At 46.1% G+C, this 57,506-nt stretch carries 60 protein-coding genes and 1 pseudogene (2 of these 61 running past the window's edge); 15 read left to right on the top strand and 46 right to left on the bottom strand.

Features of this window, described 5'->3' with window-relative positions:
* Nucleotides 1–557, bottom strand: the 5' portion of a protein-coding gene (locus M3193_RS12425) for a phosphotransferase enzyme family protein (protein WP_251628104.1). It extends 388 nt beyond the left edge of the window; 557 of the gene's 945 nt are visible here — the first part of the coding sequence; it begins with the start codon at nucleotides 555–557; its stop codon lies beyond the left edge, outside the window.
* A 1-nt stretch (nucleotide 558) separates the two neighbouring features.
* The gene (locus M3193_RS12420) at nucleotides 559–906 is read right to left on the bottom strand and encodes a DUF6054 family protein (protein WP_251628103.1); all 348 of its coding nucleotides are present in this window, start codon (nucleotides 904–906) and stop codon (nucleotides 559–561) included.
* Nucleotides 907–998: 92 nt separating this feature from the next.
* On the opposite strand from M3193_RS12420, the gene M3193_RS12415 reads away from it, so the two are divergent.
* Complete coding sequence (locus M3193_RS12415) at nucleotides 999–1,289, top strand: hypothetical protein (RefSeq protein WP_435372047.1); 291 nt, start codon at nucleotides 999–1,001, stop codon at nucleotides 1,287–1,289.
* Between the two features lie 109 nt (nucleotides 1,290–1,398).
* Here M3193_RS12415 and M3193_RS12410 read toward each other — a convergent pair whose 3' ends face one another.
* The 7 genes from M3193_RS12410 to M3193_RS12380 form a co-directional block, all read right to left on the bottom strand.
* A complete protein-coding gene (locus tag M3193_RS12410; protein ID WP_251628315.1) occupies nucleotides 1,399–2,541 on the bottom strand; it encodes an MFS transporter in 1,143 nt (380 codons plus the stop codon).
* A gap of 148 nt (nucleotides 2,542–2,689) precedes the next feature.
* Complete coding sequence (locus tag M3193_RS12405; RefSeq protein WP_251628101.1) at nucleotides 2,690–3,667, bottom strand: FapA family protein; 978 nt, start codon at nucleotides 3,665–3,667, stop codon at nucleotides 2,690–2,692.
* An 82-nt stretch (nucleotides 3,668–3,749) separates the two neighbouring features.
* Entirely contained in the window at nucleotides 3,750–4,706 is a 957-nt protein-coding gene (locus tag M3193_RS12400; protein WP_251628099.1) for a siderophore ABC transporter substrate-binding protein, read from the bottom strand.
* A gap of 20 nt (nucleotides 4,707–4,726) precedes the next feature.
* A complete protein-coding gene (locus M3193_RS12395) occupies nucleotides 4,727–5,488 on the bottom strand; it encodes an iron ABC transporter ATP-binding protein (protein WP_251628097.1) in 762 nt (253 codons plus the stop codon).
* Nucleotides 5,485–6,435 carry an iron chelate uptake ABC transporter family permease subunit gene (locus M3193_RS12390; protein ID WP_251628095.1) on the bottom strand — a complete coding sequence of 317 codons (951 nt, stop codon included), beginning with the start codon at nucleotides 6,433–6,435 and terminating at the stop codon, nucleotides 5,485–5,487. The genes M3193_RS12395 and M3193_RS12390 overlap by 4 nt, the downstream gene beginning before the upstream one ends.
* The gene (locus M3193_RS12385) at nucleotides 6,428–7,378 is read right to left on the bottom strand and encodes an ABC transporter permease (RefSeq protein WP_251628093.1); all 951 of its coding nucleotides are present in this window, start codon (nucleotides 7,376–7,378) and stop codon (nucleotides 6,428–6,430) included. Before M3193_RS12385 ends, M3193_RS12390 begins: the two co-directional genes overlap by 8 nt.
* A gap of 228 nt (nucleotides 7,379–7,606) precedes the next feature.
* Nucleotides 7,607–8,494 (bottom strand): DUF6612 family protein, encoded by an 888-nt coding sequence (locus M3193_RS12380; protein WP_251628091.1) that lies wholly within the window; start codon nucleotides 8,492–8,494, stop codon nucleotides 7,607–7,609.
* Between the two features lie 229 nt (nucleotides 8,495–8,723).
* Between M3193_RS12380 and M3193_RS12375 the strand changes: the two genes are divergently transcribed.
* On the top strand, nucleotides 8,724–10,442 hold the full coding sequence (locus tag M3193_RS12375; protein ID WP_251628089.1) for an ABC transporter ATP-binding protein: 1,719 nt from the start codon (nucleotides 8,724–8,726) through the stop codon (nucleotides 10,440–10,442).
* A 110-nt stretch (nucleotides 10,443–10,552) separates the two neighbouring features.
* Here M3193_RS12375 and hflX read toward each other — a convergent pair whose 3' ends face one another.
* From hflX to putP, 3 genes are all read right to left on the bottom strand, one after another.
* Nucleotides 10,553–11,824 carry a GTPase HflX gene (gene hflX / locus M3193_RS12370; RefSeq protein WP_251628087.1) on the bottom strand — a complete coding sequence of 424 codons (1,272 nt, stop codon included), beginning with the start codon at nucleotides 11,822–11,824 and terminating at the stop codon, nucleotides 10,553–10,555.
* 22 nt (nucleotides 11,825–11,846) lie between these two features.
* Nucleotides 11,847–12,533, bottom strand: a complete 687-nt coding sequence (locus M3193_RS12365) for a VOC family protein (protein WP_251628084.1) — start codon at nucleotides 12,531–12,533, stop codon at nucleotides 11,847–11,849.
* A gap of 80 nt (nucleotides 12,534–12,613) precedes the next feature.
* Nucleotides 12,614–14,098: a sodium/proline symporter PutP gene (gene putP, locus M3193_RS12360; RefSeq protein ID WP_251628082.1), complete on the bottom strand. Its 1,485-nt coding sequence runs from the start codon at nucleotides 14,096–14,098 to the stop codon at nucleotides 12,614–12,616.
* Nucleotides 14,099–14,337: 239 nt separating this feature from the next.
* On the opposite strand from putP, the gene M3193_RS12355 reads away from it, so the two are divergent.
* Entirely contained in the window at nucleotides 14,338–14,703 is a 366-nt protein-coding gene (locus tag M3193_RS12355) for a hypothetical protein (RefSeq protein ID WP_251628079.1), read from the top strand.
* A gap of 75 nt (nucleotides 14,704–14,778) precedes the next feature.
* Here M3193_RS12355 and M3193_RS12350 read toward each other — a convergent pair whose 3' ends face one another.
* On the bottom strand, nucleotides 14,779–16,422 hold the full coding sequence (locus tag M3193_RS12350) for an AMP-binding protein (protein WP_251628071.1): 1,644 nt from the start codon (nucleotides 16,420–16,422) through the stop codon (nucleotides 14,779–14,781).
* Nucleotides 16,423–16,545: 123 nt separating this feature from the next.
* Nucleotides 16,546–18,105: pseudogene (locus tag M3193_RS12345) on the bottom strand (FMN-binding glutamate synthase family protein).
* 89 nt (nucleotides 18,106–18,194) lie between these two features.
* On the opposite strand from M3193_RS12345, the gene nfsA reads away from it, so the two are divergent.
* A complete protein-coding gene (gene nfsA, locus M3193_RS12340) occupies nucleotides 18,195–18,926 on the top strand; it encodes an oxygen-insensitive NADPH nitroreductase (protein ID WP_251628070.1) in 732 nt (243 codons plus the stop codon).
* Nucleotides 18,927–19,143: 217 nt separating this feature from the next.
* Complete coding sequence (locus tag M3193_RS12335) at nucleotides 19,144–20,313, top strand: class I SAM-dependent methyltransferase (protein ID WP_251628068.1); 1,170 nt, start codon at nucleotides 19,144–19,146, stop codon at nucleotides 20,311–20,313.
* Nucleotides 20,314–20,366: 53 nt separating this feature from the next.
* Here M3193_RS12335 and M3193_RS12330 read toward each other — a convergent pair whose 3' ends face one another.
* From M3193_RS12330 to M3193_RS12290, 9 genes are all read right to left on the bottom strand, one after another.
* Nucleotides 20,367–20,927 carry an integrase gene (locus tag M3193_RS12330; RefSeq protein ID WP_251628066.1) on the bottom strand — a complete coding sequence of 187 codons (561 nt, stop codon included), beginning with the start codon at nucleotides 20,925–20,927 and terminating at the stop codon, nucleotides 20,367–20,369.
* A 188-nt stretch (nucleotides 20,928–21,115) separates the two neighbouring features.
* Complete coding sequence (locus M3193_RS12325) at nucleotides 21,116–21,772, bottom strand: diphthine--ammonia ligase (RefSeq protein ID WP_251628064.1); 657 nt, start codon at nucleotides 21,770–21,772, stop codon at nucleotides 21,116–21,118.
* 118 nt (nucleotides 21,773–21,890) lie between these two features.
* Nucleotides 21,891–22,412, bottom strand: coding sequence for a DinB family protein (locus M3193_RS12320; RefSeq protein WP_251628062.1), 522 nt, complete (start codon nucleotides 22,410–22,412; stop codon nucleotides 21,891–21,893).
* 306 nt (nucleotides 22,413–22,718) lie between these two features.
* Entirely contained in the window at nucleotides 22,719–23,216 is a 498-nt protein-coding gene (locus M3193_RS12315; protein WP_251628060.1) for a PCYCGC domain-containing protein, read from the bottom strand.
* A gap of 64 nt (nucleotides 23,217–23,280) precedes the next feature.
* A complete protein-coding gene (locus M3193_RS12310) occupies nucleotides 23,281–23,694 on the bottom strand; it encodes an HIT family protein (RefSeq protein WP_251628058.1) in 414 nt (137 codons plus the stop codon).
* A gap of 1 nt (nucleotide 23,695) precedes the next feature.
* Nucleotides 23,696–25,078 (bottom strand): class II fumarate hydratase, encoded by a 1,383-nt coding sequence (fumC, locus tag M3193_RS12305; protein WP_251628055.1) that lies wholly within the window; start codon nucleotides 25,076–25,078, stop codon nucleotides 23,696–23,698.
* Nucleotides 25,079–25,182: 104 nt separating this feature from the next.
* Entirely contained in the window at nucleotides 25,183–26,106 is a 924-nt protein-coding gene (locus M3193_RS12300) for an HD-GYP domain-containing protein (RefSeq protein ID WP_251628053.1), read from the bottom strand.
* A gap of 110 nt (nucleotides 26,107–26,216) precedes the next feature.
* Entirely contained in the window at nucleotides 26,217–27,488 is a 1,272-nt protein-coding gene (locus M3193_RS12295) for an ABC transporter permease (RefSeq protein WP_251628051.1), read from the bottom strand.
* Entirely contained in the window at nucleotides 27,478–28,176 is a 699-nt protein-coding gene (locus M3193_RS12290; RefSeq protein ID WP_251628049.1) for an ABC transporter ATP-binding protein, read from the bottom strand. Before M3193_RS12290 ends, M3193_RS12295 begins: the two co-directional genes overlap by 11 nt.
* 70 nt (nucleotides 28,177–28,246) lie before the next feature.
* On the opposite strand from M3193_RS12290, the gene M3193_RS12285 reads away from it, so the two are divergent.
* On the top strand, nucleotides 28,247–28,720 hold the full coding sequence (locus tag M3193_RS12285; protein WP_251628046.1) for a hypothetical protein: 474 nt from the start codon (nucleotides 28,247–28,249) through the stop codon (nucleotides 28,718–28,720).
* Between the two features lie 44 nt (nucleotides 28,721–28,764).
* On the opposite strand, the gene M3193_RS12280 is transcribed toward M3193_RS12285, so the two are convergent.
* Nucleotides 28,765–30,303 (bottom strand): flotillin family protein, encoded by a 1,539-nt coding sequence (locus M3193_RS12280; protein ID WP_285851979.1) that lies wholly within the window; start codon nucleotides 30,301–30,303, stop codon nucleotides 28,765–28,767.
* 34 nt (nucleotides 30,304–30,337) lie between these two features.
* Entirely contained in the window at nucleotides 30,338–30,871 is a 534-nt protein-coding gene (locus M3193_RS12275) for a hypothetical protein (protein WP_251628044.1), read from the bottom strand.
* 223 nt (nucleotides 30,872–31,094) lie between these two features.
* Between M3193_RS12275 and M3193_RS12270 the strand changes: the two genes are divergently transcribed.
* The 4 genes from M3193_RS12270 to M3193_RS12255 all read left to right on the top strand — a co-directional run bounded on the left by M3193_RS12270 (nucleotide 31,095) and on the right by M3193_RS12255 (nucleotide 35,396).
* Nucleotides 31,095–31,715, top strand: a complete 621-nt coding sequence (locus tag M3193_RS12270) for a DUF47 domain-containing protein (RefSeq protein ID WP_251628042.1) — start codon at nucleotides 31,095–31,097, stop codon at nucleotides 31,713–31,715.
* Nucleotides 31,716–31,727: 12 nt separating this feature from the next.
* Complete coding sequence (locus M3193_RS12265) at nucleotides 31,728–32,726, top strand: inorganic phosphate transporter (protein WP_251628040.1); 999 nt, start codon at nucleotides 31,728–31,730, stop codon at nucleotides 32,724–32,726.
* 159 nt (nucleotides 32,727–32,885) lie between these two features.
* Entirely contained in the window at nucleotides 32,886–33,086 is a 201-nt protein-coding gene (locus tag M3193_RS12260) for a cold-shock protein (RefSeq protein ID WP_060205704.1), read from the top strand.
* Nucleotides 33,087–33,266: 180 nt separating this feature from the next.
* Entirely contained in the window at nucleotides 33,267–35,396 is a 2,130-nt protein-coding gene (locus M3193_RS12255; protein WP_251628038.1) for an MMPL family transporter, read from the top strand.
* Nucleotides 35,397–35,518: 122 nt separating this feature from the next.
* Here the strand turns inward: M3193_RS12255 and M3193_RS12250 are convergent, their stop codons facing one another.
* From M3193_RS12250 to M3193_RS12235, 4 genes are all read right to left on the bottom strand, one after another.
* Nucleotides 35,519–35,656, bottom strand: a complete 138-nt coding sequence (locus tag M3193_RS12250; RefSeq protein WP_251628037.1) for a hypothetical protein — start codon at nucleotides 35,654–35,656, stop codon at nucleotides 35,519–35,521.
* A 6-nt stretch (nucleotides 35,657–35,662) separates the two neighbouring features.
* The gene (locus tag M3193_RS12245; RefSeq protein WP_251628035.1) at nucleotides 35,663–36,127 is read right to left on the bottom strand and encodes a hypothetical protein; all 465 of its coding nucleotides are present in this window, start codon (nucleotides 36,125–36,127) and stop codon (nucleotides 35,663–35,665) included.
* Between the two features lie 44 nt (nucleotides 36,128–36,171).
* The gene (locus M3193_RS12240) at nucleotides 36,172–36,822 is read right to left on the bottom strand and encodes a pentapeptide repeat-containing protein (protein ID WP_251628034.1); all 651 of its coding nucleotides are present in this window, start codon (nucleotides 36,820–36,822) and stop codon (nucleotides 36,172–36,174) included.
* A 276-nt stretch (nucleotides 36,823–37,098) separates the two neighbouring features.
* The gene (locus tag M3193_RS12235; protein WP_251628031.1) at nucleotides 37,099–37,962 is read right to left on the bottom strand and encodes a putative RNA methyltransferase; all 864 of its coding nucleotides are present in this window, start codon (nucleotides 37,960–37,962) and stop codon (nucleotides 37,099–37,101) included.
* Nucleotides 37,963–38,090: 128 nt separating this feature from the next.
* Between M3193_RS12235 and M3193_RS12230 the strand changes: the two genes are divergently transcribed.
* A complete protein-coding gene (locus tag M3193_RS12230) occupies nucleotides 38,091–39,221 on the top strand; it encodes a CAP-associated domain-containing protein (RefSeq protein WP_251628023.1) in 1,131 nt (376 codons plus the stop codon).
* A gap of 69 nt (nucleotides 39,222–39,290) precedes the next feature.
* Nucleotides 39,291–40,430, top strand: coding sequence for a zinc-dependent alcohol dehydrogenase (locus M3193_RS12225; RefSeq protein WP_251628022.1), 1,140 nt, complete (start codon nucleotides 39,291–39,293; stop codon nucleotides 40,428–40,430).
* A 27-nt stretch (nucleotides 40,431–40,457) separates the two neighbouring features.
* Here M3193_RS12225 and M3193_RS12220 read toward each other — a convergent pair whose 3' ends face one another.
* Both M3193_RS12220 and M3193_RS12215 read right to left on the bottom strand, forming a co-directional pair.
* Complete coding sequence (locus M3193_RS12220; protein WP_251628019.1) at nucleotides 40,458–41,015, bottom strand: superoxide dismutase family protein; 558 nt, start codon at nucleotides 41,013–41,015, stop codon at nucleotides 40,458–40,460.
* 288 nt (nucleotides 41,016–41,303) lie between these two features.
* Nucleotides 41,304–41,984: a phosphoribosylaminoimidazolesuccinocarboxamide synthase gene (locus M3193_RS12215; RefSeq protein ID WP_251628017.1), complete on the bottom strand. Its 681-nt coding sequence runs from the start codon at nucleotides 41,982–41,984 to the stop codon at nucleotides 41,304–41,306.
* A gap of 371 nt (nucleotides 41,985–42,355) precedes the next feature.
* Between M3193_RS12215 and M3193_RS12210 the strand changes: the two genes are divergently transcribed.
* The 3 genes from M3193_RS12210 (at nucleotide 42,356) to M3193_RS12200 (ending at nucleotide 45,840) form a co-directional block, all read left to right on the top strand.
* The gene (locus M3193_RS12210) at nucleotides 42,356–43,075 is read left to right on the top strand and encodes a YebC/PmpR family DNA-binding transcriptional regulator (protein ID WP_251628303.1); all 720 of its coding nucleotides are present in this window, start codon (nucleotides 42,356–42,358) and stop codon (nucleotides 43,073–43,075) included.
* Between the two features lie 232 nt (nucleotides 43,076–43,307).
* Nucleotides 43,308–44,837 carry a D-alanyl-D-alanine carboxypeptidase/D-alanyl-D-alanine endopeptidase gene (gene dacB / locus M3193_RS12205; protein WP_251628301.1) on the top strand — a complete coding sequence of 510 codons (1,530 nt, stop codon included), beginning with the start codon at nucleotides 43,308–43,310 and terminating at the stop codon, nucleotides 44,835–44,837.
* A 118-nt stretch (nucleotides 44,838–44,955) separates the two neighbouring features.
* A complete protein-coding gene (locus tag M3193_RS12200) occupies nucleotides 44,956–45,840 on the top strand; it encodes a hypothetical protein (protein ID WP_251628015.1) in 885 nt (294 codons plus the stop codon).
* Nucleotides 45,841–45,938: 98 nt separating this feature from the next.
* Here the strand turns inward: M3193_RS12200 and M3193_RS12195 are convergent, their stop codons facing one another.
* The 15 genes from M3193_RS12195 to M3193_RS12125 all read right to left on the bottom strand — a co-directional run.
* Entirely contained in the window at nucleotides 45,939–46,328 is a 390-nt protein-coding gene (locus M3193_RS12195) for a hypothetical protein (RefSeq protein ID WP_251628012.1), read from the bottom strand.
* Between the two features lie 146 nt (nucleotides 46,329–46,474).
* On the bottom strand, nucleotides 46,475–47,332 hold the full coding sequence (locus M3193_RS12190) for a manganese catalase family protein (RefSeq protein ID WP_251628010.1): 858 nt from the start codon (nucleotides 47,330–47,332) through the stop codon (nucleotides 46,475–46,477).
* A 187-nt stretch (nucleotides 47,333–47,519) separates the two neighbouring features.
* Entirely contained in the window at nucleotides 47,520–47,810 is a 291-nt protein-coding gene (locus M3193_RS12185) for a hypothetical protein (protein WP_251628008.1), read from the bottom strand.
* Nucleotides 47,811–47,830: 20 nt separating this feature from the next.
* Entirely contained in the window at nucleotides 47,831–48,796 is a 966-nt protein-coding gene (locus M3193_RS12180; RefSeq protein ID WP_251628299.1) for a S66 family peptidase, read from the bottom strand.
* A 17-nt stretch (nucleotides 48,797–48,813) separates the two neighbouring features.
* Nucleotides 48,814–49,266 carry a GNAT family N-acetyltransferase gene (locus M3193_RS12175; protein ID WP_251628006.1) on the bottom strand — a complete coding sequence of 151 codons (453 nt, stop codon included), beginning with the start codon at nucleotides 49,264–49,266 and terminating at the stop codon, nucleotides 48,814–48,816.
* Nucleotides 49,267–49,409: 143 nt separating this feature from the next.
* On the bottom strand, nucleotides 49,410–49,913 hold the full coding sequence (locus tag M3193_RS12170; RefSeq protein WP_251628004.1) for an NUDIX hydrolase: 504 nt from the start codon (nucleotides 49,911–49,913) through the stop codon (nucleotides 49,410–49,412).
* Between the two features lie 9 nt (nucleotides 49,914–49,922).
* Nucleotides 49,923–50,639, bottom strand: a complete 717-nt coding sequence (locus M3193_RS12165; RefSeq protein WP_251628002.1) for a nucleotidyltransferase domain-containing protein — start codon at nucleotides 50,637–50,639, stop codon at nucleotides 49,923–49,925.
* 22 nt (nucleotides 50,640–50,661) lie between these two features.
* On the bottom strand, nucleotides 50,662–51,213 hold the full coding sequence (locus M3193_RS12160; RefSeq protein ID WP_251628000.1) for a GNAT family N-acetyltransferase: 552 nt from the start codon (nucleotides 51,211–51,213) through the stop codon (nucleotides 50,662–50,664).
* Between the two features lie 216 nt (nucleotides 51,214–51,429).
* Complete coding sequence (locus tag M3193_RS12155; protein WP_251627998.1) at nucleotides 51,430–52,524, bottom strand: helix-turn-helix domain-containing protein; 1,095 nt, start codon at nucleotides 52,522–52,524, stop codon at nucleotides 51,430–51,432.
* 117 nt (nucleotides 52,525–52,641) lie between these two features.
* Entirely contained in the window at nucleotides 52,642–53,259 is a 618-nt protein-coding gene (locus tag M3193_RS12150; protein ID WP_251627996.1) for an NUDIX hydrolase, read from the bottom strand.
* 49 nt (nucleotides 53,260–53,308) lie between these two features.
* Entirely contained in the window at nucleotides 53,309–54,073 is a 765-nt protein-coding gene (locus tag M3193_RS12145; RefSeq protein ID WP_251628297.1) for a DUF817 domain-containing protein, read from the bottom strand.
* A 112-nt stretch (nucleotides 54,074–54,185) separates the two neighbouring features.
* The gene (locus M3193_RS12140) at nucleotides 54,186–55,013 is read right to left on the bottom strand and encodes a VanW family protein (protein ID WP_251628295.1); all 828 of its coding nucleotides are present in this window, start codon (nucleotides 55,011–55,013) and stop codon (nucleotides 54,186–54,188) included.
* Between the two features lie 269 nt (nucleotides 55,014–55,282).
* Nucleotides 55,283–55,903, bottom strand: coding sequence for a LysE/ArgO family amino acid transporter (locus M3193_RS12135; protein WP_251627994.1), 621 nt, complete (start codon nucleotides 55,901–55,903; stop codon nucleotides 55,283–55,285).
* Nucleotides 55,904–56,018: 115 nt separating this feature from the next.
* Nucleotides 56,019–57,215, bottom strand: a complete 1,197-nt coding sequence (locus tag M3193_RS12130) for a class I SAM-dependent rRNA methyltransferase (RefSeq protein ID WP_251627992.1) — start codon at nucleotides 57,213–57,215, stop codon at nucleotides 56,019–56,021.
* 81 nt (nucleotides 57,216–57,296) lie between these two features.
* Nucleotides 57,297–57,506 carry the 3' portion of a hypothetical protein gene (locus tag M3193_RS12125; RefSeq protein ID WP_251627990.1) on the bottom strand. It continues 387 nt past the right edge of the window, so only the last 210 of its 597 coding nucleotides appear in the window; its start codon lies off the right edge, out of view; the stop codon is at nucleotides 57,297–57,299.

Below are 57,506 nucleotides of genomic sequence, written 5' to 3'. Positions count from 1 at the left end.
GCTTGTAGAATGGCTCTTCTCGCCAGATATAATTCTTGGATTGCGGCCAACTCGTGTTCAAACTGCCCACTCTCTTTTACCGAATGAACCAAATCCAAATAGCTTAGTTCATTTTCATCATAGTCGCCAAGTTCATCGGTTTCATTCCCCCCGAACATGCCCCAGCTCGTTCCTCTTCCGAATCGCAAGTCACTCGCGGAGGAGACGGCATGCTGTTTGCCAAGTGATTTTCCGAGTTCTTGAATATGTTCCAATCGGAGAATGCTGATCTCTTCTCCAATCCCTTTTCGTTCGAGAATAAAAAACAAGTCCTTATGCCTGACGTAGCGCTCTCCAACCAAAGCTTTCTCGGGTACGATGAAAGGGAGTCCGCAGTCGGTCATTAGCTCCGTAAATAAGATTGTCGTTTCTACGAATTGAGCCGTCTGCTTCTCTCCTTTTAAAAAATACGTTTCCCCATCCACTTCTACCTCTGCAACAAGCCTACCCATATCCCGTAAGATTTCATGGCGAGTTACCGGCTCTGAAAAATACTGCTTCATAACCTCTCGAATCAATTCATCCGCCCCCGACGATATATTGCTCCAACGCTCGCTCCACGCTTGTCGCAAAACTATTTCCCGCTCCCCAATCGAAGCGGAAGAATACACCTTCCGAACTGCCGGCCGCAACGACATGGACTCGTGTAGTTCCTTCGAAATCATCAATCGTTGCAGTTACCGACGCCCGATTATTCGAGCGCATATAATATTTCTCCATAATTAACACATGAACTTCCGACGAACCCGCATTCCTCACATAATGATCTACCAATGTTCCACTGATACTTCCGCGGAGGATTTCCGATTGAACGATGTCTACCGCTTCCCCTGGTGAAATCGACACGTTAAAGTTCTTAATTGACATATCAACATCCCCTCTCTATATGTCTAACTACGTATGGAACTGAATGGAAGTTTCAATTTGTTGAAACTTCTGCGAAGAGGCGTGAGGAACCTTTGGGCGCGGAACGCCGCTCTTTGGGCGTGGGACGCCAGGCTTTGGGCGCGGGACGCCAGGCTTTGGGCGCAGGACGCCAGGCTTTGGGCGCGATACGCCAGGCTTTGGGCGCGGGACGCCAGGCTTTGGGCGCGATACGCCATGCTTTGGGCGCGATACGCCGCTCTTTGGGCGCGGGACGCCAGGCTTTGGGCGCGGAACGCCATGCTTTGGGCGCGATACGTCATGCTTTGGGCGCGGGACGCTATACTTTGGGCGCTAGACGCCATGTTTTGGGCGCGGGGCGCTGATTATTAAGCGCGCTTATCGGTTTTGTATGCGGAGGTCTGTCGTTCCCACATCCGCATGACGCCATTCCAACAAAAAAACTGACGTCCACTTACAGACGTCAGTTCATGTTCATTCCAATTCCAATTGCTTTGTTTCGGTCCCTAACAACAGAACCGCCAGGACGCCGATGATGATGGCGCCGCAGAAGATGCCGAAGATCAGCCCGAAGCCGTAGCCTGCCGTTAACAGGGAGCCGACGAGCAATGGGCCGAAGATGCCGCCGATCCGTCCGACTGCCGCCGCCATTCCCGAACCTGTCGCCCGTACGGAGGTCGGGTACTGTTCCGGCGAATAGGCGTACAGTGCCCCCCATGCCCCTAAGTTGAAGAATGAAAGGAAAGCACCGAAGATAAGGAGCATAGTCAGCGATTCAGCGTTTCCGAACATAAGCGCACTTACAGCCGTACCAATCAAATACGTGGAAAGGACGAACTTTCGCCCCGCCTTCTCAATCAGCCAAGCAGCCGTGAAGTAGCCTGGCAATTGCGCAAGTGTCATGATGAGTACGTATTTGAAGCTGTGAATCATGTCAAACCCTTTCATGACCATGACGCTTGGCAGCCAGAGGAACATGCCGTAATAAGAGAATACGACGGTGAACCAGACGATCCACAGCATCGTCGTCTTGCGCGCATAAGGCTTGGACCAAATGAGCTTCAGCTTTTCTCCGAAGGACTGCTTCGGCTCCCCTTCCTTTTCGAATTTCGGGGAGTCAGGCAAATTCCGCCGTAAATAGATGGCGTAAAATGCAGGAAGTGCCGTTAGAATCAAAGCAATCCGCCAACCGTACTCAGGGATGATGAAGTATGCCAGCAGCGCTGCGATAAGCCAGCCCGCTGCCCAGAAGCTTTCCAAAAGGACGACGACACGACCTCGTTCTTTTGCCGAAACACTCTCCGACACAAGCGTCGAAGCGACCGGGAGTTCCCCGCCGAGGCCCGCCCCTACGAAGAAGCGCAAAATAAGAAAGACTGTCAATGTTGTCGTCAGCGCCGACAATCCGCTCGCCAATGAAAAGAGTACGAGCGTCATCATGAAGACATTTTTCCTTCCAATCCGATCCGCGAGCAATCCGAAACCGAAAGCCCCGACCGCCATGCCGATCGAGTTCATGCTCCCGATCCAGCCCATTTCTGTTGTGGTCAATTGCCATTCAACGGCAATCGCCGCAATGACAAATGAAAGGATTCCAACGTCCATCGCATCGAACATCCAACCTGTCCCGGAAATTGCTAGTAGTTTATTGCGGGAAATCCCGCCTGTTTTATTGTTCACAAGTAGTCTGCCCCTCGTTGTATAGTTTTGGTGTCTTGACACTTGTCATTATACTCCTGAGCAACTGGTAATCACAAGAACTTTTTTACTTCAACAAGAATTGACTGTCAACCATGCGTGCATAGACCCCTAAAGTATCCGTATCAATATGATGGACAGTGTCTCCTATCCAAATCTCAGTCCCGCAGCGGGCAAGTCCGATTGTAATCGTACCTCCGCTTTCCGTTTTGACGACTGTTTTCACGCCTTTCGTGGAACCTGTCTCCTTGATGGATACTTTTTCACCCGCGGAAATGACGCCGCCGCGGCAGCAGCCTTCGACGGAAACTTGTTTCTTCGCGCTCACGGAGCAGTTATACAGTCCGGAATCGGTCACTTCGATCGTCCCATTGCAAGACAACGCACTGTTTATGGCATATGGAATCTTCAACAAAGAACATCCGCTTCCACCTGCCGAATATTGCTCTACAAGCGCGTGCGCCTCCATCAACAGCTTTGAAAACTCCTCAGCATTCCGGACAACTGTCATGGATGTATCCGTAAAGACGTTATACAGTTTCTCGATGACCGGCTCCCAATCCGGTGATAATTCGGCGGAATGTTTCTTCGCTTTTTGAATGAATTCATTTGTATCATGTTGAAAATCCAAGTATTCCTCTTTCAGGATGACCAAGACAAGTTCTTTCAATTCACTGGCATCGACCTCTTCCGGCTTAACGCCTCTCATTTGGATGAGTTGTAGGATCGTACCCTTTATCCTTTCCAAATAGGTCAGGAGTCCGCTCAATTGCTCCGCTAGCATTTCTTCCAGCACTTCCTGCATTCCGACTGTCACGGTCGAGGAGAGGACGTTCCCTTCAATGATGGCGGATGTGCCTGCTTCAATGGTCGCTTTCCGTACAGCCCCGCAAATGAAGACCTGCCCTGTCGCCCCGACGAACATGGAGTTTTCGACATCACGCGCGATTCGGACATCACCGTCATGCCTAATATCTCCACTTCTAATGTCGACATTCCCGTCATGCAGAAATTCATCAGCCTGCACCGTCACTGACTTCCCCATACTTTCACCCCGAATCATGTTTTACTCTTATAATAGCAAAAAACAGGCCTGTTCACTCAATAAGTGAACAGGCCTGCTTTACTTATAGACCCGCTTGAACCTCATCAATCATTTCTTTCATGGATAGCAATCCGCCTCCTGATAGGTACCAGTACTCCCCGTTCAAGTAGACGATTTTATTGTTTTTGTACGCGTTAGTCTTTTTCACAAGATCGTTTTCCACAGAGTCTTTTGCGCTAGCGCCGTTGCCGATTGCAGCGTCACGGTCAATAACGAATAGGACATCAGGATTTTTCTCAGCGATGTATTCAAACGTAATGTTTTGGCCGTGTGTAGAGATTTCGATCTTCTCATCTGCAGCTTTATAGCCTAATACGTCATGGACCAATCCGAAACGTGAATTTGGACCGTATGCGCTCACTTTGCCTTCACTAGCAAGAACGACAAGTGCTTTTGAACCGGTTGCAGATGCTTTTTCATGAATGTCAGCGATTTTTTCATCGATGTCTGCAAGTTCAGATTTCACTTCATCTTCCTTGCCGAAGATTTCGCCGATCATTTCAGCATTTTGTTTGAATGAATCCATATAATGCCCGTAATCCAGGCCAACGTAAATCGTTGGTGCAATTTCAGCGAATTGATCATACAGATCAGCTTGGCGTGATGAAATGAAGATGACATCTGGCTTCATTGCATGAATCGCTTCGAAATCCGGCTCTTTCAAGCTACCAAGGTTTACGTATTTATCATCGTCATATTTCGAAAGGTAGCCTGGAACATTCGCTCTTGGCAAACCTGCCACTTCAATTCCGAGTGCATCCATCGTGTCGAGTGTACCGAAGTCAAACACGACCACTTTCTTAGGATTTTTCAGTACTTCTACAGGCATATTGCTAAGCTCATGCTCGATAGAAATCGTTTCGCTCGTTTCGTTTGTGTTGGAGCCTGTTGCTTTGCCTGCTTCTTTCTCGTTTGTGCCACAAGCAGCAAGAACAATCATCAGAGCCGCAAGCAAAAGCGTCATTGTAAGTTTCTTCATCAATACCATCCTTTTTGTTTTTAAGAGTTGAAATACACACAAATCCTGCAATTATTCATTTGCTTAATTGGGATATCCATATCGTAAATTTCCTTCAATGCATCCGAGTTGATAATTTCATTCGTCGGACCGTCTTTCACGACACGCCCGTCTTTCAAGGCGACGATACGGTCGGAGTAGACGGATGCAAAATTGATGTCGTGGAGCACGATGACGACAGTCTTCCCAAGGTCATCAACCAATCTGCGCAGTATCTTCATAATCTGGACGGAATGCTTCATATCCAAATTGTTCAATGGTTCATCCAGTAGAATATAATCGGTATCCTGGGCGATGACCATCGCGATGAAAGCCCGTTGGCGCTGTCCGCCAGATAGTTCATCCATATATTCATGTTGCATTTCCATCAGGCCCATATACTCCATAGCCTGCTCGATGATTCGCAGATCTTCCGAGTTGAGCCTCCCTCTGGAGTACGGAAAACGTCCGAACGAAACCAATTCACGGATTGTCAGTCGGACATTCATGAAGTTGGACTGTTTCAAAATGGATACACGCTTTGAAAATTCATTGGATTTCATTTTATTCACTAGGTGATCATCCACTAGCACTTCGCCTGTATCCGCATCAATCAGTCGGCTCACCATAGAAAGCAGCGTCGATTTCCCCGCGCCGTTCGGTCCGATGAATGAAGTGATCTTCCCGCGATGGATATTGACGTTCACCTTTTCAACGACCGCTTTTTTTCCATAGAACTTTGACAACTCACGGACTTGGATCATGAGGATCGACTCTCCTTTAATAGTAAATAGATGAAATAGACACCGCCGACAAAATTGATGATGACGCTGAGCGTCGTAGAGAATGTAAACAGCCTCTCCACGACCCATTGCCCTCCGACGAGAGCAATGATACTCATAATGGAAGCACCCGCAATAAGAATTGAATGCTTATATGTTTTGAAGAATTGATAAGATAAGTTAGCGACAATCAAGCCGAAGAAAGTGATTGGCCCAACAAGGGCTGTTGATACGGATATTAATATCGCGGATAGGACCAACATCAATTTGACGACCCGGTCATAAGAAACACCGAGATTGATGGCCGTATCCCGGCCTAGTGTAAGAACATCAAGATCATTAAAAGATTTCCAGCCGATGATGAACGTGAGAATGACAATTCCAAGCGCCCACCAAACCAGTTCCCCGCTCACATTGTTGAAGCTTGCGAACATTTTGTCCTGCACCCGCATAAATTCATTCGGATCAATCAGCACTTGAAGAAATGTCGATATGCTTCCGAAAAATGTGCCGACGATTATTCCGACGAGCAATAGGAAGTAAATCGGCTGTCCACCCCTTTTGAAGAGGAAGCGGTATAAAATGAGCGCAAAAACAACCATCGTCGAAACGGATAAAATGAAATTCACATGCTTGTTGACGATTGTAATATGGTTTGAGCCTAGGAAGAAGATGACGACGGTCTGGAGTAATAAATACAAGGAGTCCAACCCCATTATACTTGGGGTCAAGATCCGATTATGGGTAATCGTCTGGAAGATGACCGTCGAATAGGCGATTGCCACCCCAGTCAACGCCATCGCAATCACTTTGATGCCGCGGCGAGGGAGTGCATAGTCAAAACTGCCATTCAAACCCTGGAATAAATATAAGGCACAGAACACTGCGGCAAACACTGACAAGATGATCAATTTAGTAGAATTACGCATATGCCTTCCTCCTAAACAGCAGGTAGAGGAAGATACCGCTTCCGATGACTCCGACCATCAGACTGATGGAAATCTCATAAGGGTAAATGAGAACCCTGCCTAATATGTCACAGATCAGAAGGAAGATTGCACCTAACAAAGCGGTGTGCGGCAAAGTCTTCTTCAAATGATCCCCGTGGAAGATCGATACAATGTTCGGAATGATCAACCCGAGGAACGGAATCATCCCGACCGTCAATATGACAGTCGTCGTAACAAGTGCAACCAAGATGAGACCGATATTGACAATCCGCTTATACGCAAGGCCCAAGTTTCTCGAAAAATCCTCGCCCATTCCCGCCACTGTGAAGCGGTTGGCGTACAAGTACGTGATAATCAGAACAGGGATGCTTATGTATAGAAGTTCGTACCGTCCTTTCATGATCATCGAAAAGTCACCTTGCAGCCATGCCGACATATTCTGGATTACGTTCGACTTATAGGCGAAGAATGTCGTAATCGATGACAGGATGTTCCCGAACATAAGCCCAACAAGCGGTATGAAAATCGCATCCTTGAACTTGATTCGATCGAGGATCTGCATGAACAGCAATGTGCCCGCCAGCGCAAAAGCAAATGCGACAATCATCTTCTCGATTGTCGATGCATTGGTGAACAATAACATCGATACTAAAATACCTAACCGGGTGGCATCGAGCGTCCCTGCGGTCGTTGGCGACACGAATTTATTCCGGCTTAGCTGCTGCATGATCAGACCTGCAATGCTCATCCCTGCCCCGGCGAGTAGAATCGCCACAAGTCTTGGCACACGGCTTATGAGAAAAATTTCAGTCTCCTCAGACTTGAAATCAAGGAGGTCCATCGGTTTAATTGAGCTCACTCCAACGAATAACGAAAAGAATGAGAGTAGTAGTAATGCAATTAACAAATAACGTTTCTTCATGAAGAAAGAACTCCGATATCGAATATTAGCGCTCTAACTGAGAATCCCACTAGTGAAAATGATTATCAGTTAGCTGCTAACCCAATTATAGCAGTTCTGAATTGAGTGTCAAACGATAATTGAAAATGATTATCAGTCGTTAGTTTGCAAGACGTTACTTACTTGCGCGCATAAAAAAAGGCGGTCATGAACAGCTGTTTCCAACTGTTCATGACCGCTTGCATGCTATTACTCTTGATCTTGACCTTGTTGCATTAATTCTTCCAAGTCAACCGCTTCGTCGATCACTTCTTGAGGAACGACAATATTATCGATCTCATTGATTTTCGTAAGGACGGATTTCATCTTTTGAACGATGCGCATTTCTTCCTCTTCGATCTTCATCGTCATATCCATATCCAAATCGAACGCATTCGTAAAGAACGTCTCCTTGTCAATGTATAGGATGACTTCCAAGCTCTTTACATCCATATTTTCAAGCAGCTCAGATTCTTCCTCAGTCATGTCAGCTGGAAGAGACGATCCCATCAAATCTTTCATCAAGCCGCTGAATTTATCGCCAGAAGCAGAAAGCGTCAAGATGTACTCATCATCGGTCTGTTCGAACTTGAAATCATCCTTGAATTCATTGAACATCTTCATATCCAACGTCGGATCAGTTTCGCCGCCCATTTGCGCCATCATTTCATCATACATATCCTTAGGCATCTTAATCCATTGACCGGATTCAGGATCATTCATGAAGAAGCCTGATTCATTCATGTACAGCTCCATATCCATTTTACCCATCTCGCCCATATCCATCTTCATGTTTTGGTGTATTGCCAAAGGTTCGACGATGAGATCCATGTCTATTTTAATTTTCGAATCCATTTCGAATTCTTGACTTGGCATCGACATCTTTTGATTGATATCCATTACAGCATGCATGCTCTTCTGCTCTGCCGATACTTCCATGGCTTTGCTATATACTTCTTGCGCCGTCATCTCACTTTTATTTTCCAGCACTACTTTTTCACCGGTTTCCGCATCTTTTTTCGGCTCTGCTGCAGATCCGCAAGCCGCCAATCCAAGCGCAAGCACACCGACACCAAGACCCTTTATCCATTTTTTCATCTGTCTCGCTTCCTCTCTTTGTTTCTCTTTACGTTACGTCTAATCATACGGTACAAAGGGAAAAGGGTTCCATCCTTTATTACAATTCCTATAATTTGAATCTTTCCTACCACTCGATTCTTCTGCGCCTTTTCTCCTCGCTGCGTCTATTTAAGGCTCTTATGCTTTAATATCCCTTTTGAATGAAATCCGCTATAATGACTGGGAATGACAGAAAGGATATCACACTATGCTAAAGAAATTCTTTTCCTATTATAAGCCGCATAAAAGGCTTTTCATCATCGACTTTTCAAGCGCAATATTCGTCGCTCTCCTTGAGCTGGCATTTCCGATGGCTGTCCAATGGTTCATCGACACGCTGCTGCCTTCCCGAGATTGGGGCATGATTGTTACGACGAGTGCCCTGTTGCTGATCGTCTATCTAGTGAGCACGTTCCTCCAATACATCGTCAGTTATATAGGGCATAAGCTTGGCATCAACATCGAGACGGATATGAGACAGCAGCTGTTCAATCATGTCCACAGGCAGTCTTTCCGATTCTTCGACAACACAAAAACGGGACATGTGATGAGCCGGATTACGAATGACCTATTCGATATCGGGGAGCTTGCCCATCACGGACCGGAAGATGCTTTCATTGCGGTCATGACAATCATAGGCGCGTTCATTCTTATGTTTTCCATTAATCCCGAGTTGGCCATCATTGCGATCTGCATGGTGCCTCTCCTCGTTGTACTTGTCACATTCTGCAATAGTAAAATGAATGCTGCGTGGCTGAATATGTACGGGAAAATCGCGGATGTCAACGCACGCGTCGAAGATTCAGTGTCTGGTGCGCGGGTCGTCAAATCGTTCACGAATGAGGAATTCGAAATTTCGCGATTCAAAATAGACAATGGCAATTTTAGGCTGGCTAAGCTCGTTGCCTATAACGTCATGGCATGGACGCATTCGAGCATGTTTATGATGACAAGGCTTGTGACGTTGGTGGTCCTTGTTGTCGGAGCGTGGTTCACATTTAATGAGCGAATGTCTATAGGGGATCTTGTAGCATTCATCCTATTCGTCAATATTCTTATCAAGCCTGTCGATAAGATCAGTGCCTTGTTAGAGCTGTATCCGAAAGGGATGGCAGGATTTCGCAGGTTCCTTGATCTGATTGAACAGGAGCCGGACATCAAAGATCGTGACGGGGCGAAGACAGTCAGCCACTTACACGGTGATATATTGTTCGACGATGTCCATTTTCAATACGATGATCATAAATACGTATTGAAAGGCATCGATTTATCAATCAAAGCCGGTGAGACGATTGCATTCGTCGGTACATCCGGTGCCGGAAAAACTACAATTTGTTCCCTCATCCCACGGTTTTACGACGTCGATTCCGGAGCGATTTCAATTGACGGCATCGATATTCGCAACATGACGCAGCAGTCGTTGCGATCACAGATCGGAATCGTGCAGCAAGACGTCTTTTTATTCACAGGGACGATCAAGGAAAACATCGCATACGGAGATTTGGATGCAACGGACGAAGAAGTGTTTGCAGCCGCTCAAAAGGCACATTTAAAAGAGTTCATCGCCTCGCTTCCTGACGGCTACGAGACACAGATCGGTGAACGCGGATTAAAATTATCCGGAGGCCAGAAGCAACGGCTTGCGATTGCACGGATGTTCTTAAAGAATCCTCCGATCCTCATTTTGGATGAAGCTACGTCCGCCCTGGATACGGAAACGGAACGCATCATCCAGCAATCGTTGAATGAGCTCGCTGAAAACCGGACAACACTTGTCATCGCTCACCGTTTGGCGACAATCCGGGATGCAGATAGAGTCATTGTTGTGACGGAGGACGGAATTGCGGAAGACGGAAAATACGATGAGTTAGTAAGAAAAGGCGGTATTTTTGCTCGTCTGCATAATATTCAATTCCAAGAGGTTTAACATTTTGAGAACCGGGGGATACTACTACTATCCCACCCCCTTTCTCTTTATAGATAAAAACCGTACCGGCGACTTTCGAGTCACACGGTACGGTTTTTTCGTTATTGGATTTAGTGACTAACTATGAACTCTTCGAACTTGATTCTCTCAGAACCATCCATTTCTACGGTCATCAACGTACCCTCTTCCTCATACTCTGTCTTCTTCACATTCGCCTTGTCATTCAAATAGGAGACGATATCTCCGCGGTCGAACGGAACGAGCAGCTTGCAAGTGATGTATTGTTCAAAGATCTTTTTCTTAATCAATTCGAGCAACTCATCCAAGCTGTCCGATTCTTTTGCTGAAATCCAGACGCTATCTGCAGTCTCTCTAGGATAAGGGACTCCTGCGAGATCAGCTTTATTATAGACATTGAGAGTCGTAATATTTTCAACGCCGACGTCATGCAGCGTCTCATTCGTCACTTCCATCATGTAACGGTATTCCGGATTTGAAACATCAACGACATGCAGGAGGAGATCAGCCCCGCGCGCTTCTTCCAACGTGGATCGGAATGCCTTGATCAAGTGATGGGGCAGCTTTGATACGAAGCCGACAGTATCTGTCAGGAGAAATTCCTTATTGTCGGCAAACTTCAAATGACGTACTGAAGTATCAAGCGTCGCGAAGAGCATATTCTCCTCGTACACTTGCTTCGTATGCTCTTCGTCCATTTTTTGCAGCATCCCATTCATCAATGTTGATTTGCCGGCATTCGTGTAGCCTACGATTGATACGACAGGGATGCCGCTTTTCTTCCGTTGCTTCCGCTGTGTGTCGCGCCGATCGCGTACAAGCTCTAGATCCCTCCGAAGCTTTGCAATCTGGTCTTCGATTTTCCGGCGGTCCAGCTCAAGCTTCGTCTCCCCGGCTCCCTTGTTCTGGAAGCCTCCGCCTGTTCCGCCCCCTTGCCTGCTCAACGAGGCGCGCAATCCAACAAGCCGCGGAAGCGTATACTGAAGTTGGGCCAACTCTACTTGCATCCTTGCTTCATGCGTCCGTGCCCGTCTCGCAAAAATATCGAGGATGAGCATCGTCCGGTCAATGACCTTCACTTCCAGCTCTTGTTCCAAGTTTCGGATCTGGGAAGGGGAGAGCTCATCATTGAATATGATCAGATTCGCATCCGTCTCCTCGTAAAACCGCTTAATTTCTGCGATTTTCCCTTTTCCGACATAAGTCGTGGGATGCCTGCGCTCCAAGTTTTGCGTCACCGTACCGACGACTTGTACATCGATGGCTTCCGCCAAATTCTGCAACTCTTCCATCTCATAGTCAAAATGCTCGTTATTCTGTTCCTGCACGCCGACAAGAACTGCATGTTCCACTAAAATTTCCATTAGCAAGCCCCTTTCCTATCATCTACCGAATAACGACTTCTTGCAGCCGATTCTTTCCGCTTTCGATTTCGATGAACCGAAGCCGGACATCCCCGATCATCATATCGTTCGAATCCCCGACCTTCTGTGAAAGGAGGATTGCCCATTCACCCGTGTCGCGGAGTGGATCTTCAACGGCGAAAACGCACTCCCGGATTTCCAGCTCCTGATTAGCTGGAGACAATGCCCCTTCCGATCGCAACTGCTCGAATCGAATTTCCTCAGGTGTTTCCCATTCAATGAAGAAAGGATACGGCAACTCATCGGAAACCGGCTGATCGACGAATAGCATCTTCCATTTCTTCAGCTCTCCACCGGCAGTCCGGCGCTCTGCATCCAATACGCCGGAAGTCGCAAACCCTTTGTTTGTAATGTCCTCATTAAATTGCTCAATATCGGTTACGGATAAACATAACGTACCCCATCCGTCCTTTTCCTCCAAATCATGAAGCAGCAGACGTGTCAACGGATGGTCCGCTTGTTCTGCTACTTCGGGGCGGTCTACAGACAACCATTCCACATACGCATTGTTCACATACAGCAATGCATTCTGCGTCCCCCATTTCTCATGCTTTCCACCGATAATCGCCTGCCTGCCTGCTTTCCTTTGTTCGTCGACGACTTCAACAGGGCTTTTTGATGTGAAATAAACAACGTGGTCCAGTTTCATCCAATTCATCCCCCTATTATGAATAGATTACCATATCAAATAAAAGACGACCTCCGCGGCGTTCGCTGGAGGTCGTTCCATTATCTTTCTTTTTTCAATAAAACCGTTGCGTCATAGAATTCCTTATCAATTTCCGCGTTCGGACGATACGTCATCAAGCTGACAATATATGTGACAACTAGGCAGATGAGGAAGCCCGGCACGATTTCATAAAGTGCATTCGACAGCGCATCGACTGTGCCCCATATACCGACAGTGACAGCACCTGCGATCATTCCCCATAATGCGCCAGTTGCCGTAAGCTTGCGCCAATAAAGGGATAACAAGATAATCGGTCCGAATGCTCCGCCGAAGCCTGCCCATGCAAAGGATACAAGTTTCAAGATCGATTCATTGTTCGGCCAAGCGAGCGCCATCGCAACTAACGAAACGACAAGAACCGCCATCCTGCCGAGGAAGACATATCGTTTATCTGTCGCGTCGGACTTGATGATCGCCTTATACAAATCTTCGATTAGAGCCGAAGAAGTGACGATCAATTGTGAAGAAATGGTACTCATAATAGCAGCAAGTACTGCTGCAAGCATGATCCCTGCAATGAATGGATGGAAAATAATCTGCCCGAGTGCAATGAACACTGTTTCCTTATCGACCAATTCGGCACCCGGATTTTGTTGAAAATAAGCAATACCCACAAGCGCGGTTGCAATTGCACCGAACAAGCTCAATGCCATCCAGCCAATTCCGATCCGGCGTGCGCTCTTCGTCTCCTTGACCGATTTGATCGCCATGAAGCGGACGATGATATGCGGCTGCCCGAAATAGCCGAGCCCCCAAGCAACCGAAGAGATGACTCCTGCAACAGTAGCCCCTTTTATAAGACTGAGTCTGGCAGGATCTACTTCTCTGATACTTGCAGCAGTTTCAGCAAAACCGCCTGTCAATGTCAAACCGATTATCGGAACTAATAGTAATGCGAAGAACATCGTGAGACCTTGTACGAAATCGGTATAGCTGACAGCCAAAAACCCTCCGAAGAGCGTATACGCGACAACGACAGCAGAAACGATCAACATTCCGGAATGATAATTAAGGCCGAATGAACTCATGAAAAACTTTCCGCCTGCAACCATTCCTGAAGATACATAGAATGTAAAAAACACCAAGATGATAATACCTGACGCAATCCGAAGTAGTCGCGACTTGTCTTTCAGCCGGCTTTCCAAATAGCTCGGAATTGTAATCGAGTCACTTGATACTTGCGTATACACTCGAAGTCTTGGCGCAACGAAAAGCCAGTTTAAATAAGCGCCCACCGTCAAGCCGATGGCAATCCATGCTTCCGTTAGTCCTACAGCATAAATGGCCCCCGGCAGCCCCATGAGCAACCAACCGGACATATCTGCCGCACCGGCGCTCAGCGCTGTAACGGCAGGTCCAAGTGAACGGCCACCGAGCATGTAATCATTAAGATTTGTCGTTTTCCTAAAAGCGTACCAGCCGATGAATAGCATCGCCGCCATATAAACAACTATGGCAATCAGTTGATAGATATCACTAGACATATTCTCACTCCTACTTCTATATTCTATTTCTTTTTATAATATCATTTTTTCAATTAGTAAATGCGTATTTTGAAAATTAACATTTCCACTCAATTAAGACAGGTCCCCCGTGCTTTTTGCAAATTTCCCGGGAAATGTACAGATTCCGACATTTAGCCGACTCATTTGGCCGAATTCCTCATAAACGGAGTTTAAGCATGCAGAAAAAGGGAATTGTCAACATAAGGAGGCGATTTCCAATGCCTTGGACTACAAACAATTACCCTGATTCTTTTAAAAACCTGGAACCAGACGTCAGGAATAAGGCAATTGAAATAGCGAATGCGTTATTGCGCGAAGGGAACGATGAAGGCAAATCGATCTCCATTGCTACAGCAAAAGCAAGGGAATACGTGCATGGGGATAGTGCCGACCGTTCGAAATACGTAGTGATAGCACGCAACGAAGACTGGGTTCTCATGAAAGAAGACGGCGAACGGGCGATTTTCAAGGAGGATACAAAGGATGACCTGCTGGAGAAAGCCAAACCTTATGTAAATGACCAAAACGGAATTCTAGCCGTCTACCACGCAGACGGATCACTCGAAACAACCCTGTATGATTGATTTCGAAAATCATGTTGAAAAATAGCTAAACAAGCGAAGGATCTGCATTCCTTCACCTGTTTAGCATAGTGTTTTTTATGGTTGGTGACTTAAAGATTCAGTAATCGACATTTCACGTAGTTTGAATTTCTGAATCTTACCTGAGGCCGTCATCGGATATTCATCAATGAATTTAATGTAATTCGGAATTTTGTGATACGAAATATTGCCTCGGCAAAATGAACGTACAGCTTCCTCGTCAATGACCGCTCCTTTTTTCGGGATGATCCACGCCATCAATTCCTCCCCGTATTTCGGGTCTGGAACACCGACAATCTGGACGTCCGATATACTAGGATGTTTATAAAGGAACTCTTCCACTTCCCGTGGATAAATGTTTTCTCCTCCGCGGATGATAACATCTTTTATCCGTCCAGTAATGTCGATATAACCGGATTCGTCCATAATGGCGATATCCCCCGTACGGAGCCAGCCATCCTCATCTATTGCCTCGCGCGTCGCTTCCTCATTATTATAATATCCTTTCATCACATGGTAACCACGGGTGCATAGTTCCCCCGGACTTCCGACAGGCATCTCAGCACCCGTCAGTGGATCAATGATTTTCACTTCGACAAACGGATGTGGTTTTCCAACAGTGGACACACGTTTTTCAATAGGATCATCGGTTTGCGTCTGGGTGATGACCGGTGAAGCTTCCGTCTGCCCGTAGCAGATCGTGATTTCATTGGCCCCCATTTCATGGATGACGCGTTTCATCACTTCAATCGGACAAGTTGAACCAGCCATTATACCGGTCCTTAATGTCGACGTGTCGAATTTCTTGAATTCAGGATGGTTCAATTTAGAAATGAACATTGTCGGCACCCCGTTAAGTGCTGTACATTTTTCTTCCTGAACCGCTTCGAGAACACGGAGAGGGTCGAACTGCTCGAGAATGACCATTGTCGAACCATGTGTCACCGCCGCCAAATTGCTTAAAACAGCTCCGAAGCAATGAAAGAACGGCACGGGAATGCATAGCCGGTCCTTCTCCGTCAGTTTCATGAAATCCCCAATGATTTTTCCGTTATTCACAATATTATGGTGTGTCAGCATGACGCCTTTCGGAAACCCTGTCGTCCCGGATGTGTATTGAATATTGATGACATCATCAGGTGATAGACTCATCTCCCGCTCCGTCAATTCCTCATCGGTAATGCCTTCAGCATGGGCGAGAAATTCCGACCATTTATAGATTCCGGATTCCTCCCGATTTGACATAAGTATGATTCTTTTTAACCTCGGAAGCTTTTCACTAGAAACGATACCATCATTGTTATCCAGCAATTCCGGGCAGATGGAGCGGACAATGTCGATATAACACGTCCCTTTGAACCCTTCATCTAGAATAAGTGTTGTCGCGTCCGATTGTTTCAGTAAATATTCGAGTTCACTCGCTTGGTAATTTGTATTCACTGTAACAAGGACAGCACCCATTTTCCCCGTAGCAAACTGGCTCAGTAACCATTGTGGTTTGTTATCTGACCATATGGCAATATGCTCTCCGCGCTTGATCCCCATCCCGATGAATGCCTTTGCCAGCTCATCCGTCTCTCGATCAAACTCTTCATAGGTTCTTCGGATTCCGAGCTCCGGATACACATAAGCCTCTTGCTCCGGCAAAGCTTTCGCCCAATCCCTAACGACCTCGCCAACCGTTTTACGTAACAAAGACATCCACCTAACCCCTTTCTTTAAATCTATTGTTATTTACATATTATCACAAAATTCAGAAGGTGTCCTAGGTACTTCAATTCAAAAAAGGCCGTTTCGCCATTTAGGCAAAACGACTCAAGAACTTTACTCCACTGGGAAAACACGTCCTCTTTCATCCTTGTAAACAACGTGATGGCGCTCGAATTTTGTCGGAGAATCAAGCCCCGCGGCAGCCGCGATTCGAAACAACCCTTCACGCATCGTCAATATATAATTTGTTACACGGAATTTCTTTTCCTCTACGACCAACCCTCTTTGCAGATTTTTATCCGTTGTTGCTACACCTGCAGGACACTCATTCGTATGGCACCGTTCAGCCATGATGCACCCAACAGAAATCATGAAACCACGGGCTACTTGGACAAGATCGGCCCCCATCGCCAATGCGATTGCCGCTTTGTCAGGCGTCGTGATCTTCCCGGAAGCAATGATTTTCACTTGGTCGCGCACCTCATATTTCCGCAAGGCGTCATCGAGCAGGATAAGTGCCGATTTGAGCGGCAATCCGACACTGTCCGCCAAATCTTGATACGTCGCTCCGGATCCACCTTCCGCTCCATCCAAAGAGATGAAATCCGGACCTTTGCCTGTTTCTTGCATGAACGACGCCAGCTCTTCCGCATCTTCCTTCCCGCCGATGACGATTTTTATTCCGACAGGTTTGCCGCCACGGTCCCTGATCTGCTCGATGAAATCAAATAGCGTCGGGTAATCGGAGAACTGCCGAAAACGGTTAGGACTGTTGATTGTTGTGTACGGGACTACATTCCGGATCTTCGCAATCTCCTCCGTCACTTTTTAGCCTTCGACATGGCCTCCCCGCATTTTCGCGCCTTGAGCCATCTTGATCTCAAATGCTTTCACTTGCTCGATTTCCGCCTTTTCCCGGAGACGCTCCCAACTGAACTCTCCCTCCTCTGTGCGGAACCCGAATAAACCCGAACCGATTTGCGCGATAATATGGGCATCTCCCGCCAAGTGGTACGGGGACAGTCCGCCTTCTCCTGTGTTCATCCATGCCTCTTTTGCCATGCCGATCCCCTTCGACAAAGCGGTGATGGCATTCTCACCGAGCGCCCCATAACTCATCCCGGATTGGCCTAGCAGGCTCCTTACGTGGAAAGGATGCTCGCAGTTCGGTCCGATGACGACTGCATCCTCTTCAGGCAGAAGCCAAGGCAGTGCTGGAATCTCTTCCCGATGCTCTTTCCGCGAAAATAGATTGTCTTCATCCACACGGTAGCGCATCGTATGGATCAACTCATCATTATCGACACGCATTTCTTCGTTCTGCTTCGTGAACAGCGCATTGCGGATGTAATAGCCTGCTTCTTCAAAATTTCGTTTCGATCCGAAGCCGATAATGCTGTTCAAATACTTTCCGGGAAGCACCATATGCAAATATTCTTCACGATTGAAAGGCTTTCCTTCGTGATCGGCGTTAAATAAATACTGACGCAGCTCCGGCCCCGTCTTTTCCAGCACATACCGCATCCGTCCGAGCACAGGATAGTTCCGGAGAACGGAATGCTGCTTCTGCCGTTTGTCATAAAAATAAAGATAGATAGCGATTGAAATGGGAATGACGACTAAAATTAGGACGAGCAATGTCGTCGTCAACGATATACCTTCAAACCAATCCATGCGGACACCCCTTTTCTAAGCGTTATGAGTAGTGTAACATGAACGTATTCACGCAATATAAAATAACAAAATATTCTGGAGGGAAACATATGGTCATCGAATTATTAACTTCACATGCATCCGTACGAAAATATAAGGACATTCCCCTATCGAAGGAAGACGTCCAGGAACTGGTCCAAGCAGGCCAGCATGCGGCAAGCTCCCATTTTGTCCAAGCCTATTCCGTCATCCATGTCACCGACCAGGAAAAACGGGAACAACTAGCTGAGCTTTCAAAGAACAAGAGGCAGTTTCTATCCGCCGGAGCCGTATTGATTTTCTGTGCAGATTATTGCCGATTAGCAAGAGCCGCTGCTTTACATGGAAAGGAAATCGATTATTCCCATGCAGAAAACGTGCTCGTCGGCTCCATCGACGTAGCGCTCTTCGCCCAAAACGTAGCCATCGCGGCAGAGTCGAAAGGATACGGCATCTGCTATATAGGTGGTATCCGCAATGCCCCTGAGGAAATAAGCGAGCTACTGGGAATCCCGGATGGCGTCGCGCCAATGTTCGCAATGTCCATTGGCGTTCCTGACGAAGCGAACGAAGTGAAACCGAGATTGCCGGTCGAAGCGATCATCCACGAAAACAGCTATGACGCTGGCAAATACGACGAGCTCCTGCCTTCCTACGATCAAACAATGCACGACTATTACCTTAATCGCGGGTCGAACCAAAAGGACACGGCATGGTCCGTACAAATGGCCGACTTCCTCGCCGAACCGAAACGGACTTACATGAAGGAATTCCTGGCGAAACGCGGATTTACATTTAAATAAACACATTTTAACTCTCTAAAAATGCATAAAGTGCTCCAAAAGCTCATAAATCCATTTATTCGAGCATAAATCGCTCCAAATACGCATAAACGCGATAACTCGCGCATAGATCTGTTTATCCACGCATAAACGGCAGTTCACTTCACGGGATTAGCAAACGCTAATCCCTTTTGATATTCTTATAAGTACATACTCGCCCGAAAAGAGGTCCAACATTATGCAATTTGAAGAACTAGTCGATGAAATCGTCCGCCGAATTCAGGAAGGATCATTCATCCAAGGAACGATCAGCCAGCCCCGTTACAAATCGACCGGCTTGCAGAAAGTGAAACTAAAACCGGTGGAACTCAAAAAAGAAGTCCATATTCAATTTGAATATCACTACGAGCGTATTTTGAAACATGAAAATATAAAAATATCTGACATTCGGACAACTCTGCGTCAACTATTGGAGCAGTTCAAGCAGATGCATGCGGAATTCACGGATGAGAAAGTCCATATACAGCTGACGAAAAAATTCAAAGTTTCCTGGAAAGGTGAAAAGGCGGCTATAGCGAAAAAAGTCGACTTGTCTCATAACCGCAAAAAGAATTATCTATTGAACGAAGAAACCCCTTATCCGTTCCTCATCCGCCTTGGCGTGCAATCTCCAGAAGGCAAGGTGAAGAAGCAGAAATACGACAAATTCCGGCAAATCAACCGCTTTGTTGAGTTCATCGATGACGCACTCGCTCACTTGCCAAAGGATCGTCCCGTCCGTATTTTGGACTTCGGTTCCGGTAAATCCTATTTGACGTTTGCCCTCTATCATTACTTGCATATCGAAAAAGGGTTGGATATCAGAGTGACGGGGCTTGATCTGAAAAAGGAAGTTATTGAAGAATGTAATTTGATCGCAAGAGATCTGGGCTATGAACAGTTGGAGTTCCTCGTCGGTGATATTAACGACTATAACGAGGAAACGTCCGTGGACATGGTCGTCACATTGCATGCATGCGATGTTGCAACGGATATGGCATTGGCGCGCGCTGTCAAATGGGGAGCGGAAGTTATTTTGAGCGTCCCTTGCTGCCAACATGAACTGTTCTCTCAAATCCAATCGCCTGCTCTTGAAGTGATGCTCCAACATGGCTTGATCAAAGAACGCTTCTCGGCACTTGCAACCGACTCCATCCGCGCTGAAATCCTGTCGCTCGTCGGATACGAAGCTCAGCTGCTTGAATTCATCGATATGGAGCATACACCGAAGAATATTTTAATCCGCGCGTATAAGTCTGGTAAAAAAACGACTGCGGAAGGTGTCGCCAAATACGAAGCATTCCGTGATTTGCTGAACGCAAAGCCATTTTTGGAACGGGAATTAAAAGCAGCCGGGTACTTACAATAAAAATGCATAAAAAAACCGCCTCTGACTTCATCAGACTGGCGGTTTCTTGCATGTTATACAGATAATAATTCCTCTTGCGTGTAAATAAATCCATTATAAATTCTCAAATCATCCTCATATGCTTCCCGATATGTCGAAAGGCTATGCAATTTCACTTTTGCAAAGCTGCCTCCATCAACGATTCCGAAATAGCTGTTTAGGATTTCAGCATTGGCCCATGCGGTTTCCTCGAAAGCAATGTCTGCTTCATGCTCCTCAATCAGCGCCTTCATCAACGGCAGATCGGTAGGACGTTTTTCAGCCGCCGCCAGTTTTTTCATGAGAATGATTTCTTTTGTGCGGTCGAGTGAGTCGAGCAATGCGTTACGATCCATTGCATGTCCCAACTCGTGGATGGTCAATACGCGAAGATATGTTTCCAGTGGCATCGATTCGGAGAGTTCTTGACAAGCTTTTTGTACACGGTCAATATCGACAATCACTTCATCCTTAATGAAATCATACATCATATTGACGCCTGTGCTTTCCTGCTTGAGCTCCACATCCATGTTCACGGCACGGATGGTCGATTCGATTACAGCGACGATTTGCGATTCCGTCATTCTATCTTTCATTCTCTTTCCCTGACACCCTTTACTGTAGTTTCTATATAGATGTGCCAAATGGCATGTATTCTATTTTCAGCTTTTCACAAGCAGCTTTTTCATTATAAATAAATTACAGACGTATTTCAATAGACAAATTCCAACTTACACCAAATTGTCAAAAACCTGTTAACTAACTAAGTTGGCAGATACATTCTTTATTTCACTCCGACATCTAAGAATACATATCCGTCCCGCTCATGCTTACCTCTGAATTCGATAGGCACACGTTTCTTGAAAACCGGTCCATCGACGACAACGGTATGGAATTCCCCCGATTCCCCACAAGAATCAATGCCAAGCGACTCGAGTTCATCCATCAATTCGATCGTGAATTCACGCCCTATGAATTCTGCAGGCATCATTTTCGTATTGACCACTACAATGTATGCTTCAAAACCCGCATGCACAAACTCCTCTAATAATCGACGACGAGGCTCCATCCATAGGGGGTGAACTGCATTCATTCCGACTTTTGCACATGCTACTCGAACCCATGTCAAATGATCCTCGAGGTCGATATCCCCAAAAACTCCATTAGTGATGCCCGCTTCTACGCATTCCCTCATTGCATCTAAAAATTGTTCTTCGTAGCTGTTCCAGTCGGCACCACGGATCATCAAAGGACTACCTAGGCTGTCCGCCTGCGCCCGGATAATTTCCAATGGCAAAGCATGTGATTTCGAACGTTCTTTATCCTTCTCGAACATCGTCCATATCCGTTTCGGTACTTTTCCTGACTGAAGTGCTCGGTAATACGCCAATGCCGAGTCCTTCCCGCCACTCCAAGAAGCGACGAATGATTGATTGTTCATTCTGCAACCCACATCCCTTACGTTATAATGGTGTCAACAATGCTTATTGGTAATGGACTATTCATTCTATGATATCTGAATCAAAAAAGTCCCCGTACTATCTTGTCGGGGACTTTCCTTATTCAGCGGCTTCCAATGAGAAGCCGTTTATACGTAGTTCATCAATCGTCTTCTTCAATAGCTTTAAGTGGCACTTTTCGTACAAGCCGACAATCGGAAACCATTGTTCTAAAGGCATCGAGCCAAGATTCGGATGCTTGAATGACTTCTCACGCAATTGGTCTTTGCAGCTGCAATCATAGACATCGAGCAAATAAATTCTCGAGTTATGAAGCTCCTCTTTAATTTCCGGAATTGATTTATACGTATGTGTCGGTTGCGTTTCTATAGGAAGATCCCCTTTAACGAGCAAGCTTCCAGAAAGGACGATCATTTTCTTTGAGGCTTTTGGACTCTTCGGATTCTTCAATTCTCCTGCGATTCTTGAAGCTATATATGTTTCCATCAATGCAAGGTGTTCCAGGATCTGCTTTGGAGACCAGCCGCCTGTTGACGGAGTTCCGTTGAACTCTTCATCAGTCATCCCATCGATGGTTTGATAGATTTTTCTGCGGATTTTATTATTCCCCTCAAAAACCATTATATCTCTCCTCATGTAGAACGAAATAGGAGCATTTAATTCTCTCCCACAGCATACGACGTTTTGAAGAAAAATTAAAGTGGTAAAAACATATTCAGAAAAATAAATTGTTGGTAATAACTGTAATAAAGATGTTTATGCTTTTTTAAACAGAGTTAGCGTAGATACAAGCATTTATGAGGCATTTCAGTGTTTTATGCGCAGCTTCTATGATTTATGAGCTTTTCGAGCAATTTATGCGTCTTTCCTAAAGTTTATGCGCGTATTGTAAAAAACGCTCCATCCTTGTCGGATGGAGCGGTGTGCTTATGCAGGCATCGGCGTGTCTGTCGGTTCTGCATAGCCTTCTTTGTATGTTTCATCGATGATTTCACGGATTTCTTTCATCGACTTGCCTTCTTGTTTCATTTGTACCGATTTGACTGCAATCTCTAAGCATACGAGACAGCGAGTTCCATGGTCGTCCCAGACGACAGAACCGTCTTCGCGGATTTCATCGACGAAGCAGTTCAAGTTGTTGCCATGTCCGGCGCTTTCACCGCAGCCGCAGTAGCACGGCATATAAGTTAGTACATCAGAGGCGGATGCTGCAACTTGATAGACAAGGCGCATATCCTCGGGCTTGTCATCCAAAAACTTCGGCAGGACTGCGGCTGATTCAGTCACTTCCTGCAAGTCCCCATTCGGCAAATGTTTTTCATGGCCCACTTCTAAATGTCCGTCTTCCGCGTGTTGTTGCGCCTTATCACCGCATGCGGACAGGATAAGAATCAGTATAAGCATGAAAGGCAAAAGTTTCTTCATTCATGTCTACTCCTTTACTAAGTCATTGTCCTTCCATCATATCGGATAACGAAAAGGATTAGGGTTACAACTTTGTGGACATTGCGCCGCGTTTGTTCTCTTTCTGCTTGATCCAATAACGGATGCCCTTGCCAGCTAACGGCTCATCTGAAAACCGTGGAATGACATGCAGATGGGCGTGCGGAATTGACTGCCCGCCCACTACATGTGTATTCCATCCGATCGTATAGCCTTCATGGGTATAACGTTCTTCCAAGTATGCCTTCGCTTTCAGCAAGAGCTCCTGTGTATCCCGCCACTCCTCAGGCGTTAATGAAAACACATTTTCCACATGCCGTTTCGGTACGATTAAACCGCTGCCTTCCAACACTTTTTGCTCGGAAGGCTTTAGGATATAGGCGCATGTTTCTGTCTCAAAAATTATTTGCTGTTCTGGATCCCCGGTCAAGTTACAGTAAGGGCAATTTTCTTCGTACATGTTAGCGACCGATCATCTTGGCCGGATCAACATATTCATCGAATTGCTCTTCTGTTAATAAACCCGTTTTCAATGCAGCTTCCTTCAACGTCGTGCCTTCTTTATGAGCCGTTTTCGCGATTTTCGCTGCGTTTTCATAACCGATATACGGGTTAAGTGCAGTTACGAGCATGAGCGAGTTTTTCACTTTGCTATCAATCTCTTCCCGGTTCGGTTCGATGCCGACCGCACAATTGTCATTGAAGCTGCGCATGCCGTCTGCAAGCAGCTTCGCAGATTGCAGGAAATTGTAAATGATGACCGGCTTGAAGACGTTCAATTCGAAGTTGCCTTGACTTGCCGAGAATCCGATTGCCGCATCATTCCCCATCACTTGTGCCACGACCATTGTAAGAGCTTCACTTTGTGTCGGATTGACCTTGCCCGGCATGATGGAGCTGCCCGGTTCATTTTCAGGAATTGTAATTTCACCGATTCCTGAACGCGGGCCGCTTGCTAACCATCTTACGTCGTTCGCGATTTTCATCAAATCCGCTGCAAGGGCCTTCATCGCACCATGTGTATAAACGACTTCGTCATAGCTCGTCAGTGCGTGGAATTTATTTTCAGCTGATGTGAAAGCGATGCCGACCGATTTTGATATTTCTTCAGCGACTTTCTCACCGAATCCTTTCGGGGCATTCAGTCCTGTACCGACGGCAGTTCCGCCGATAGCAAGTTCCTTCATGGACTGCACGCTTTCATTCAGCATTTTTTCCGTCTTTTCAAGCATGCGATGCCAGCCGCTGATTTCCTGGCCCAATGTAAGAGGCGTTGCGTCTTGCAGATGTGTACGGCCGATCTTGATGATATCCATGAATTCGTCGGATTTATCGCCGAGCGTTTTTTTCAACTCTTGTAATGAAGGAAGCAATTCACGTTCCACAGCGATCACGCCCGCGACGTGCAGTGCAGTCGGGAATGTGTCGTTGGAACTTTGCGATTTATTCACATCGTCATTCGGATGAAGTCGCTCTTCTTCGCCCCACTCCTCCAACAGCTGGTTGCCGCGGTTCGCAAGCACTTCGTTCATATTCATGTTCGATTGCGTTCCGCTGCCTGTTTGCCAAACGACGAGCGGGAAATGGTCGTCCCATTTGCCTTCGATCACTTCATTGGCAGCCCTCACGATTGCTTTCGTTTTCACTTCCGATAGATTGCCAAATGAGTTGCTCGCAATTGCGGCCGATTTTTTCAAATGGGCGAACGCACGGATGACGCCGAGCGGAATCCGTTCTCCACCGATTTTAAAGTTCTGCTTGCTCCGCTGTGTCTGCGCGCCCCACAACTTATCCGCTGGTACTTTGATTTCTCCAAACGTGTCATGCTCGATACGATATTCCATTTTCCCTCCGCCTTTCAATAGATTATTCAAACTCCTCTATCTATCATGCACCTTTTTAGAGTTTAAATAAAATGAAAAGACCCGGTTATCCGAGTCTTTACGATTCAGGCAAGTATCTTTTTCTGGTATATTTCTATAAATCTATCCACTACATCGGGATGGAATTGTGTTCCCTTGCCTCTTATCAGTTCCTCGAATGCCTCTTCTGCTGTCACCGCCTTTTTGTAGACGCGTTCCGTTGTCATTGCGTCGTAGGCATCGACGACGGAGACGATGGCGGCTTCCAGGGATATTTCATCCCCTTTCAGTCCATAAGGATACCCTTTACCATCGTATCTCTCATGATGCTGCTCCACGATGAATGCAGCATCCTTCAGCCACTCAACTGGATGGGCGCGCATTATGTTGGCACCGGCTTGGGAATGCATTTTCATGATTTCCCATTCTTCCGGTGTTAGCTGTCCGGGTTTATTTAAGATCTCGAGGGGGATTGCAAGTTTGCCAATATCATGGAAGTGAGCACCCCAACGCAGCAACTTCAGTCTGCTTTTCGGCTGGTCCATCCGCTTCCAAACTTCAATGGCATATTGCCTGATCCTATCGCAATGGTGATACGTATAGCCGTCTACAAGCGCTACTGCATCAATTTCGGTTTGCAATGTTTGGGTTTCGTAAAATAATTGTTCGTAGAAGTCCGCGTCCATCTTCATGAGGATTTCCGCATCGGATGTTCCGTAAAATGTGACGACTTTGTCATAACAGGAAGCATCCATCGTTTCACCGATATGCATTTTTGTGCGAGTCCCGCGGTATTCGATATCTACTTGACCATCGAGTAATGTGTACGTTTCGACAATTGTGTTCTCAGGATTGTATTGGGCGCAGAACGAACCCCCTTCATTCAATGAAAAAAGGGCTTCCGCAACTTTCTTCCACCGCCCCAAATACGTGATCTGTCCCGACGTCATCCGTAATACGGGGGACAGGACATCTATTTGTCGGGGTGTGCAGTTTCGAGTAGTTCCCATAGGCATCCTCCGTCAGGCAGGTTTCTATCTCTCCGCATGTTTCCTCCATTATAACGAACAATGATGGGAACTTCCATAGTTATTTTTGAATAAATAGAATATACTTTCTTTTATAATTCCTGTCTCAGTGCCTGAATGACGTCAATTTTTGTCGCTTTGCGAGCCGGGCGCCAGCCAGAAATCATGGCAACTGTAATGCTGATTGCGGATGCGATGATGACAAGCTGCCATGGAATGATGGAAAATGTGATATCCATGCTTGCGATCTCCTCTTCCCCGAGTGCAGCTGAAACGATGATTGGCAATACCATATTGGCAATGAAACTGACGCCGTAAGAAATGATGACTGCGATGATAGTCCCTAATATACCGATCCAGGCACTTTCCATGAGGAACAGTCTTTGGATCAGTTTCGGACTTGCTCCGATCGCTTTCATGACGCCGATTTCACGAGTCCGTTCCGTGACAGCCATTGTCATCGTGTTGAAGATGCCGATGGAGGCAATTAAGATTGCAATTGTACCGACGAAGACGAGGCCGGCTTTGAATGCGAGGAAGAAGACGTCAAGCTGTTCGAGTTGATCAGCAATCGAGTAAACAGAATATCCTTCATCTTTGAGCGCCTTGCTGACAGCTGTGACGTTTTCCAAGTTCTCGGCATAGACATTGACGTTCCCATAGAACAGTTCGCTATTCTCGTCATCAACGTGACTAGTAAAAATCCTGGTCAAGTCAGGCATGATGGCTGCATCCGCATAGATATTGAAATCCATGATCCAATCCTTCGCCGGCTCTTTCGCGACGCCCACGATGGTCAATGTTATTTTTTCCGGGAACAGTTCCTTTTCTTCATACAATCCCATTTTGTATGTGAACTGTTTGCCGATTAAAGATCCTTTATATGTTGAAGGCTCCGCTTCCCTGTCAACCGTATTTAATTCGATCAGATTTTCTGCGAAGTCGTTTCCGACAACAACTTCATATTCATTCTCCGGCAAGCGCCCTTCTTGTAAGGCAAAGCCCGCTTTGGCTTCCTCTTGGAATTCTGTGACCGTCATGTTATGGCTGCCGATGAATCCGTCTAGTTCCGATTGCTGATTAATGCTTACAGATTGGCGGAAGACGACCGCTTTCACATGTTCACGTTTTTTCAGTTTCTCCACTTTGGCCAGATCCATCTCACTTGAATACACTTCTATCTGGTTGATTAATCGGTTATCGAGTATTTCGTTCCGCAGCGTGTCGTGGATGCCGAACCCTACGGAAGCAAGCACGATCAGGAAAGCTGTCCCCATCGTTGCGGCAAGAATTGTCATGAAGACACGCAGTTTGTTTTTTTTGATATGTTGTCGGACGAAATCGATTTGATCGTTAACTTGCATGTCCGACACCCCCTTCCGTTAATTCACCGTCATGCATCTTGTAAACGCGATCCGCGGTTTCCGCTACTGTGTCGTCATGTGTAATGATGATGAATGTGATGCCGCGGGTTTTATTGAGCGATTGGATGAGCAGCAGGATGTCCTGCTCTGTCTCTGAGTCAAGGCTCCCAGTTGGCTCGTCCGCAAAGATGATCGGTGGATCGGTGATGAGCGCACGTGCGATGCTCACCCGCTGCTGCTGACCTCCCGATAATTCATTCGGATAATGGTCTTGCACCTCTGTCAGGCCAACGAGCTGAAGAAGCTGTTGGACTTTTTCCCGGCGAATCTTTTTGGCAACGCCGGCGAGTTTGAGCGGCAGCTCCACATTTTCAAATGCCGTAAGACCCGGCATGAGCTGGAAATTTTGAAAGATGAAGCCGAAATGATCGAGGCGGAATTTAGCGCTCTCCGCCTCACTGAAAGCGGATGTCCGCACGTCGCCAATCTGAATGATGCCGGCATCCGGCTTAAGGAATCCCGCCAATATATGAAGAAGCGTCGATTTCCCCGACCCGCTCCGTCCGACGATCGAAACGATTTCTCCTTCCTTGATTGCAAAGGACAGCCCTTTTAAAACCGGAACTTGCCTCTCCTTGCCTTTCTTGCCGATTTTGAATGAATGTGTTAATTCCTGAACCTGTATCATGATTTTCCCTCCAAGCTAGTAACTGTTTCTCATTGTACGGTGAGAATCTTAAGGGGGAGTGAGGAGAAAAATGAAGAAATTCTTAAGATGTGGGTGGACTTTGGGCGCGGGCGGCATCACTTTGGACGTGGAGCAGCTTGCTTTGGGCGCGGGGGGCATCACTTTGGGCGCGGAGCAGCTTGCTTTGGGCGCGCGGGGCATCACTTTGGGCGCGGGGCAGCTTGCCTTGGGCGCGCGTGGCATCACTTTGGGCGCGGAGCAGCTTGCTTTGGGCGCGGGGGCATCACTTTCGGCGCGGAGCAGCTCGCTTTGGGCGCGCGTGGCATCACTTTGGGCGCGGAGCAGCTTGCTTTGGGCGCGCGTGGCATCACTTTGGGCGCGGAGCAGCTTGCTTTGGGCGCGAGGGGCATCACTTTGGGCGCGGAGCAGCTTGCTTTGGACGCGGGGGGCATCAATTTGGGCGCGGAGCAGCTTGCTTTGGGCGCGGGCGGCATCACTTTCGACGTGGCCGTGCTTTGTCGCGCCTAATGCTTTTGACAAATAAAAAACACCCGTACCACGAATGTGGTACGGGTGTTCAAGTAAAGCTTATTCCTCATCAACAGGTTTCGGTTTGACTGGTGTCGGCTTCGTACGAAGTTCTTCCGCCAGGTTATCGATGCTAGGACGAAGATTGTTTTTACCAACGTAGCTTTCCATCATTTCTTTTACATCGATGCCTGATGAGGCTTTCAATGATTCCTGCAATGTAGACATTAGGTTCGTTGCGTAGGATGTCACTTTATTGGCTCCGCCGCCTTCACCGCCGCCCGTGTCGACGACTGTGATCTTATCGATGTTCGAAAGCGGGCTTGCAACTTGCTTCGCGTATTCAGGGATCATCTTAACGATCATGTCAAGCACAGCTGCCTGGCCGTACTGTTCGAACGCTTCCGCAATTTTGCGTTTCGCTTCGGCCTCGGCAAGACCTTTCAGGCGGATGACATCGGCTTCAGATTCACCTTGTGCACGTTGCGCATCGGCTTTTGCCAAACCGTCAAGGCGGATTTTTTCAGCTTCTGCCGCAGCACGTGCTTCAATGCGGTATTTCTCTGCTTCCGCTTCAGCCATTTGACGAGACTTATCGGCGGCAGCGTTTTGCTCGATCGCGTAACGGTCCGCGTCGGCCTTTTTCTTAACTTCGGAATCATATTGCTTTTCACGGCGCAGAATCTCTTTCTCTTCCAACTCGATCTGCTTTTGACGCTCGATGATTTTGACTTGCATCTCCTGCTCTGTAACTTCCTGCTTCGCACGTGCGGATTCAAGCTCATACGCTTGGTCAGCGCGTGCTTTCGCGACATCTTGCTCGCGGCGGTAGTCAGCAACTTTCAACTGATTCTCCTTCTCCGCTTCAGCAATTTCCGTAGCACGTTCGATTTCCGCTTTTTGTGCTTCCTTCGATGCTTCCGCGTTCTTGATGCGCGTCTCTTTTTCAGCTTCCATTGTGGCAATATCGGCATCGCGTTTCACTTGGGCGATACGCGGTTTACCGAGTGAATCCAAGTAGCCGTTTTTATCGCGGACATCTTTAATTGTGAATGAAACGATGATAAGCCCCATTTTAGCCAAGTCTTGTGACGCTACACGCTGCACTTCCTGGGAGAACTTATCACGGTTCTTATAAATCTCCTCGACCGTCATGGATCCTAGAATGGAACGCAAATGCCCTTCCAGCACTTCCTTCGCTTCGTTTTCGCGGTCGGCTTTCGATTTTCCTAAAAACTGCTCCGCTGCCGTCGCGATTTCAGAAATCGATCCGCCGATCTTAATGATAGCTGTTCCATCTGCCATGACTGGAACTCCTTGTTCTGTATACACTTCAGGCGTCGTCACTTCTAGTTTGCTTGAAAGCAAGCTGAGCGGTTCCGCTTGTTGGAACACAGGGAAGACGAACGCTCCCCCCCCACGGATGATTTTGATCCGGTTGCCCGAGTCATCCGTATGTACATTTTTCGATCCTAAATAACTTCCTGTGACGATTAGCGCTTCATCCGGCCCGACTGTCTTATACTTTGAAATGTAGACGAGTATGACAGCAAGCAAGATGAACACTACAATACCAATGACAACGAGTGTTCCTGGCATTCCGATTCCCCCTTAATGGATTGGTTTGATTTGATCACTTGAAGCGGAAAGGCTCATATTCCTTAACGATGAACGTCCCTTCTTTCACTTCGATGACCAACACTTCTTTTCCGTAGTCGATCGCTTTGTTTTCATACCCCGCAGCCCTTTTTGAAATGATGCCGTTCACTGTTTCAATGATGATTTCGCCAAAGCCATCAACCGGTACCGGAACGATGACTTTGCCGACTTGGCCAGTGAGTGATTCATCGGTGTAAGCAAGCGATACTTCTGCGGATTTCAAAGGAAGGAGCACGAAGAAATATAGAAGGAAGTCCAATGCGGTCGCTGCTCCAAGCGCAATGATCAAGATCAGCATATGATTCCATTCGGTCGTCAACTCCAAAATATAACCGACTGCTGATGTAAATGAAATGAATGCAAGAATGACTGCGGGATCCAAAATTGGACTCGCATCGCCAATCCCTTCTGCAATGTCACTGAATAGAATGTACAGCACGGTCGCCAATCCTGCGATTATGAGCACGGTCAAATAGACATGGATGACCGGCATACCGAACACTTCCATCCTTTCACCTCGCCTTCTCCTATTTGAATTCTACTATACATACGGGCTACCGCTAATAAAGTTTCAAAATTCCTGGAAATAAATTTCGATTTTTTCACCATATGATCTCACCCAAGTTGTCGATAAAAAAATAAATCAGCCCGTATATTTGTACTTATTTCATTGTTTTTTGTTATGATTAGGCTACAAAAAATTGATTCCGGAAACGGATGGAGGCTTAAAAATGTTCAGTCCACGTAAAACCGATCCTTTTTTCGCAGCTCTTTTGGAGATTGCTGAGCATGTCCAAGAAGCGATGCACTATGCGAATGACTTTAAAGTGACGTCGGTTGCAGATTTAAAAGAAGTAAGCATTAAATTGAAAGAGTATGAGACAGAAGGGGATGATTTGATTCACGACCTTATCTCCAAGCTCAACATTTCTTTCATGACGCCGATTGAACGGGAAGATATTTTGCAATTGGCCATTAAGATGGACGATATCCTCGACGGAATCGAACATTTCGCAGCGAATCTTGAAATGTTCTCGCTCACGGAAATCGATGAATATGTCCAGAAGTTCATGGATAATATCGTGAAAAGCTCCGATGAAATCGTCAAGGCGATGGAATTGCTTGCGAAGAAGAAACTTGTCCAGATGCGGGATCACGCTGTTTTGATCAAAGAATATGAGCGGATTTGCGATGAGGTCCTTCGCACATCGATTAAACAGCTGTTCATCCGTGAAAAGGATCCGATCCGTATCATCCAGTTCAAGGATATTTATGAACTGCTCGAAGACATTGCGGATCATTGCCAGGACGTGGCAAACACACTTGAAACAATCATCATGCGAAACGCGTAAGGAGCAGCAATTATGGAATTAGTATTGTTTCTCACGATAGCTATCGTAGTTTTTGCGCTCGCATTCGATTTCATCAATGGGTTCCACGATACGGCGAATGCCATTGCGACTTCGGTATCGACTCGCGCATTAAAACCGCGGACAGCCATTTATATGGCTGCAATTATGAATTTCATCGGCGCATTGACATTTACAGGTGTTGCCAAGACGATTTCAAAAGACATTGTCGATCCGTTTATGTTGGATAAAGGATCTCTTGTCATTTTGGCAGCCCTTACTGCTGCGATTGCATGGAATTTAATCACTTGGTATTACGGCATTCCTTCGAGTTCGTCGCATGCGTTGATCGGCTCGATCGCAGGTGCCGCCATTTCAGCGGCCGGGTTCGGGGTTTTGGAATACGGCGGATTTATCAAAATCATGCAAGCCCTACTCATTTCCCCGTTCATCGCAATTGCGGCCGGGTTCCTGATGATGACGCTTTTCAAGGTTTTATTGAAGAACCGGAATTTGTTCAAGGCGAATAAACGGATCCGATATTTGCAGATTGGAACCGCGGCTTTGCAAGCATTTACGCACGGTACGAACGATGCCCAGAAGGCGATGGGAATCATTACAATGGCATTGATGGCTGCACAGTTGCAGACGGGCGACGATATCCAGCTTTGGGTTCGGATTGCTGCTGCCACTGCGATGGGGCTTGGGACATCCATCGGTGGATATAAAATCATTAAGACTGTCGGCGGAAAGATCATGAAGATCCGCCCAGTCAATGGAGCAGCCGCCGATTTGAGCTCCGCCATGATTATTTTCGGGGCGACGCTTATCCACTTGCCTGTCAGCACGACGCATGTCATCTCTTCCGCAATCATGGGAGTCGGCTCCGCGCAGCGTGTTAAAGGCGTCAAATGGGGAGTTGCGAAAAAAATTGTCCTCACATGGGTGATTACAATGCCCATTTCTGCTGCTCTTGCCGCTATTGTGTATCAAATTTTGAATTTATTATTCTAATACAAAACTTTTCACTTGCATTGCCAAATGTCGTCTGTTATGATAAAGGAGAATTATTTTTGTTCGGCGCGATGGTCACGTTGTAACGTTTGACCGCTTCAAGACTTGAGCAAGGATAGTAACACAATGTGTACTTCTGTACACAAGGAGGAAACAAACATGGAACAAGGTAAAGTAAAATGGTTTAACGCAGAAAAAGGTTATGGCTTCATCGAACGTGAAGATGGCGACGATGTATTCGTACACTTCTCAGCTATCCAAGGCGATGGCTTCAAAACTCTTGAAGAAGGCCAAGACGTGACTTTCGAAATCGAACAAGGTCAACGCGGACTTCAAGCAACTAACGTTGAAAAAAACTAATTTGAATTAACCCTTCAAAACCACTTCCTTCGGGGAGTGGTTTTTTTCGTTGTCTCTGGACTGTTTACATCGACCCTCCCGCTTCAGACCAATTCTCCCAAACTATCCCTTTAAAAAAGACATTCCTATCCAATTTAGTTATGATAAGGAGCAGACAGAAAGTTTGGGGAGGACGATGGTATGCGCACACTTGCGCTTTTAGTTACGAAGCATTATAAAACGATCCTGATAGCTTGGATTGCACTTTTCATTGCCATGGCTATTTTCGCAATCCGTTTGCCTGGGCTGCTCGCGGGTGATGGCTTTAGAATGGATGGAGAGCACGAACAAGTGATGAAAATCGCTTCTGAGAAGTTTGATTTACCAGCAGAAACGATGTTTGTCGTTTTTGATGAAGTTAGTGATGCAACGATTGCGTCCACTTTGACTGAAATTGAGAAGCTGGATCTTGCTTCCGAAGTCGTTTCCCCGTTGAATAACGAAGAACAATATACGAAGGATGTCTCCTATGCATTGCTCCACTTTGAAGAGAACGGCAAGGATATGTCCAAAGTCGTCACAGATATCCGGGAAGCGATCGGTGATGAGAAAGGCATTGTGCTGACCGGCCAATCCGCCATTACGAAAGACATCAACAGCGCGAGCCAACGCGATTTGATGAAGGCGGAGGCAATCGGCTTGCCAATCGCAATTATCGTCCTTCTCTTTGCATTCGGTTCGCTAATGGCGTCGATGGTTCCGTTGATCGTCGGGGTGGCGACAATCGTAACGACGTTCGGCGTGTTGGCTTTGGTTGGCGGACAGATGGAGTTAGCTATCTTTGTATTGAATATCGTTCCGATGCTTGGGCTCGCTTTGAGCATCGACTTTTCGCTTCTGTTCATTAGCCGCTACCGGGAAGAGCGATTAAAGAACGATGTACTGGAGGCTGTTGGCACAACGATCCGCACGGCGGGACGCTCTGTCATTTTCTCGGCCTTTTGTGTGTTCATCGGTCTCGGTGCGATGTTTATAATCAAAGTTGAGATCTTCCAGAACATTGCGCTCGGCGGGATGATTGTCGTCGGTATGGCGGTTCTCAGTTCAGTAACGCTGCTTCCAGCGATTTTGATAATGCTCGGCGACCGTTTGAATAAGGGCCGCGTGTTAAAGGTGAAGGAAAACGGTTCAGACCGATGGAGGCAGTTCGCCAATGCCGTAATTAAACGGCCCATTCTTATTACGATTGTGGCGCTTGTTTTACTGGGCATTGCAATAATTCCTGTTAAAAATATGGATTTGACGATTCCACAGATCGATTCATTGCCGGCGTCGTATGATACGCGGGCTTCGTACGAATTGATGGATGACGCTTTCGGGCTCGGTAAGCGGTCAAATGTGTACTTGATCGCGGAACGGAGTGGAGGCTGGTCTGACGCGGAAGGCTTACATGCGTTGAAGGCATTGGAAGAAGACCTGGCAGATGATCCATTGGTCGACAAACTGACTACAATTTTCACTGCTAGTGGAGTTGGATCTCCTGAAGCATGGGAGCAAGCGATGCAAGTTCCTGAAATGAAGGCGCAGCTTAAACCTTTGCTTGATTCATTCGTTAAGGATAATCAATTATTGATTCCAGTGACGCTTCAGGCGAAAGGCTCGTCCGACGAAGCGCAGCAATGGGCGCGGGATTGGTCGGAGCAATCGGAATGGAATCTGTTGGTCGGAGGTCAACCGAAGTTCAATCAGGAGATTTTCGATGAGATTTTCGGCAATATCGTGTCTGTTCTAACGATAATCCTTGTATCGACGTTCATCATTCTTATGATTGCGTTCCGCTCGGTGCTTATTCCGTTGAAGGCGATTTTAATGAACATCGTCGGGCTGTCCGCGACGTTCGGAATTCTCGTCTATATATTCCAATACGGTCATTTCGGAATACATCCCGGAACGATTGCACTCATCATTCCGATCCTCGTCTTCAGTCTCGTCTTCGGCTTGAGCATGGACTATGAAGTGTTCCTCATTTCTCGGATGCAGGAGGAGTACGCGAATACATTCGATAACGATCATTCGACGGTCGAAGGGCTGGCGACAACAAGCAAGATCATTACATCCGCAGCATTGATCATGATTGTATTGACAGGTGCATTCGCGTTCACAGACGTCATGCCGGTGAAGCAGATCGGCGTCGGCATCGCGATTGCGGTCGCCATTGATGCGACGATCATCCGCTTGCTGCTTGTTCCGAGTCTAATGAAATTATTTGGCAAGTGGAACTGGTGGATGCCGTTTAGGAAAGGTGAATATAAAGCTGGGAATTGGCATTAAAAGAAAAGGCGCTTTTTGCCTTTTCTTTTTAAGATTGAAGCGACCCGAGAGGCTGCCGACCGGAGCTAGATGACAATAAAAACTGCCTGGACAACGATCTTATCCGTTTGGCCAGGCAGCTTTTAATTTTTATCATTAATCTCAACTTGTGGGCTTTCCTGCCGGTCTTTATCAAACTGTGCAGTCATCGCAAAATAGATCATTGCAACGACTGCGATGACAAAGACGACGAGCCCGATGACGAGCGTTCTTCCCTTCATATGGCGTCACCCCTTGCTAAGCTTGAATTTCTCCTCTACCAAATAGTCGACGGCTTCCTGATAATCGCCGAAGCCCTCTTCCAAATTATACCCGTGGTAAATATTGAAAAAGCCTTCTTCCCCAAGCAACGTCAGCTTCTGGCCTTCCTCATTCACCCACACCTCTTCAATCGATTCCTCTTCTTCAGCCTCTTCGGTTGAAAGTGCACGGATGGCGTCGCGGATTGCCTTTTTCAACTCTTCTTCCGTCGCTTCACGGATGTTGACGAGCCCGCGGTCATCCGTCTCGTAACCCGGGACCCCTTCCAGGTATACAAATCCGTTGCCGTTTGGATGAAGATGCTGCACGACGACTGTTTTTTCATATAAGCTATCTTCAAAATGGTAATTGAGCCTCTTCATCGAAACTTCTTTCCGCGTCAGTTCAGGGAATGTCTCAATGATTTGCTGTTTTTGTTCAAATGTTAGCATGTTTTGGCCACTCTTTCTTTGTCAAATGTCTTTCCAGTATACCATCATTCATCCCTCACCGTTAGACCTAGCGCACGCGCAAAACCGAGTGCCTGCTCCGTCGAAACGATGCATCCCGCAATCTTCGGCACTGTCACTTCGATGCGCTCGTATGTATTGTCGGATAAATCCACGCCATCCAAATCGGTTTCCGAGAAATTCGCATCGTCAAGCTTGCACTTTTCAAATCGGACCTGTTTGAAATCGCATTCGTAAAAATCGCTATCTTCTAAGTTGCACTCCGCGAACTGAACTTCCTTCATTTTAGAAAAATTGAAGTTCGCATAGCGGGCGTCACATTCCTTCATGAGGAGATGTCCTATATTGGAATTGGCCATATCTGTACCCGTCAGCTTGGAAGCAATGATTTCGCATCGGTGGAACATGACATTTTCCATTTGGACGTTTGAGAAATCGCATGTCTGGAATAAAACATCGACGAATTCTGCGCCTCTCCAATCACTGTTCGCAAATGACATATCCTTGAACATGCAATTATCGAACACGAGGCGCTCCCCATCTGCACCTGGCATTACACCACCTTCGAACCTCGCTTTTTCTATGAACCCATCCCGGTTCCATATATCCGAAGGCCTCAACAGCTCATGTTCCAGAGACAATTTCGGTTTCACCCGCTTGTCCTTTTTATTCGCCATGCAATCCCTCCTATCGCGTCTTCCATTCAATAATAATGACGAGCAGTATGACAACTATGAACGCCAACATATAAAACCAATTTGGAATCGAACTAATGCCACTGAACATCTAACCATCTTCCTTTCGGGGCGACCTGAAAATCCAGGTTATCACCGTTCGCGTCGAGCTTATCACCGCTAATGGACCGTTTACCACCGCTTGGACTGAGTTTATCACCGCTTACGGCTGCTTTATCACCGCTCGCAACGACTTTATCACCGTTAGGCCATTTATAATTACCGCCGAACGCCTGCAATCACCCGCAAATCAATCGTAATCTCTTTCATTCCCGTCGCAATCACTTCTTCCACCCGCTCTTCACTCGCATTCCATGTGAGCGGGGTCATGCGGATCAACGGTGCGAGTAGTCCGTCCGGCAATTCAAACGTATATGTCACCCGTTCCGTCTCGACCGCATCGAACTGTTCAGAGAACCTTGCTACCGGGTCAGCCTCTTCTTTCTGCTGCTTCCCGTCGTAGAAGACGTTCCGCAATTCCTGCAAGTACCCGCTTTCCGGTACGACTTTCACCAATACGCCGCCGGGCTTCAGCAACCGGTTAAACTCTGCGTAATTCGCCGGTGATAAGATGTTCAGAATCGCATCGGTACGGGCATCTGCAAACGGCATGGCAACCAGGTCTGCAACACTCCAAATGATTCCCGGGTAGGCTTTCGAAGCCGCCGCAATGCCTTCCTTTGCCAAATCAATGCCTATGCCGACACTTCCAGTTTGCAACCGAGAATGAACTGCCTGCAAATGGGTTCCTTCCCCGCAGCCCGCATCCAGTACGACAGGACGCTCAACTCGCGCCAATTGATCAGCCAAACGGGAAGTGATATTTTCAAGGACAGGCTCGAAAAACCCGCTGCCCATAACGGCAGTCCTCGCTTCGAACAGTGATTTATCATATTTCGTTGCATGGGCTTGCGGCGCCAAATTGACATATCCGCTTTTCGCCAAGTCGAATGAGTGCATGTTCCGGCAGATGAGACGGGAATGCGCCTCCATTCCCACTTCCGCAGAGCAGATTGGACATTTGAACAGCTGTATATTGTTCTCCATCACAAGAGCACTTTGCATTTTTTTCGTCATTTTCATTTCCTGTACTCCGATCCAATAGTGTTCTACCAGTATACCGCCTTTCCGCCCGGACTCAAACTATCAAAGTGTCCAACTGTATCTATCGCACCTCCAGCGGGTACAATACTAGAAAGGAGGCGATTTCCGTGAAGAGGATTTTTCTATTCATCATTTTCATAGTTACACTTTATCTCGCAAAACCTTTATGGGAAGAGCCCGTTTCGAAGTACATCGACCTTTCCTTCCTGAATCCTGTTGACGAAAAGGTTGAAGGCATACTAGGGAAAGAACCGGTCACTTCCACTATGAACTCCATCCTTAACGCTGCCGATAGATTATTCCTATATATCTCTTCGAAGACGTCTGAAGTGGAACAGCTAATTCCAGATAAAGTGGCTAAGCCGAGCTTGGACAAACCCGATCACTCCGCAATGTCCATCCATAATATCGAAATTGGCGCAACCGAGGAACAAGTGAAGGCAGAGCTTGGCGAGCCGAAAAGCTATTCATTGAATGAATACGGCACCGAGTGGTTCACATACCATGAGGATTACCAGAATTTTGTCATGATCTCCTTCGATGAAAATTCGAAAGTGAACGCCGTTTACACGAATGATGACCTCATTTCTTCGAAAGCAGGAATTCGGTACGGCACACCGAAAGCCGATGTACGGAAAGCCTATGGCGAGCCGTTGAAAGAGATCCGGAAAGGCTTGAACATCTATGTCCTTCAGGAAAATGAAGGGATGGATCTCTTTAAAGCCGGGGATGTCTATCTGTATGTGTTTTATGATCTTCATCAAAATGAAACCGTGACAGCCGTACAGCTCATCACGACCGCATTGGAACAAAGGAAATCCGGTATGTATGCGGGCGGAGATGTATCGTTGCGCAATGGGTTCGAAGAGCAGCTCTTCGATTTGACGAACGCCGCCCGTGTCCGGCACGGCCGCTCGATTTTACGATGGGATGATAGAGTTGCCGATACAGCACGCAAACATAGCCGCGATATGGCGATCAATGATTATTTCAGCCATGAAAATTTACAAGGGCTGTCACCTTTCGATCGGATGAAAGAGGATGATATCAAGTTCCGCAGGGCTGGTGAAAATTTGGCGTATGGTCAGTCAAGCAGCATTTTTGCGCATGAAGGTCTGATGAATTCGTTAGGACATCGGGAGAATATTTTAATTAAGGACTATAGCCATCTCGGCATCGGAGTCGCTTTCAACGAGAAATCACAGCCGTATTACACGGAGAACTTTTTCCTGCAATGAACACTTCGCGACTATTTCTGACCCTAATGGGGAATATAGGAAGAAGCACGTAGAGAAGGAGGAGTTCGAATGAGAGCTGTAACATTCCAAGGCGTGAAAGATATTCAAGTGAAAAAGGTTGAAGCACCGAAGATCGAGAAGCCTGATGATATTATCGTTAAGGTAACGTCCACTGCCATTTGCGGGTCCGATCTGCATATCTATTTAGGCGCTTTGCCTACCCATAAGGGATACGTCATCGGCCATGAACCGATGGGGATTGTCGAAGAAACCGGACCCAATGTAACGAAAGTGAAGAAAGGTGACCGGGTCATCATTCCGTTCAATATTTCATGCGGCCAATGTTTTTATTGCGAGCATCAGATGGAAAGCCAATGCGACAATTCGAACCCGAATCCCCATGTTGATACAGGCGGGTATTTCGGATTCACCGAACGGTATGGCGATTATCCTGGAGGGCAGGCGGAATATCTGCGCGTCCCGTATGGAAATTTCACACCGTTCGTCGTGCCCGAGTCTTGCGAGCTTCCCGACGAGGCGCTGCTTTTCCTGTCCGATGTGTTACCGACCGCCTATTGGAGCGTTGAACATGCAGGCGTGAAGCATGGAGATACGGTTGCTGTGCTTGGTTGCGGACCTGTCGGGCTGATGGCGCAGAAATTTGCGTGGATGAAAGGCGCGAAACGCGTCATCGCAGTCGACCATGTCCCGTACCGGCTGAACCATGCCGTGAAGATGAACAAAGTGGAAGCTTTCAATTTCGATGACTACGACAATATGGGTGCACATATTAAAGAAATCACCCGCGGCGGAGTGGATATTGTCATTGATTGTGTCGGAATGGATGGAAAGAAGAATATTGCCGAGAAAGTCGGACAGAAGTTGAAGATGCAAGGCGGAACGTTAAGTGCAGTTGAAATCGGCTACCAAGCCGTACGCAAATTCGGGACGATCCATCTGACAGGCGTGTATGGATCGCTCTACAACATGTTTCCGCTCGGAAATATGTTCGAAAGGAATATTACGCTGAAGATGGGCCAAGCTCCGGTCATCCACTACATGCCGACGCTTTTTGATAAGATTACGAAAGGCGAATTTGATCCTACGGAAATCATTTCGCATGTCGTACCTCTCGAGGAAGCATCGGCTGCCTATCACCATTTCTACGAGCACGAAGATGATTGCATTAAAGTGATATTGAAGCCATAAAAAAACCGGTCCTAGGACCGGTTTTTCTTATTTCTTCCCTGTGATGGCGGCGCAGGCAATACGCGCACCGGAATTCCCTGCAGGATCCGTCTTGTAATCATCCTCCTTTTCGTGGATGACGATTGCGCTTCCGTCCTCATCGAGGATAGAGTTTTCCTGGTCTTTTTTCAGCGTAATTTCGGAAGTCGTCAACTTAAACGACACTTTTCCGTCCTCCGGCACTTCGATATTCGGCAAATCGCCGAGATGGAAGCCTTTCGGATTGTCGAAGCCATGTTCTTTCCCGGTCGGATTGAAATGCCCTCCGGAGGATGTGAAATCCGGTGGTGTGCATACACCGGTTTCATGGATATGAATGCCATGCAGTCCAGGCGGCAAATCTTCCGCCTGCACATTGATCATAACGCCTTCCGTCTCTTGAACCAATGTCACTTCACCGATTTCCTTCCCTTCCGTATTCAATAAAGGAGAGACGATCGCTTCCATCTGTTCCGCGTTGACAGGCACTTTCTTATTCGCTTTCCCACAGCCCGCCACTACGATTACGACACTAATTAGTACTACCATTACTAGTTTTTTCTTCACTGTAGTTCCTCCTCCACGTTTATTCCTGCCAAGCATGCCCAACTGGAGGGGATTTAGTAGTGGTAAGTTTTCCCGCCTGTTTTTCGAGAATAGTTTGAGCGGAGTAGGCTTACTTTGGACGCGGAGGGGCTTGTTTTGGACGCGAAGTGCCTCACTTTGGACGCTCAAGGGCTCGCTTTGGACGCGGAGGCCTCGCTTTGGACGCGAGAGCACACACTTTGGACGCGATTGCCAATAAAAAAAACCGCTGCCCACTCCCCTTATTGGAATGAACAGCGGTCTCTTCTATTAAGCTAATACCAATTTCTCCAGGTCAAGCGGCGCTACGTAAACACCGTCTTGATACACACGCATATTGCCCCCGGAAATTTCGTCGATCAGCATGATATTCCCTTCAGGATCACGCCCGAATTCAAGCTTGATGTCGTAAAGATCAAGCCCTTTCACTGCAAGCTCCTCTTTCACAACGACCGAAATTTCCTTCGTCAATTTTTCTAAAACCGCATACTCGTCCTCCGTCAAAATTCCGAGCTGCGCCAATGCATCTTCCGTGATCGGCGGATCATTGCGATCGTCGTCCTTGATCGTCACTTCAACAAATGCATCCAACGGTTGTCCTTCTTCGCAATATGCTCCATATCGCCGCAAGAAACTTCCGACCGCGCGGAACCTGCAAATGACTTCCAGCCCTTTTCCGAATACGGTTGCCGGTTTCACGGTCATCGTCACATTCTCGATATCCGCATTAATATAATGCGTCGGAATCCCTTTATCCGCCAATTTCTCAAAAAAGAATTTTGTCATGCGCAAGCCTGATTGCCCTGCGCCTTCAATCGTCAATCCTACTGTATTCGCTCCCGGATCGAACACGCCGTCTTCCCCGGTCACGTCATCTTTGAATGCTAATAAAACATTGCCATCATGCAATTTATAAACATCTTTCGTCTTGCCTTTATATACAAGTTCCATGCCCACGTTTCCTCTCTATTCGAAAATGTAGTGAATCGAACCACGCAGAGTTCGATTTGCCGTATTTCTGCGTTTTTTGCAGAAATTAAGGCACCTTTGTTCACTTTCAGTATAAGGCACTTTTCCTTTATTAAAAAGCGAAATCTTAATGAAGGTCAAGGTTTCATACTGAAAAACGCCTTATGATGTAGTCAAGAAGAAGATCGGAGCATTGTCCATCGGTGGATTTGGATGCGTTATTACTTGTTTAGGTGCCGGAACGAGGCCCCCCCTATTCCATTTAAAGGGTTTTTCGCTTGTCAGCATTCATGCAACGGGTGTATAATAGCTCGACGAAATCTATGCTCAGATTGAAAGAGAGTGTGAAAGAGATGGGCCGTAAATGGAATAATATTAAAGAAAAAAAAGCTTCGAAGGATGCAAATACGAGTCGAATATACGCAAAGTTCGGGCGTGAATTATATGTTGCAGCAAAACAAGGTGAACCTGATCCAGAGTTGAACCAAAACCTCAAAATGGTCATTGAACGCGCGAAAACATACAATGTGCCAAGAGCAATCATTGACCGTGCGATTGAAAAGGCGAAAGGCGGCGCGGAGGAAAACTATGACGAGCTCCGTTACGAAGGCTTCGGCCCGAACGGCTCAATGGTGATTGTCGACGCGCTTACGAACAACGTAAACCGTACCGCTTCCGAAGTGCGTGCAGCATTCGGGAAAAACGGCGGAAACATGGGCGTCAGCGGTTCCGTTGCGTACATGTTCGACGCGACTGCCGTGTTCGGCTTGGAAGGCAAAACTGCGGATGAAGTGTTGGAACTTCTAATGGAAGAAGACGTTGAAGTACGCGATATTTTAGAAGAAGAAGATACGGTCATTGTCTACGCTGAACCGGACCAATTCCACGCCGTGCAGGAAGCGTTAAAAAACGCCGGCATCACGGAATTCTCCGTAGCTGAATTGACAATGCTCGCTCATAATGACGTGACATTGGATGCTGACGCGCAAGCACAGTTCGAGAAAATGATTGACGCATTGGATGATCTTGAAGACGTTCAGCAAGTTTATCATAATGTTGATTTAGGGGAATAAATCTTGTGAAACCGCCATAACTGGCGGTTTTTTATTATGGACCACTGAAATCTCCTTCAGCTGCCTAGACAGGCTTCAGTATGTATGAGCAATGCCACTTCATACATATACTGAATAATGACTACTCACCCACTTAGGTAGAATGCTTCAAATTTATAATATTCTGTTTTCTGTCTACCCTCTTTAAATAAGTTGAAGTACAATCAAGTACAAAGGATGAAAGGATGTGAGCATGTTAATGAAACAGCAATGTCTTCTCAAAAGGGCTTTCCTGGCAATGGTCATTGCTTTGATCGCCTTATTTCCGGTAACACATGAAGGAACGTATTCATCTGTCGCCGCATCCGGGGAAACAACTCCCGCAGCATCCATTGATTCGACAACCTTAGATCAAAAATTATTGGCAATCTTGAAAGACCCGAAGCTCCAAGGGGGAATTACCGGGGTCAGTGTGCGGAAGGCCGATTCGGGTGAACCGATCTTTTCCCACTTCGGCGACATCCGCCTCCGCCCTGCTTCCAATATGAAATTGCTGACGGGCTCGACGGCAATGGACATATTGGGTCCTGACTATCAGTTCTCCACAGAAGTGCTGACGGACGGACAAGTAAAAGGAAAAATGATTCACGGCAACCTTTATCTAAAAGGTAAAGGCGACCCGACGTTGATGAAAAAGGATTTGGATCAATTCGCAAAGGATTTGAAGTCGAAAGGGATCGACAAGGTCAACGGAAACCTGATTGCTGACGACAGTTGGTATGATGATGACCGTTATTCCCAGGATTTAAACTGGTCGGATGAGCATAATTATGTCGGAGCACAAGTTTCTGCACTGACGCTTTCCCCGAACGAAGACTATGACGCGGGAACTGTCATTGTCGAAGTGAATGCTGGCAGTAAAGCCGGGGATCTTCCGAAAGTGACACTCACTCCGGAGACGGACTACGTTGAGATTGTCAACCGTGCAACAACAGTATCGAAAGGCGAAGCGAAAAGCATATCCATCGCGCGTGAGCATGGAACGAACAGGATTATTATTGAGGGCAAAATCCCTGTAGAAGGCACGAGATCTCAATCATGGTCCGCTGTTTGGGAGCCGACAGGGTTAACCCTTGATGTCTTTAAGAAATCACTCGAAGAACAAGGCATTGAACTTGTCGGGAATGGTGGAATGGAGATCGGTGTGACACCTGGTAACGCTACCGTTCTTGTTTCGAAAGAATCGATGCCGCTAAAAGAGCTTTTCATTCCATTCATGAAGTTGAGCAACAACGGACACGCGGAAACGTTAGTCAAGGAAATGGGGAAAGTACAGCGCGGCGATGGCAGTTGGAGTGCAGGTCTTGCCGTCATGAAGGATAAACTAAAGCACTTCGGCGTCAACACAGATACGCTCGTCCTTCGCGACGGCTCAGGCATGTCGCATAAGAACCTCGTTTCTGCAGATGAATTCACAAAATTACTGTATAACATCCAAGGGAAAAGCTGGTTCCCTGCGTTCGAAGCTTCCTTGCCGATCGCAGGCGTTCCTGAGCGGATGATCGGCGGCACACTCCGCAATCGGATGGGCAATGGGTTGACAGCCGGAAATGTTACAGCAAAAACCGGCTCCATCACAGGCGTCTCTACCCTGTCCGGTTACGTCACCGCAAAAGACGGAACAGAACTGATTTTCTCGATTTTAATCAACAATTATGTAACTGGACCTGTTACACCGATTGAAGATGCAATTGCGAGAGTGCTTGCGGAATATGAATTTTAATTGATATCAGATAAAGGCATCCATTCAATGGGTGTCTTTATTTTTAATTGGGAAGGATTCACAGATAACAATAGCGAAAGTATCCATATTACTCATTTATTCGAAAGTGGGGATTCAAATGGAAAAATTAGCGACCGAACAATATCTACAAGCCGCAGATTTTCTTAAAGTAAGTGCACGACCATTAGAAAAAGCGCTATTCGAATTTGAATTTGAAAATGGCAGCCGGGTGCAAGTGTTAGAGGAGCTTAAGGTTTATCAAAATGAAGACGGCGGTTTCGGAAATGGATTGGAGCCTGATTTCAGGTGTGAGGCATCGTCAGCGTTAGCGACGACAATTGGATTACAGCATTTGATTCGCATTGGAGCGGATGAATCGGATCTAATGGTGCAACGTGCTATTCAATATGCACTCGATACATTTAACGAAGAGAAGATGGGATGGGAAATTGTCCCGAAGGAAGTGGAAACAGCGCCGCGCGCCATCTGGTGGAATTACGGCGGCGATTGGCCATGGGGAAATCCAAGCGCTGAAATGACGGGATTGCTTCATCATTACAAGGGGCTTGTTCCTAAGGAGTTTCTAGAAAAGTTGACTGCCCACGCAGTTGCTTATACCAACGAAGAGGCGACGAACGACTTTCATGAATTGCAGTGCTTGGTGAAATTGATGAGAGAATTGCCTGCGAAAGAAGCAGAGAAAATTTCTGCTAGGGTGCGCGAGATTGCCCATCACAGCGTGACGACAGATCAGGAAAAATGGCACGACTATTGCCTGCTTCCTCTTCAAGTCGTATCATCCCCAACTTCTTTTTTATATGAAGATTTTAAGGAGTTCATCCCTGCCAACATCCAGCATCTAATTTCTACTCAATCAGAAGACGGCAGCTGGAAACCTACATGGGAATGGGGACGATATGAAGACGTCTGGAAAACTGCAAAGCAGGAATGGAGCGGTGTGCTGACGCTTGATAATTTGAGGGTCCTGAGAGCGTTTGATTAAGGTCGCGAAATGAGTGAATATGTAAAATGAGCTATGAATCAAATCTCAAAAAAAGAATCCATACCAGTGGATTCTTTTCCATTTATTTGAATAACCAATCACAACTCCACATCATCACTCATCTCAAACACATCAAATACATTTTCCTGAATGATGAGCGACATGATTTTACCCTTTTTCTCAAAGTAATGAACATGGCCGACCCTTTTGTCTTCAAGCTCGTTCCATCCCCATCTTTGGATTTCCTCCAAATAATCTGCAGGTGGTGTTCCCTCTTCATCCCCGATGCCCTTCAATTTATACTTCGCCGACTTTGCAATTTGCGACGTGCAATCTTCAGGCTTCAGTTCATAGGCATTTTTCGGAACCGGGAACCCTTCATTGATGACCGCCATCCGATAGCCATCTTCCTCCGTATACTCATATACACAACCTGTCATCATCACAGCGGCAACCAGCAACATCGGAATCAACTTCCACCTCATCAAATGCAACCCTCTCCCTCACTAAAACTTCACATCTATTACTTTTAGCGTAAAGGGAAAGTCCCTGTTTGTCTCCCGACGAATTTGTGACAATACATGGGTGCTGAAAATATAACAAGCCCCTTGCGTCGTGCCTAGGGGCTGAGTAATTAGCGGTTCATATCTTGGATTCCAGGACTATGTTCATTAGGCATGTCTGGCATCAATGGTACTGGAAACCCTTTAGGAGGATCAATAACAGTAAACGAGCCATCATTTCTACTTGGCGTTTGACCTTGAAGAATTTCTCCAATGCGTGTAGGGTCCAACCTAAAGTTGAACTGGGCATTATGGTATCCCATCTCTACATATTTTCTACATTCAGGATACTTGTTTATATCATAATTAGGAATTGGGAGTATCTTGCCCCAATCAACGCCCAACGTCTCCAAAGCTTTAGCAAAAGCATTTTGATGGGCGTTATCGCGAACGATAAGAAAAGCTAGCGTTTCGCGGAATGTTTTATTTGAACTCATTTCGTAAATACGTGTTTTTTGGAGGACACCTGTTGATTCGAGTACCAAATTGTCGAGTAAATCAGCGATGAGGTTTCCATGAGCATACACCCAAGAACCATTCCAAGGGTTGCCAGAAGCGTCGACTGGTAGAGAAGATTGAGCGCCAATAATATAATGGTGTGGATTTGCATGTCTAGTTGCCTCGTTCAATGGAGCTTGATCGACGCCGGCGTTACCTGGCGCTGCAGAATGGCCTGAGTCATTTAATAGCTGATTTATTGTATTTTGAACTAATTCGACATGCGCGATCTCTTCCAAGAAAACGCCTCGGAGCAAATCTCGATATTGTGTATCTTTCCCTCGAAAATTGGAGCTTTGGAAGAAATACTGCATCATCGTTCTCATTTCACCAAAATGCCCGCCTAATATTTCTTGTAAAACTCTTGCAGCTTCAGGGTCTGGTTTATCGGGAGTAATAATATTAATAAGCTCTTCCTTGTAGTAGTACAAACAGATCCAATCCTTTCAACTTTTTCTAAGGATTAGACTGCCCTTTGTTAATGGGATTATTCACTTACAAGGTAATGAGCAACAGGGGCAAACATAAAGATTGAACAAATAAAAGATGCGCCTCCTTTTACTGAGACGCTCTTTCCATTTAGTAAGTAGAGGCTTTGCAGTTGCAGATGTACGACGTTCAACTAAGCAAACTGCCGACAATCATAATAAAACCAATCACAACCATCAATAGAGCAGTAAGGATTAGTGACACCATACTTCTAGTCATGGCTTTCCATTCTCTAACGTCCTTCAATCCTACAAGACCGAAGAGAAAGATAACTAATGTTACGCCAAAAACGATAATCAACGGATGAGTACCTGTCATTTGAAACAGTTTAAAAATAGTTGGAGTAAATATCGTAAATAAAAATAAAGGAATGCAAACTAATGCACCTAAAAATGACCATACATTTACATTCATAAACACGATTACTCCTCCCCTACACCTTAGAACCTCACAAGTTTCAATGATCCTATCTCCGCATCAATCTGCACTTCTCCGCCAATCGGGAATGTAAACATTGGCTGCGTATGGCCGAAATCCACATCATAAAGCACAGGAATTTTCTTCAGTATCGGATGCTTATCAAGAATAAACAGCAATTGTTCCTCCGATATTTTTGACGCACGTTGAAATCTGCCGATGACAAGGGCCTTTATGGACTGCGCATTTTGCAGTAAAGACGTCAAATCTCTGGCGAACGTTTCTGGAATCGTCATCTCATCGTCTTCTACAAACACTATTGCATTTTCGATATTGGGCATATACGTAGTCCCCTGCAGCAAATTAAGCGTACATACATTTCCGCCCCATAGCTTTCCACTTGCAACTCCGGCATTATACGTTTTCCAAACGGTCTTCTCAAATATCCGGTTTTCCTGATCCAAATACCATGCATCATCGCTCCATTGTTCAGACGGCTTCAACTCAAACGGTTCATTCTGCATGAGACATTGCATGAAGAATTGTGTTTGGTATTCCTGCGCCTTCTTCATTTGAAAGCTTGAGAAATGGGGCCCTGAGTACGTGACCAATCCACTTTGCGTCGATATTGCTGTGCCGATTGCCGTAATATCGCTATATCCACAAAACACTTTAGGGTTGTTTTTAATTAATTCATAATCGATGTAAGGGAGGAGTTCATTGGAATTAAAACCGCCAATGACTGTCAAAATTCCTTTTACATTTTTATCAGCAAATGCATCATGTAAATCCTCGACCCTTTGCTGAATGGAAGTGGAGTTTTGAAGGTCTTTGTCAAAGACATGTTTGCCGAATGACACGATAAAGCCTAAATTCTCCAACTGTTGCTTTGCAATTTGAACGCCTTCCTCCGATAGAATGCTAGCACTGCGGCTAGGTGCAATGATCCGGATTTCATCTTCCCGTTTTAACTTCTCTGGTATTCGCATCGGTTTTCCTTCTTCCATTAAATTTTCATCCTAAGCCGAATCATATCCACGCATTGAATGCCATTCTCCATGATGACCTCGTCATAATGCAGTACGAAGAAGTCCTTGATCACATCCGAAATACGAAATCCGCATTTTTGATAAAGTGCAAGCTGACCTATGCTTGAATTTCCCGTTCCGATTTCAATCTCTTCATAGCTGCTGCTTTTCGCGACCTTGATTGCCTCTTGCAGTAATTTCTTGCCAATTCCTTGTCCTCGCCTATTTTCACTGACTGCTATGTTTTTAATCTCCACTGTAACTTCGGACAACGGAACTATCACAAAGACTCCAATTATGTCATCGTTCTCCTCATATACATAACATTCGCCATCTGCTATGTACGCTTCAACAAGTTCATAAGAAGGATCGGCGAGCAGAAGTAAATCATATGGTGGTATTTCATGATGCTGCAATTTTCTTATCTTCATTTTAGCCATCTGCCTTTATATCACATAGTGCCAAGGTCTCGATTTGGTGATAATGTTCAGGATTCAATAGATAACTTTCTTTATTCAATAGATAACTGTTGGTATTCAATAGATATTTCCTACTACCCAATAGATATCTTTTCTTATTCAATAGATAACTCCTGAACACTTCTTGCCGCGTCCAAAATTTCAGCGAAACTCTTCTGCCATCCCTTATGGTAATGAGCCGCCTCTTCCGGCCGAATCAGCTTCCGCTCCGATGATTCAAAACCAGCGTCAAATGATAGAAATTCTGTAATGTCCATTCGATAAAATACTTGATAGCCCACTTTCGGGTAGGGGCTGGATGAATTCCATAACGGATTTTCTTCATGGCTCACTTCAATCGCGCCTAAGTGCGTGCAATCTCCCGCCACATAGGCCTCCTCCATTACTTCGCGACAGACGCAAGCTTTCGCTGTTTCACCCGCTTCGATATGTCCTCCAGGAAAATCCCAACCGCGGTCATTCAAGTTAACCATAAGCAGTTTACCTTCATAAAAACAAACAGCATGGACGCTTGTGATCAGTTCTCGAACCGGCATCAAATCCCGCATCCACGTTAGCCTCAACTGATGTCCACCCCAATTAACATGAGTAACCGTCATAGCCAACCCTCATTTCCCTACAGAATACCCTACAAATAATCTTCCTCCATATGGTGCTAGCACCTCATCTGTTAGTTCTATGATTCCTTCACGGTTTCCAGTTTTATAAAACATGTGAAATGCTTCCACAAATCGATCGGCAAAGTCTTCATCATACTCTTTCAATGCCCGCACGATCCATTTGGAGGCGCCAATCCACTGTCCATTCGTCCGAAGTACAAATTCATGAATCGCTTCGGCGAGTGTATTTGCGATGAATAGCGCATCTGTCTCATTTTGTGTTCCTAGTAAATCACCAAGCGCATCTGTCAGCATGTACCGCTTCGTCAACAATGTCTGTTCCGACCAAGGGGCTGGTCCTGCATTTAACAGCTCGGCAGCTTCGTTTTTAATCGTTGATAAAATGCCGGTGTCCTTCAAAACAATCCCCTCCGCTACCATTCGCGGCAAGCTAGGACGCGCTCGTTCCGCATCACTTCGAAAATAGGTTTGATAGGAAGTTAAAGAATGTACGAATACTTCAATTGGCCAGCCATATTCAATAAGAGTTTCACGGTAGGCTACTTCCAATTGATTGTCAAAAATCACAATGTCCAGATCCGATGTCGGAGTTTCTTCTCCCCTGACAACGCTTCCCGCGAGGACTGCAGCCTGGCAACGAGGAAAGTATTCATCGACAAATCGTTTGGCTGCGAATGGTGCTCTCATTCGTTTCATTCTTTTCATTCCTAGTTCCTCCAACTATTTTTCAAATTTCCATTCTTTCATTTCTATATTCAATTAGCCAGCAATCCCTGTATTCCCCTTCGTGCCATTCATGCTTCGGCAAGAGCTTGACCCTCTTGAATCCACATTTCTCATAACAACGGATCGCCCGCTCGTTCCAAGTTTGCGGATCCATTACAATGCGGTCAGCATTTTTTTCAGCCACTAAATACGCAACTATCATTTCGACAAGTTGCGTTCCAATTCCTTTATTCCAAAAGACAGGTTCGCCTATGAACTGGTCCATTCCGTAAAGGATTTCCGACGGATAAGAGTAACCATAAATCCGCCTTTCATCTTCACCGAGCGGATAGAACTGTACATATCCAATCGGCTTCTCATCATACAGAATGAGACATCGGCTTTCACCGTCAGCTTCCCCATAAAAATCCTCTTCGACTTGTGCAAGATCCAGTGGACAATCCCTTCCCTCGTAATACTGAAGAACTTCGGGGTCGGACAACCATTTGGCTAACAGGAACTTATCCCGATCCACAAGTTCCCGGATTGTTATCCGTTCATTTTGAACGAACATACTATTTCCCCCTAATCACTTGTGCAGACTTGTACTGTTTTAAGTGGAATTTTGTTACAAATACAGAATGCTTATCACCTTTAAAAAGTATGCTATTTTTCTCACAGTATACCATACACCCGTTCCATGCAGCCAGATAATTCTAAACTAAGAGAACAAGATAAATCATTTATATAATTCAAAAACAGCACCGCATTCACAGTGCTGCTTTCCCTCTCACTTAATCAACAAACCTTGAATCCATCTGCTTAACGTTCCTTTATCTACAAATGGTGCTAGTTCCGCCACAGTCTCCGGAGCAAACTTGCTCATTTCCATCCCATCCACAATTCTGCTCAAGACTTCCCCGTCAATGAATGGAGCAAGGGAAACTAAGCGGCATGAATCCAACTCTCCCTCTCTCACTTGTTCCGCCAATCGATTCAACATTGCCCTACTGCAAAACGGGGCCAATTTGACGACAAACTCCCATTCAAGGTCTTCGCCCACTGCTCGATCCATCAATTTATCTACATGTTCTCTTCCGATAAAAGGTGCCAGCTTGATAACGGCATGATAATTCACATTTTTCGTAACAGCTTTATCGAGAATATTCCATAATGCTTCTCTGCTGACAAACGGTGCCATTTTACCGATCTGCTCCAATTCAATGCCATCCTCAACCGCCTGAAGTGCAAGCTTATCCAATGACTCTTGCTCCACGAATGGTGCGAGCCGGACTACAGCGTCAAAATCTACTCCATCTGTAACAGCCTTGTCCAGCAAATGCCCCAACGCGTTACCGCTAACAAACGGAGCCAATCTCCCGATCAATTCCAATTCAACACTGTCCTCCATCGCTTGTAGTACGAGCCCATCTAACAACTCCGTTTCCACAAACGGTGCCAGTCTCACAATCATATCCTCATTGAACAAGCCTTTATCGACCCTTTCCGTCACGGCAGCCAATTCACTCGCTCTTAATAATGGGGCGACTTCAATCAATTCATCCATATCCGCTTCGCCTGCATTGATCATTTCCGCAACCTCTTCCCGACGGTCCTCAGAAATCCCCTTTATGATCCGCCCAAGATTATGGATATATACTGAACCTTCTCGCTCGGCACCTCCATTCATCAACTCATCCATCGACACGTCAAATGCTTGTCCGATGTTCATCAATGTCCCAAGGTCCGGCAGTGATTCTCCACGTTCCCATTTCGATACGGCCTGATGACTCACATTCAACTGATCCGCCATTTCCACCTGCGTCCAATCCCGCTCTTTTCGAAGCTTTGAAATATAACTCCCAATCTTCCTTGTTTCCAACATACAAACAGCCTCCCCAATAGGTTTCAGCGCGCACTGTATATTCAGCGTAGCATATAGCCCTAGAACCGCCTATCAACTATTAGTTGAATATAAGATTCTACCGCGAGTGGAATGAAATCAATCAAATACCGTACCCTTTTCTGGGTCCTCCAGGAATTCAAACATTGTTGCTAGTTGAGATTCGGTATTTCGATTCAAAGAGAGCGAGGGTAAATTGTTCTCCGTAAAGAACTCAACTTGATTCGTTTCGGGTCCTATAGCAGGCTCTCCCCCAATAATTTCACACAAAATAAAAATCTTATAGTAATGGTATGGTTCTGGAGGATGGGGATGCTTGTTTTTATCCAGTAATGCAATTAATCTAACCGGAATTACATCAAATCCAGATTCCTCTTTAATCTCCTTCACTATATTTTCTGACGGAGACAATCCAATATCGCAAAACCCGCCCGGCAATGCCCATTTATCATCGATATTTTCTTTCACCATTAAGATTTGATCATTTTTAAAGACCACACCTCGAACGTCCACTTTCGGTGTTTGATAACCTGTTTCGTTCGTAAACAAGCTTTCAATTTTATGTATCTCAAGATCGGTGTGTTCTGACATAATCTCTACACTGATTTTGCGAAATTCCTCATAGCGCTCTATATCATATATATCCTTTGAAAATGCCAACCCTGATTGGGCCAGTGCCTGAATCCTTTTTGCCCAATCCAACCACTGCGTGCTCATATTATCCCCCACCTTAAACTGAAATGTCTTATCATTACAGAACTGCAGCTCAATTTTTCTTCTCTTTTACCTGCTTCAACGTTGCTACGATAAGAAAGCTGACAATCACTAATAACAGCCAAGAGCTAACTTTTCCAAGATGAACTAGACTCCATGCGTCGGCTTGGTTTGGATATTGCCATGCACCGAAGAATGTCGCGATGTTTTCAGCTACCCATATAAAAAAACCGATGAGGACAAATGAAAGAGCAATCGGCATCCGGTACTGAGATCCATTCACATTATAACTAACCCATGATTTCCAAAAGACGATGATGACGAATGCAGATAACCACCAACGAATGTCGATCCAATAATGGTGGGTGAAAAAGTTCAAATAGATTGCTGAAGCAAGAGGGACTACTATCCAAAAAGGCGGCCACTTAATGAGGTCGACATCCAGCCTCCTCCACGCTTGGCATAGATAACTTGCTACACTTGCATACATAAATCCGCTATACAAAGGCACTCCCAAAACTTTGAAATATCCTTCCTCTGGATAAGACCACGAACCCATATTCACCTTGAAAATTTCAAGAGTAAGTCCAATCAAGTGGAACAGGGTAATGACTTTTAGTTCGTCTTTCGTTTCTAGTCCCGAACGTAGCATCCACCATTGCATGAGAACGCAAATGACCAGAAGCCAGTCGTATCGGGATAGAAAAGGAAGCGGAATGATTTTCGTCAGCGCCAGTGAGGCAAAAATAACGACCGGGAACAAACAGGATAGTGCTTGCTGCCAGCCGAAATGGGCGAGTTGTTTCACTGCTTTTATAGTGTTTATCCCCAATGATTTTTCCGAATGTATATCGTGATGTTTGATATGTCACGCCTCCCGTCTACATCCACGTTTTTTACGACACCGAAAGCCCCGTTAATCATGATAATCATTTCCCGTCCCCCTCATATGTGAGAAATGGCTCATACATTGTTATCGCATGATTCTCTGTGACGAATTCATCGTCGATCTGGTTCCCTTCAGCGTCGAATACTTTCCGAAAAATCGAATTATGGCGGATGTAACCGCCCCATAATTCCCTTGTGAAATGATGCTCTTTTTCGTAAATCTTATATATTCGGGTTGCCGGTGAAATCGAACGCCATTCACCGTTGAGATGTGTGTCTGTCAAATAGATCACCAGCTGATATGGTGTTTGGGTTTCGTTCTTTATTTGCAAATCCAAATAATTATAGGCACATGTCGCTCCGCTGCCGAATGGCTGACTCCGGTTCGAATCAGGAAAGACATCGTAGCTATGTCGATAGCGCTCCGTCACAGTCAGCGGCGTATGCAACGTGATCCAATAAATGAGATTGGACAATTGGCATAACCCACCGCCTGTCCCGACAGTCACTTTTCCATAGTGGAGGATCATGCCATCCACATACCCTTTCCGCTTCGTCGTATTGCCGATGAGGCGCCAGTATGAGAAGGTTTCCCCTGGTTCAATGACGACTTTATGCAATTGTTTTGCGGCTATCCCGAGATTAGTTATTTTATTTCTTTGCAACTGCATATCGACGTCCTTCAATTGCCTTAGCAAAGGAGTCCGGTGCTTTTTAATACTATATGGCAGTTTTTTATCGAGTCTTTTGCGCGCATACTTTTTCCCATCAAACAGCCATTGACTATAGCGTTTCAGTCTATATACTTTCTTCCCTGCAAAGATTCTCAGTCTGCTCCGCTTAATCGGTTTTAATGAAACCAACAGGATCACCCCCAACCTAGTCATAATTCAACAATGAAACTTCAATTCCCTTTATTATTATCTTATTCTTGATGTGGCCAAATCCCGAAACGAGCGAGAGCATAGCAAACTCGAGCATAACTCGTAAGGTGCCTGTGCATGACACTACTCAGATTATTAACTACAATTGTATAATGAGAAATGAAAAAGCCAACAAAACCAGGTTTCGTTGGCTTTACTTCTGTATTAATATCGACCTACATGAATTGTCATAAATGTGTCATGCACAGGCACCATCAAAAAAACTTGCCGAGTAATCGGATTGCCATATAGATGGCTACGGCCCAAACGACGACAGCGGAGATTTTGTTCAGCATGCCAATGAATTTCCCGCTTGTGTCCATCTTGCCGAGTACTCTTCCAGCAACAGCAAGTCCGAAAAACCAGCACCATGAAATGATGATTGTCGTCAACGTGAACGCGAAACGTGCCTCCCCTGAATAACTAAGGGCATTCGAACCGATCACGCCGATCGTATCGATGATTGCATGTGGGTTCAATAAAGAAACGGATGCTGCGAACAAAATCTGCTTCTTGGGGGAAAAACGTTCCGCTTCCGCCTCCATTGACGCAGGAGCGCTTCGCCAAAGAGAAATTCCGATGTACAGTAAAAACAGGATACCGACGGCAAACATCATCGTTTCCAGCCAGTGGAATGTCAAGATGAGCAGAGATACTCCTGATACCGCCGCCACAATCAGAATCGTATCGCAAATACCCGCAGTAATGACGACCGGAAATGCCCTCACCAACTTCGGCTGCAATGCCCCCTGGTTGAACACAAAAACATTTTGAGCGCCTAGTGGTAATATAAGCCCGATCGCTAGAATTACCCCATGAAGAACCGCCTCAACCATTAGCTCTCCCCCTTTTCTATCTATCTCTCTATTGAAAGGCTTTCTTCTGATAATTGCAATATCAATAGATCGAAAACCAAAAAACCATCCCCAACCGGAGATGGCTTTACACTTCTTATTTCAACTTCTGCAAAATGACGACTTTCAAGTAATTGAATTCCGGGAAGTCGCGGCTTGTGCGGAAATCCTTTGGCAATGAAGATTCCTCGAGGATTTTAAAGCGTGAGCCAGCATCCGCGAACCCTTTTTCAATGAATGTCTTGAACTTCTTCATGCTAAAGCTTGCGTTATTTGTCGAAGCAATAATGATGCCGTTTTTCTCTGTGATGTCAATTGCATCCTTCAGCAAGGCCGGGTAATCTTTTGCCGTGCTGAATGTGTATTTCTTTGAACGTGCAAAACTCGGTGGATCTAAAACAACAACGTCGAATTTCAGTTCGTGACGTTTCGCATAACGGAAATAATCGAACACATCCATCACTTTAATATTCTGTGCTTCATAGTCGATCCCATTTACACTGAACTGCTCGATCGTCTTCGGTAAACTGCGCTTCGCCAAATCTACGCTCGTCGTCTCCCGCGCCCCGCCAAGTACTGCGGCAACCGAAAACGCACCTGTGTACGAGAATGTATTCAATACATGCTTGCCTTCCGAATACTTGTCGCGCAGCGCTTTACGCACATCGCGCTGATCAAGGAAAATTCCCGTCATTGCGCCATCATTCAAATCGACAGCGAAATTCATCCCGTTTTCTTTCACGATAATCGGGAAATCTCCAGGGATCCCTCTTACAAAATCATCCTGCTCAATGTATTGGCCTTGCGTGTCGAAGCGTTTCTTCTCGTAGACTGCCTTATATTCCACGAGCTTGTCCAACACACCATACACATGATGCTTCATGGAATAGATTCCTTCACTATACCAGCTTACCATGTAATAGCCGTCAAAATAATCAATCGTCAACCCGCCGATGCCATCGCCTTCTCCATTGAAGATACGGAATGCATTCGTCTCGCTATCTTCAAAAAAAGACTCCCGTCTCGAAAGGGCTGCAGCTATCTTGGACTCGAAAAAGGCAAAGTCGATTTCCTCGTTATCATCCCTCGTCAAGACCCAGCCGATTCCTTTATTTTGATTGCCATAATAGCCTTTTGCGATGAATTTACGGTATTTATCAACCAAGCGGATAAGTGAGCCTTCCTCCTGCAACACCTCCGGATTCATCACCGCATCTTTCAAAATCAATGGGTAGCCCTTCTTAAAGGCCGCTATACTTTGTGCGTTTACTTGTACATCAATTGTTTTTGTCATCGTGTCATCCTTTTTCCATCTTTTTTTTCATTATCGCATGAAGACGTGAAAAAAGCTTCTCGTAACAGAGAAGCTTCAACATCAGGCAAGCAGGCGGAATGCCAGACTCTTCCAAAGTCCCATCCGAATCGGACGATCCATTTGCGTCCCTCTTGCAGTCCGTAAATATGTTTTCAAGTCGCCTTCATATACTAGTTCCATATGGGGCATATAAGTTAGATGATGCGGCATTGTCAGGCTAGGCCTCGTCAGCAGCCGGTGCATCTCGCTCTCCTGCATGACGGTCGCGAC

It is taken from the genome of Sporosarcina luteola (assembly GCF_023715585.1).
Lineage (GTDB): Bacteria > Bacillota > Bacilli > Bacillales_A > Planococcaceae > Sporosarcina > Sporosarcina luteola_D.
This window is presented reverse-complemented; position numbering and strand designations above follow the sequence as displayed.

Coding starts and splice junctions, on each gene's coding strand:
- M3193_RS12420 (WP_251628103.1), bottom strand. CDS start 906: ATGTCAATTAAGAACTTTAACGTGTCGATTTCACCAGGGGAAGCGGTA.
- M3193_RS12225 (WP_251628022.1), top strand. CDS start 39,291: ATGAGAGCTGTAACATTCCAAGGCGTGAAAGATATTCAAGTGAAAAAG.
- M3193_RS12180 (WP_251628299.1), bottom strand. CDS start 48,796: ATGCGAATACCAGAGAAGTTAAAACGGGAAGATGAAATCCGGATCATT.
- M3193_RS12135 (WP_251627994.1), bottom strand. CDS start 55,903: ATGGTTGAGGCGGTTCTTCATGGGGTAATTCTAGCGATCGGGCTTATA.
- M3193_RS12350 (WP_251628071.1), bottom strand. CDS start 16,422: ATGTCTTTGTTACGTAAAACGGTTGGCGAGGTCGTTAGGGATTGGGCG.
- M3193_RS12300 (WP_251628053.1), bottom strand. CDS start 26,106: ATGGGAACTACTCGAAACTGCACACCCCGACAAATAGATGTCCTGTCC.
- M3193_RS12405 (WP_251628101.1), bottom strand. CDS start 3,667: ATGGGGAAGTCAGTGACGGTGCAGGCTGATGAATTTCTGCATGACGGG.
- M3193_RS12280 (WP_285851979.1), bottom strand. CDS start 30,303: ATGCCAGGAACACTCGTTGTCATTGGTATTGTAGTGTTCATCTTGCTT.
- hflX (WP_251628087.1), bottom strand. CDS start 11,824: ATGGAAATTTTAGTGGAACATGCAGTTCTTGTCGGCGTGCAGGAACAG.
- M3193_RS12245 (WP_251628035.1), bottom strand. CDS start 36,127: ATGCTAACATTTGAACAAAAACAGCAAATCATTGAGACATTCCCTGAA.
- M3193_RS12330 (WP_251628066.1), bottom strand. CDS start 20,927: ATGAAAGATAGAATGACGGAATCGCAAATCGTCGCTGTAATCGAATCG.
- M3193_RS12130 (WP_251627992.1), bottom strand. CDS start 57,215: ATGACAAAAACAATTGATGTACAAGTAAACGCACAAAGTATAGCGGCC.
- M3193_RS12310 (WP_251628058.1), bottom strand. CDS start 23,694: ATGTACGAAGAAAATTGCCCTTACTGTAACTTGACCGGGGATCCAGAA.
- M3193_RS12155 (WP_251627998.1), bottom strand. CDS start 52,524: ATGTTGGAAACAAGGAAGATTGGGAGTTATATTTCAAAGCTTCGAAAA.
- M3193_RS12265 (WP_251628040.1), top strand. CDS start 31,728: ATGGAATTAGTATTGTTTCTCACGATAGCTATCGTAGTTTTTGCGCTC.
- M3193_RS12275 (WP_251628044.1), bottom strand. CDS start 30,871: ATGGAAGTGTTCGGTATGCCGGTCATCCATGTCTATTTGACCGTGCTC.
- M3193_RS12215 (WP_251628017.1), bottom strand. CDS start 41,984: ATGGAACTTGTATATAAAGGCAAGACGAAAGATGTTTATAAATTGCAT.
- M3193_RS12295 (WP_251628051.1), bottom strand. CDS start 27,488: ATGCAAGTTAACGATCAAATCGATTTCGTCCGACAACATATCAAAAAA.
- M3193_RS12335 (WP_251628068.1), top strand. CDS start 19,144: ATGCAATTTGAAGAACTAGTCGATGAAATCGTCCGCCGAATTCAGGAA.
- M3193_RS12200 (WP_251628015.1), top strand. CDS start 44,956: ATGGAAAAATTAGCGACCGAACAATATCTACAAGCCGCAGATTTTCTT.
- M3193_RS12385 (WP_251628093.1), bottom strand. CDS start 7,378: ATGAAGAAACGTTATTTGTTAATTGCATTACTACTACTCTCATTCTTT.
- M3193_RS12170 (WP_251628004.1), bottom strand. CDS start 49,913: ATGACGGTTACTCATGTTAATTGGGGTGGACATCAGTTGAGGCTAACG.
- M3193_RS12355 (WP_251628079.1), top strand. CDS start 14,338: ATGCCTTGGACTACAAACAATTACCCTGATTCTTTTAAAAACCTGGAA.
- M3193_RS12150 (WP_251627996.1), bottom strand. CDS start 53,259: ATGAGCACGCAGTGGTTGGATTGGGCAAAAAGGATTCAGGCACTGGCC.
- putP (WP_251628082.1), bottom strand. CDS start 14,098: ATGTCTAGTGATATCTATCAACTGATTGCCATAGTTGTTTATATGGCG.
- M3193_RS12175 (WP_251628006.1), bottom strand. CDS start 49,266: ATGAAGATAAGAAAATTGCAGCATCATGAAATACCACCATATGATTTA.
- M3193_RS12325 (WP_251628064.1), bottom strand. CDS start 21,772: ATGAACAATCAATCATTCGTCGCTTCTTGGAGTGGCGGGAAGGACTCG.
- M3193_RS12285 (WP_251628046.1), top strand. CDS start 28,247: ATGAAGAAATTCTTAAGATGTGGGTGGACTTTGGGCGCGGGCGGCATC.
- M3193_RS12255 (WP_251628038.1), top strand. CDS start 33,267: ATGCGCACACTTGCGCTTTTAGTTACGAAGCATTATAAAACGATCCTG.
- M3193_RS12235 (WP_251628031.1), bottom strand. CDS start 37,962: ATGAAAATGACGAAAAAAATGCAAAGTGCTCTTGTGATGGAGAACAAT.
- M3193_RS12210 (WP_251628303.1), top strand. CDS start 42,356: ATGGGCCGTAAATGGAATAATATTAAAGAAAAAAAAGCTTCGAAGGAT.
- M3193_RS12365 (WP_251628084.1), bottom strand. CDS start 12,533: ATGAAACTGGACCACGTTGTTTATTTCACATCAAAAAGCCCTGTTGAA.
- M3193_RS12260 (WP_060205704.1), top strand. CDS start 32,886: ATGGAACAAGGTAAAGTAAAATGGTTTAACGCAGAAAAAGGTTATGGC.
- M3193_RS12270 (WP_251628042.1), top strand. CDS start 31,095: ATGTTCAGTCCACGTAAAACCGATCCTTTTTTCGCAGCTCTTTTGGAG.
- nfsA (WP_251628070.1), top strand. CDS start 18,195: ATGGTCATCGAATTATTAACTTCACATGCATCCGTACGAAAATATAAG.
- M3193_RS12160 (WP_251628000.1), bottom strand. CDS start 51,213: ATGTTCGTTCAAAATGAACGGATAACAATCCGGGAACTTGTGGATCGG.
- M3193_RS12390 (WP_251628095.1), bottom strand. CDS start 6,435: ATGCGTAATTCTACTAAATTGATCATCTTGTCAGTGTTTGCCGCAGTG.
- M3193_RS12165 (WP_251628002.1), bottom strand. CDS start 50,639: ATGAAAAGAATGAAACGAATGAGAGCACCATTCGCAGCCAAACGATTT.
- fumC (WP_251628055.1), bottom strand. CDS start 25,078: ATGGAATATCGTATCGAGCATGACACGTTTGGAGAAATCAAAGTACCA.
- M3193_RS12395 (WP_251628097.1), bottom strand. CDS start 5,488: ATGATCCAAGTCCGTGAGTTGTCAAAGTTCTATGGAAAAAAAGCGGTC.
- M3193_RS12240 (WP_251628034.1), bottom strand. CDS start 36,822: ATGGCGAATAAAAAGGACAAGCGGGTGAAACCGAAATTGTCTCTGGAA.
- M3193_RS12400 (WP_251628099.1), bottom strand. CDS start 4,706: ATGAAGAAACTTACAATGACGCTTTTGCTTGCGGCTCTGATGATTGTT.
- M3193_RS12380 (WP_251628091.1), bottom strand. CDS start 8,494: ATGAAAAAATGGATAAAGGGTCTTGGTGTCGGTGTGCTTGCGCTTGGA.
- M3193_RS12320 (WP_251628062.1), bottom strand. CDS start 22,412: ATGGTTTTTGAGGGGAATAATAAAATCCGCAGAAAAATCTATCAAACC.
- M3193_RS12375 (WP_251628089.1), top strand. CDS start 8,724: ATGCTAAAGAAATTCTTTTCCTATTATAAGCCGCATAAAAGGCTTTTC.
- M3193_RS12410 (WP_251628315.1), bottom strand. CDS start 2,541: ATGTTCGATGCGATGGACGTTGGAATCCTTTCATTTGTCATTGCGGCG.
- M3193_RS12250 (WP_251628037.1), bottom strand. CDS start 35,656: ATGAAGGGAAGAACGCTCGTCATCGGGCTCGTCGTCTTTGTCATCGCA.
- M3193_RS12290 (WP_251628049.1), bottom strand. CDS start 28,176: ATGATACAGGTTCAGGAATTAACACATTCATTCAAAATCGGCAAGAAA.
- dacB (WP_251628301.1), top strand. CDS start 43,308: ATGTTAATGAAACAGCAATGTCTTCTCAAAAGGGCTTTCCTGGCAATG.
- M3193_RS12315 (WP_251628060.1), bottom strand. CDS start 23,216: ATGAAGAAACTTTTGCCTTTCATGCTTATACTGATTCTTATCCTGTCC.